59 protein-coding genes (2 of these 59 running past the window's edge) are annotated in these 56,503 nt (G+C 68.7%); 24 read left to right on the top strand and 35 right to left on the bottom strand.

Translation table 11 applies throughout. The features are described 5' to 3' along the window. The 5 genes in view from aroA to OG205_RS37775 are tightly spaced (at most 28 nt apart) and all read left to right on the top strand, a layout consistent with a single transcriptional unit that may run on beyond the window. Positions 1–500: the 3' end of a 3-phosphoshikimate 1-carboxyvinyltransferase gene (gene aroA / locus OG205_RS37795; protein WP_330272615.1), read on the top strand. It extends 769 nt beyond the left edge of the window; 500 of the gene's 1,269 nt are visible here — the last part of the coding sequence; its start codon lies off the left edge, out of view; its stop codon occupies positions 498–500. A gap of 2 nt (positions 501–502) precedes the next feature. Beyond that, entirely contained in the window at positions 503–1,501 is a 999-nt protein-coding gene (gene rsgA / locus OG205_RS37790; protein ID WP_319975227.1) for a ribosome small subunit-dependent GTPase A, read from the top strand. Positions 1,502–1,529: 28 nt separating this feature from the next. After that, complete coding sequence (locus OG205_RS37785; protein WP_330272614.1) at positions 1,530–2,057, top strand: hypothetical protein; 528 nt, start codon at positions 1,530–1,532, stop codon at positions 2,055–2,057. A gap of 14 nt (positions 2,058–2,071) precedes the next feature. Further along, positions 2,072–2,563, top strand: a complete 492-nt coding sequence (locus OG205_RS37780) for a hypothetical protein (RefSeq protein WP_330272613.1) — start codon at positions 2,072–2,074, stop codon at positions 2,561–2,563. Continuing rightward, positions 2,560–3,033, top strand: a complete 474-nt coding sequence (locus OG205_RS37775; protein WP_330272612.1) for a hypothetical protein — start codon at positions 2,560–2,562, stop codon at positions 3,031–3,033. Before OG205_RS37780 ends, OG205_RS37775 begins: the two co-directional genes overlap by 4 nt. 3 nt (positions 3,034–3,036) lie before the next feature. Here the strand turns inward: OG205_RS37775 and pruA are convergent, their stop codons facing one another. Next, positions 3,037–4,665, bottom strand: coding sequence for an L-glutamate gamma-semialdehyde dehydrogenase (gene pruA / locus OG205_RS37770; protein WP_330272611.1), 1,629 nt, complete (start codon positions 4,663–4,665; stop codon positions 3,037–3,039). A gap of 87 nt (positions 4,666–4,752) precedes the next feature. Here pruA and OG205_RS37765 point away from each other — a divergent pair, with 87 nt between their 5' ends. Continuing rightward, positions 4,753–5,088, top strand: a complete 336-nt coding sequence (locus OG205_RS37765) for a VOC family protein (RefSeq protein ID WP_401036872.1) — start codon at positions 4,753–4,755, stop codon at positions 5,086–5,088. A gap of 2 nt (positions 5,089–5,090) precedes the next feature. Continuing rightward, on the top strand, positions 5,091–5,918 hold the full coding sequence (locus OG205_RS37760) for a GNAT family N-acetyltransferase (RefSeq protein WP_330272609.1): 828 nt from the start codon (positions 5,091–5,093) through the stop codon (positions 5,916–5,918). Here the strand turns inward: OG205_RS37760 and OG205_RS37755 are convergent. Genes OG205_RS37755 through OG205_RS37745 form a run of 3 tightly spaced genes read right to left on the bottom strand, consistent with a single transcriptional unit; the run spans position 5,915 to position 8,470 of the window. Then, positions 5,915–6,406 carry a DUF6912 family protein gene (locus OG205_RS37755; protein ID WP_330272608.1) on the bottom strand — a complete coding sequence of 164 codons (492 nt, stop codon included), beginning with the start codon at positions 6,404–6,406 and terminating at the stop codon, positions 5,915–5,917. The two genes, OG205_RS37760 and OG205_RS37755, sit on opposite strands and share 4 nt — an antisense overlap. Next, entirely contained in the window at positions 6,403–7,794 is a 1,392-nt protein-coding gene (locus OG205_RS37750) for a WS/DGAT/MGAT family O-acyltransferase (protein WP_319975217.1), read from the bottom strand. The genes OG205_RS37755 and OG205_RS37750 overlap by 4 nt, the downstream gene beginning before the upstream one ends. A 10-nt stretch (positions 7,795–7,804) precedes the next feature. Beyond that, entirely contained in the window at positions 7,805–8,470 is a 666-nt protein-coding gene (locus tag OG205_RS37745) for a phosphotransferase (protein ID WP_330272607.1), read from the bottom strand. 105 nt (positions 8,471–8,575) lie between these two features. Here OG205_RS37745 and OG205_RS37740 point away from each other — a divergent pair, with 105 nt between their 5' ends. Continuing rightward, the gene (locus OG205_RS37740; RefSeq protein WP_319975215.1) at positions 8,576–9,322 is read left to right on the top strand and encodes a TrmH family RNA methyltransferase; all 747 of its coding nucleotides are present in this window, start codon (positions 8,576–8,578) and stop codon (positions 9,320–9,322) included. A gap of 5 nt (positions 9,323–9,327) precedes the next feature. On the opposite strand, the gene OG205_RS37735 is transcribed toward OG205_RS37740, so the two are convergent. Both OG205_RS37735 and OG205_RS37730 read right to left on the bottom strand, forming a co-directional pair. Then, on the bottom strand, positions 9,328–9,627 hold the full coding sequence (locus OG205_RS37735; RefSeq protein WP_330272606.1) for a hypothetical protein: 300 nt from the start codon (positions 9,625–9,627) through the stop codon (positions 9,328–9,330). A gap of 84 nt (positions 9,628–9,711) precedes the next feature. Then, positions 9,712–10,122, bottom strand: a complete 411-nt coding sequence (locus OG205_RS37730) for an HAD-IA family hydrolase (RefSeq protein WP_330272605.1) — start codon at positions 10,120–10,122, stop codon at positions 9,712–9,714. A gap of 67 nt (positions 10,123–10,189) precedes the next feature. Between OG205_RS37730 and OG205_RS37725 the strand changes: the two genes are divergently transcribed. Next, a complete protein-coding gene (locus OG205_RS37725; RefSeq protein ID WP_330272604.1) occupies positions 10,190–10,603 on the top strand; it encodes an Rv3235 family protein in 414 nt (137 codons plus the stop codon). A gap of 64 nt (positions 10,604–10,667) precedes the next feature. Here the strand turns inward: OG205_RS37725 and secA are convergent, their stop codons facing one another. From secA to OG205_RS37710, 3 genes are all read right to left on the bottom strand, one after another. Further along, positions 10,668–13,616 (bottom strand): preprotein translocase subunit SecA, encoded by a 2,949-nt coding sequence (gene secA, locus OG205_RS37720; RefSeq protein WP_330272603.1) that lies wholly within the window; start codon positions 13,614–13,616, stop codon positions 10,668–10,670. Between the two features lie 359 nt (positions 13,617–13,975). Continuing rightward, positions 13,976–14,641 (bottom strand): ribosome hibernation-promoting factor, HPF/YfiA family, encoded by a 666-nt coding sequence (gene hpf, locus OG205_RS37715; protein WP_330272602.1) that lies wholly within the window; start codon positions 14,639–14,641, stop codon positions 13,976–13,978. Positions 14,642–15,378: 737 nt separating this feature from the next. Continuing rightward, positions 15,379–15,519 carry a hypothetical protein gene (locus OG205_RS37710; protein ID WP_330272601.1) on the bottom strand — a complete coding sequence of 47 codons (141 nt, stop codon included), beginning with the start codon at positions 15,517–15,519 and terminating at the stop codon, positions 15,379–15,381. Positions 15,520–15,629: 110 nt separating this feature from the next. Between OG205_RS37710 and OG205_RS37705 the strand changes: the two genes are divergently transcribed. Further along, positions 15,630–16,247, top strand: coding sequence for a ComF family protein (locus tag OG205_RS37705; protein ID WP_330272600.1), 618 nt, complete (start codon positions 15,630–15,632; stop codon positions 16,245–16,247). A 620-nt stretch (positions 16,248–16,867) separates the two neighbouring features. On the opposite strand, the gene OG205_RS37700 is transcribed toward OG205_RS37705, so the two are convergent. The 5 genes from OG205_RS37700 to OG205_RS37680 form a co-directional block, all read right to left on the bottom strand. Next, complete coding sequence (locus OG205_RS37700; RefSeq protein ID WP_330272599.1) at positions 16,868–18,595, bottom strand: LpqB family beta-propeller domain-containing protein; 1,728 nt, start codon at positions 18,593–18,595, stop codon at positions 16,868–16,870. Then, positions 18,592–20,352 carry an MtrAB system histidine kinase MtrB gene (gene mtrB, locus OG205_RS37695; RefSeq protein WP_330272598.1) on the bottom strand — a complete coding sequence of 587 codons (1,761 nt, stop codon included), beginning with the start codon at positions 20,350–20,352 and terminating at the stop codon, positions 18,592–18,594. Before mtrB ends, OG205_RS37700 begins: the two co-directional genes overlap by 4 nt. Before the next feature lie 10 nt (positions 20,353–20,362). Continuing rightward, the gene (gene mtrA, locus OG205_RS37690; RefSeq protein WP_030476562.1) at positions 20,363–21,040 is read right to left on the bottom strand and encodes an MtrAB system response regulator MtrA; all 678 of its coding nucleotides are present in this window, start codon (positions 21,038–21,040) and stop codon (positions 20,363–20,365) included. Positions 21,041–21,225: 185 nt separating this feature from the next. Continuing rightward, on the bottom strand, positions 21,226–22,056 hold the full coding sequence (locus OG205_RS37685) for an SAM-dependent methyltransferase (RefSeq protein WP_330272597.1): 831 nt from the start codon (positions 22,054–22,056) through the stop codon (positions 21,226–21,228). Positions 22,057–22,132: 76 nt separating this feature from the next. Then, a complete protein-coding gene (locus tag OG205_RS37680) occupies positions 22,133–22,777 on the bottom strand; it encodes a dTMP kinase (protein ID WP_330272596.1) in 645 nt (214 codons plus the stop codon). 142 nt (positions 22,778–22,919) lie between these two features. On the opposite strand from OG205_RS37680, the gene OG205_RS37675 reads away from it, so the two are divergent. Continuing rightward, on the top strand, positions 22,920–23,888 hold the full coding sequence (locus OG205_RS37675; RefSeq protein ID WP_330272595.1) for a hypothetical protein: 969 nt from the start codon (positions 22,920–22,922) through the stop codon (positions 23,886–23,888). Between the two features lie 113 nt (positions 23,889–24,001). Here OG205_RS37675 and OG205_RS37670 read toward each other — a convergent pair whose 3' ends face one another. Together OG205_RS37670 and OG205_RS37665 are read right to left on the bottom strand one after the other, a co-directional pair. Next, complete coding sequence (locus tag OG205_RS37670; RefSeq protein ID WP_330272594.1) at positions 24,002–26,044, bottom strand: hypothetical protein; 2,043 nt, start codon at positions 26,042–26,044, stop codon at positions 24,002–24,004. A gap of 21 nt (positions 26,045–26,065) precedes the next feature. Continuing rightward, positions 26,066–26,419, bottom strand: a complete 354-nt coding sequence (locus OG205_RS37665; RefSeq protein ID WP_330272593.1) for a hypothetical protein — start codon at positions 26,417–26,419, stop codon at positions 26,066–26,068. A gap of 13 nt (positions 26,420–26,432) precedes the next feature. Between OG205_RS37665 and OG205_RS37660 the strand changes: the two genes are divergently transcribed. Beyond that, a complete protein-coding gene (locus OG205_RS37660; RefSeq protein WP_330278316.1) occupies positions 26,433–27,320 on the top strand; it encodes a helix-turn-helix domain-containing protein in 888 nt (295 codons plus the stop codon). 103 nt (positions 27,321–27,423) lie between these two features. Here the strand turns inward: OG205_RS37660 and OG205_RS37655 are convergent, their stop codons facing one another. The 3 genes from OG205_RS37655 to ahcY form a co-directional block, all read right to left on the bottom strand. Further along, positions 27,424–27,900 (bottom strand): hypothetical protein, encoded by a 477-nt coding sequence (locus tag OG205_RS37655; RefSeq protein WP_330272592.1) that lies wholly within the window; start codon positions 27,898–27,900, stop codon positions 27,424–27,426. Positions 27,901–27,910: 10 nt separating this feature from the next. Beyond that, positions 27,911–28,519 carry a hypothetical protein gene (locus OG205_RS37650; protein ID WP_330272591.1) on the bottom strand — a complete coding sequence of 203 codons (609 nt, stop codon included), beginning with the start codon at positions 28,517–28,519 and terminating at the stop codon, positions 27,911–27,913. 63 nt (positions 28,520–28,582) lie between these two features. After that, positions 28,583–30,046 carry an adenosylhomocysteinase gene (gene ahcY / locus OG205_RS37645; RefSeq protein ID WP_330272590.1) on the bottom strand — a complete coding sequence of 488 codons (1,464 nt, stop codon included), beginning with the start codon at positions 30,044–30,046 and terminating at the stop codon, positions 28,583–28,585. Positions 30,047–30,144: 98 nt separating this feature from the next. On the opposite strand from ahcY, the gene OG205_RS37640 reads away from it, so the two are divergent. Then, complete coding sequence (locus OG205_RS37640; protein ID WP_330272589.1) at positions 30,145–32,547, top strand: hypothetical protein; 2,403 nt, start codon at positions 30,145–30,147, stop codon at positions 32,545–32,547. A gap of 71 nt (positions 32,548–32,618) precedes the next feature. Here OG205_RS37640 and OG205_RS37635 read toward each other — a convergent pair whose 3' ends face one another. Continuing rightward, positions 32,619–33,602 carry a zinc-dependent alcohol dehydrogenase family protein gene (locus OG205_RS37635; protein WP_330272588.1) on the bottom strand — a complete coding sequence of 328 codons (984 nt, stop codon included), beginning with the start codon at positions 33,600–33,602 and terminating at the stop codon, positions 32,619–32,621. Between the two features lie 86 nt (positions 33,603–33,688). On the opposite strand from OG205_RS37635, the gene OG205_RS37630 reads away from it, so the two are divergent. Both OG205_RS37630 and OG205_RS37625 read left to right on the top strand, forming a co-directional pair. After that, on the top strand, positions 33,689–34,069 hold the full coding sequence (locus OG205_RS37630; protein ID WP_330272587.1) for a winged helix-turn-helix transcriptional regulator: 381 nt from the start codon (positions 33,689–33,691) through the stop codon (positions 34,067–34,069). Positions 34,070–34,079: 10 nt separating this feature from the next. Next, positions 34,080–34,604 carry a GNAT family N-acetyltransferase gene (locus OG205_RS37625; protein ID WP_330272586.1) on the top strand — a complete coding sequence of 175 codons (525 nt, stop codon included), beginning with the start codon at positions 34,080–34,082 and terminating at the stop codon, positions 34,602–34,604. On the opposite strand, the gene OG205_RS37620 is transcribed toward OG205_RS37625, so the two are convergent. Further along, positions 34,597–35,175 (bottom strand): TetR/AcrR family transcriptional regulator, encoded by a 579-nt coding sequence (locus tag OG205_RS37620; protein WP_330272585.1) that lies wholly within the window; start codon positions 35,173–35,175, stop codon positions 34,597–34,599. The two genes, OG205_RS37625 and OG205_RS37620, sit on opposite strands and share 8 nt — an antisense overlap. Positions 35,176–35,252: 77 nt before the next feature. Between OG205_RS37620 and OG205_RS37615 the strand changes: the two genes are divergently transcribed. Both OG205_RS37615 and OG205_RS37610 read left to right on the top strand, forming a co-directional pair. After that, entirely contained in the window at positions 35,253–35,732 is a 480-nt protein-coding gene (locus tag OG205_RS37615; RefSeq protein ID WP_319975182.1) for a DUF2975 domain-containing protein, read from the top strand. Next, entirely contained in the window at positions 35,732–35,950 is a 219-nt protein-coding gene (locus OG205_RS37610) for a helix-turn-helix domain-containing protein (RefSeq protein ID WP_030476549.1), read from the top strand. Before OG205_RS37615 ends, OG205_RS37610 begins: the two co-directional genes overlap by 1 nt. Here the strand turns inward: OG205_RS37610 and OG205_RS37605 are convergent. After that, positions 35,947–37,182: a glutamate mutase L gene (locus OG205_RS37605; protein WP_330272584.1), complete on the bottom strand. Its 1,236-nt coding sequence runs from the start codon at positions 37,180–37,182 to the stop codon at positions 35,947–35,949. The two genes, OG205_RS37610 and OG205_RS37605, sit on opposite strands and share 4 nt — an antisense overlap. 17 nt (positions 37,183–37,199) lie before the next feature. Here OG205_RS37605 and OG205_RS37600 point away from each other — a divergent pair, with 17 nt between their 5' ends. Continuing rightward, positions 37,200–37,805, top strand: a complete 606-nt coding sequence (locus OG205_RS37600) for a hypothetical protein (RefSeq protein WP_330272583.1) — start codon at positions 37,200–37,202, stop codon at positions 37,803–37,805. Here the strand turns inward: OG205_RS37600 and OG205_RS37595 are convergent. The 8 genes from OG205_RS37595 to OG205_RS37560 form a co-directional block, all read right to left on the bottom strand. Continuing rightward, the gene (locus tag OG205_RS37595) at positions 37,802–38,257 is read right to left on the bottom strand and encodes a MarR family winged helix-turn-helix transcriptional regulator (RefSeq protein ID WP_093591893.1); all 456 of its coding nucleotides are present in this window, start codon (positions 38,255–38,257) and stop codon (positions 37,802–37,804) included. The genes OG205_RS37600 and OG205_RS37595 overlap by 4 nt on opposite strands. A gap of 26 nt (positions 38,258–38,283) precedes the next feature. Then, positions 38,284–39,819, bottom strand: coding sequence for an amino acid permease (locus tag OG205_RS37590; RefSeq protein ID WP_330272582.1), 1,536 nt, complete (start codon positions 39,817–39,819; stop codon positions 38,284–38,286). 137 nt (positions 39,820–39,956) lie between these two features. After that, positions 39,957–40,880, bottom strand: coding sequence for a cation diffusion facilitator family transporter (locus OG205_RS37585; protein WP_330272581.1), 924 nt, complete (start codon positions 40,878–40,880; stop codon positions 39,957–39,959). A 47-nt stretch (positions 40,881–40,927) separates the two neighbouring features. Next, on the bottom strand, positions 40,928–42,142 hold the full coding sequence (gene manA / locus OG205_RS37580) for a mannose-6-phosphate isomerase, class I (RefSeq protein ID WP_330272580.1): 1,215 nt from the start codon (positions 42,140–42,142) through the stop codon (positions 40,928–40,930). A 19-nt stretch (positions 42,143–42,161) separates the two neighbouring features. Continuing rightward, the gene (locus OG205_RS37575; RefSeq protein WP_330272579.1) at positions 42,162–43,226 is read right to left on the bottom strand and encodes a hypothetical protein; all 1,065 of its coding nucleotides are present in this window, start codon (positions 43,224–43,226) and stop codon (positions 42,162–42,164) included. 4 nt (positions 43,227–43,230) lie between these two features. After that, a complete protein-coding gene (locus OG205_RS37570) occupies positions 43,231–43,431 on the bottom strand; it encodes a Trm112 family protein (RefSeq protein ID WP_319975175.1) in 201 nt (66 codons plus the stop codon). A 12-nt stretch (positions 43,432–43,443) separates the two neighbouring features. Beyond that, positions 43,444–44,796 carry a phosphomannomutase/phosphoglucomutase gene (locus tag OG205_RS37565; protein ID WP_330272578.1) on the bottom strand — a complete coding sequence of 451 codons (1,353 nt, stop codon included), beginning with the start codon at positions 44,794–44,796 and terminating at the stop codon, positions 43,444–43,446. Between the two features lie 82 nt (positions 44,797–44,878). Next, positions 44,879–45,238 carry a DUF3499 domain-containing protein gene (locus OG205_RS37560; protein WP_330272577.1) on the bottom strand — a complete coding sequence of 120 codons (360 nt, stop codon included), beginning with the start codon at positions 45,236–45,238 and terminating at the stop codon, positions 44,879–44,881. Positions 45,239–45,331: 93 nt separating this feature from the next. Between OG205_RS37560 and OG205_RS37555 the strand changes: the two genes are divergently transcribed. Continuing rightward, the gene (locus OG205_RS37555; protein ID WP_093593602.1) at positions 45,332–45,775 is read left to right on the top strand and encodes a metallopeptidase family protein; all 444 of its coding nucleotides are present in this window, start codon (positions 45,332–45,334) and stop codon (positions 45,773–45,775) included. A 24-nt stretch (positions 45,776–45,799) separates the two neighbouring features. Here the strand turns inward: OG205_RS37555 and OG205_RS37550 are convergent, their stop codons facing one another. Together OG205_RS37550 and OG205_RS37545 are read right to left on the bottom strand one after the other, a co-directional pair. After that, positions 45,800–48,961: a glycosyltransferase family 2 protein gene (locus OG205_RS37550; RefSeq protein WP_330272576.1), complete on the bottom strand. Its 3,162-nt coding sequence runs from the start codon at positions 48,959–48,961 to the stop codon at positions 45,800–45,802. A 31-nt stretch (positions 48,962–48,992) separates the two neighbouring features. Next, complete coding sequence (locus OG205_RS37545; protein ID WP_051784712.1) at positions 48,993–49,298, bottom strand: WhiB family transcriptional regulator; 306 nt, start codon at positions 49,296–49,298, stop codon at positions 48,993–48,995. Positions 49,299–49,543: 245 nt separating this feature from the next. Between OG205_RS37545 and OG205_RS37540 the strand changes: the two genes are divergently transcribed. The 4 genes from OG205_RS37540 to OG205_RS37525 are packed head-to-tail and all read left to right on the top strand — an operon-like array spanning position 49,544 to position 53,122. Then, positions 49,544–50,299, top strand: coding sequence for a site-2 protease family protein (locus OG205_RS37540; protein WP_330272575.1), 756 nt, complete (start codon positions 49,544–49,546; stop codon positions 50,297–50,299). Positions 50,300–50,332: 33 nt separating this feature from the next. After that, positions 50,333–51,283, top strand: coding sequence for a 2-phospho-L-lactate transferase (gene cofD, locus OG205_RS37535; protein WP_330272574.1), 951 nt, complete (start codon positions 50,333–50,335; stop codon positions 51,281–51,283). Beyond that, entirely contained in the window at positions 51,276–52,598 is a 1,323-nt protein-coding gene (locus OG205_RS37530; RefSeq protein ID WP_330272573.1) for a coenzyme F420-0:L-glutamate ligase, read from the top strand. Before cofD ends, OG205_RS37530 begins: the two co-directional genes overlap by 8 nt. Further along, positions 52,595–53,122 carry an NUDIX hydrolase gene (locus tag OG205_RS37525; RefSeq protein ID WP_330272572.1) on the top strand — a complete coding sequence of 176 codons (528 nt, stop codon included), beginning with the start codon at positions 52,595–52,597 and terminating at the stop codon, positions 53,120–53,122. Before OG205_RS37530 ends, OG205_RS37525 begins: the two co-directional genes overlap by 4 nt. Here OG205_RS37525 and OG205_RS37520 read toward each other — a convergent pair. Together OG205_RS37520 and OG205_RS37515 are read right to left on the bottom strand one after the other, a co-directional pair. After that, positions 53,119–54,000 carry a DNA-3-methyladenine glycosylase family protein gene (locus OG205_RS37520; protein WP_330272571.1) on the bottom strand — a complete coding sequence of 294 codons (882 nt, stop codon included), beginning with the start codon at positions 53,998–54,000 and terminating at the stop codon, positions 53,119–53,121. The genes OG205_RS37525 and OG205_RS37520 overlap by 4 nt on opposite strands. Continuing rightward, positions 53,993–55,060, bottom strand: coding sequence for an NDP-sugar synthase (locus OG205_RS37515; RefSeq protein ID WP_319975166.1), 1,068 nt, complete (start codon positions 55,058–55,060; stop codon positions 53,993–53,995). The genes OG205_RS37520 and OG205_RS37515 overlap by 8 nt, the downstream gene beginning before the upstream one ends. Positions 55,061–55,161: 101 nt before the next feature. On the opposite strand from OG205_RS37515, the gene OG205_RS37510 reads away from it, so the two are divergent. Beyond that, on the top strand, positions 55,162–55,599 hold the full coding sequence (locus tag OG205_RS37510; protein ID WP_330272570.1) for a hypothetical protein: 438 nt from the start codon (positions 55,162–55,164) through the stop codon (positions 55,597–55,599). Between the two features lie 651 nt (positions 55,600–56,250). On the opposite strand, the gene OG205_RS37505 is transcribed toward OG205_RS37510, so the two are convergent. Beyond that, positions 56,251–56,503 carry the 3' end of a glycosyltransferase family 2 protein gene (locus OG205_RS37505; protein WP_442916855.1) on the bottom strand. 626 nt of this gene lie beyond the right edge of the window, so 253 of the gene's 879 nt are visible here — the last part of the coding sequence; its start codon lies beyond the right edge, outside the window — the gene reads right to left on this strand; it ends in the stop codon at positions 56,251–56,253.

Raw genomic sequence — 56,503 nt, 5'->3', positions numbered from 1 at the left:
CGCACTGGCCTTCCGCCACGACCCAGCCCGGTGACGCGGTGCGCGGCATCCTGGAGCGCATGGGCTGTGCGGTCGAGGTGTCGGACCAGGGCCTGACCGTGCGCGGACCAGCGAAGCTGTCCGGTGTGGACATCGACCTGCGCGACGAGAGCGAGCTGACGCCGACCGTCGCCGCACTGGCCGCGCTGGCCGAGGGACGCACGATCATCCGGGGCGTGGCGCACATCCGAGGCCACGAGACCGACCGGATCGCGGCACTCGTCAACGAGATCAACGCGGTGGGCGGCAACGCGACCGAGACCGAGGACGGCCTGATCATCGATCCCGCGCCCCTGCACGGCGGGGTGTGGAAGGCCTACGCCGACCACAGGATGGCCACCGCGGGTGCGATCATCGGCCTGGTGGTGCCGGGCATGTCCGTCGACGACATCGGCAGCACCACCAAGACCATTCCCGACTTCCCGGGCATGTGGAACGCCATGCTCACCGGGGGCGCATAGAAGTGAGCAAGCAGGACTGGCGCAAACTCGACGAGTCCGACGTGCGCGTGCGCCCCGGCAAGGGGACGCGGCCGCGCAGCAAGAAGCGGCCGGAACACGCCGACGCCGAGACCGCGATGGTGATCGGCGTGGACCGCGGCCGCTGGACGTGCACGATGGAGTCCGGCGCGATCGTCACGGCGATGCGTGCGCGCGAACTGGGCCGCACGCCCGTGGTGGTCGGCGACCAGGTAGGCATCGTCGGCGACACGTCGGGCCAGCCGGACACGTTGGCCCGCATCGTGCGCGTCGAGGAACGGACCTCGGTGCTGCGCAGGACCGCGGACGACACGGACCCGTTCGAACGCGTCGTCGTCGCGAACGCCTCCCAGCTCATCATGGTCGTCGCGCTGGCGGATCCCCCGCCGCGCACGGGTTTCATCGACCGGTGCCTGGTCGCCTCGTACGCGGGCGGCCTGGAACCGGTGCTGTGCCTGACGAAGTCGGACCTCGCCTCCCCTGACTCGCTGCTGGCGCTCTACACCGAACTCGACGTGCCGGTGATCGTGACGCGCTCCGACGAGGAACCGGCCGCGTTGCGCGCGAGGCTCGCGGACACGGTGTCGTGCCTGATCGGCCACTCCGGCGTCGGCAAGTCCACTTTGGTCAACAAGCTCGTGCCGGACGCGAACCGCGCGGTCGGCGTGGTCTCCGGCGTCGGCAAGGGCCGCCACACCTCCACCCAGGCCGTGGCACTGCGCCTGCCGGAGGGTGGCTGGGTCGTGGACACGCCGGGCATCCGCTCGTTCGGCCTCGCGCACATCACGCCGGACGACATCGTGAAGGCCTTCCCGGACTTCGCCGAGGCCGCCGAGGAGTGCCCGCCCGGCTGCGGCCACCTGGGCGCGCCCGAGGATCCCGGCTGCATGCTCGACGAACTCGTGCCGGACGCGCCGGGCCGCCTCACGTCGCTGCGGCGACTGCTCGCGTCCCGTGCCGGCATGGACGACTACACGGATTGAGGTTGCGCGGGTCGGTCACACTCTCCCCATGAGCAGACTTCTGGGGGTCGCCGTGCTGTGCGCTGCCCTGACCGCGTGCACAGCCGAGATCCCCGGACCACCGCCGAAGCCGGTGCCGACCACGTCACCGCGCGTCGACAAGCCGCGGAACCTGGCCGCGTTCGACACGTGCAAGGCGATACCGGTGGACGGCAGCAGCCCGGTCATGAAAGCGACCACGGTCGTGCCCACGCCCGACCCGGAGAAGCCAGGCTTCTGCCGGTACATCTTCGCCTCCGGCGCCCTGACCGTTCTCGTCGGACTGGAGGAGATCGAGTACGACGAGGTCAAGAAGGCCCATCCGAACGGCCACCAGGGCGAGATCGACGGGCACACCATGTGGTTCGGCTGTGACACGGACGCGTCCGAACTGGACTGCGGCGTGTGGGCCGCCGTCGGCTACGCGCGGTCGTTGACCGTCAAGACGCGGATGACCGGCGCGAACGAGGGATGGCTGCTGAGCCAGCGCATCACCTTGATCACGTTCGCGCTCGACCGCCTGCCGGTGGCGTCATGAGTCACACTTCCCGCATGCACACACGACTGGGGGCTGTGGTGCTGCTGGCTGCGCTGACCGCGTGCTCGACGCCGGCGCCGCCACCCACTCCCGCACCCGCACCGAAACTGCGTGACCTGGCCACGGTCGACGCCTGCACGTTGCTCGCCGAGTCGGACTTCGAGAAGCCGTTCACGAAGGCGCCGGAACCCCTCAACGAGCCGACGACCTGCCGGTGGACGATCGAGAGCCAGTCCGTCTGGATGAGCGTCGCGAACGAGTCGCTGGAACAGGCGAAGTTCCGCGTGCGCGACGGCTCCGAACTCACGGTCGAGGGCCGCAAGGCCTGGTGGGGAGTCACGCACGACCGTTCCAGCGTGCCGCAGACGAGCCTGGGTGTCGTCGTGACCGAACTGGCCGCGGACCGCGTGCTGGTGATGACCGCGGAACGAACCCCGCCCAACTACGACATCGGGATGGTCGCCCGCACCCGGTCCGTCGCGGTGGTGCAAAGGTTGTTCTCATGATCCGACTGGTTCCGGTACTGCTCCTCGCTCTGACGGCCTGCTCGACCGGGCAGTCGCCCGCCCCGAAGTTCGAGGGCATCGACCCCTGCACGCTGCTCGCGTCCGGTGACGCCGGGCAGCTGAGCGGCTCCCCCACCAGGACCGACCGGTCGTGCGACTTCCCGTTCGACTCGCTGACCGCGCGACTGACGCTGCTGAGCGCGAAGTTCTCGGACGAGTCGCAGAAGCTGTTGTCCGACGGCGGCTACGGCGGCGTGATCGACGGCGGCCAGGCCGGCGAGAGCGACGACCGCCCGCTGACCAACAAGTGCGTGGACGCCTCGGGCGAGGTGACGTGCGACGCCGTCGTCGAGGTGCGGGACGGGCAGCTCATCGGGCTGAAGGTCCTGCAGCGCAGCCATGATCTCAACGTGGTCGGGCAGGTCACGCAGGGACTGGCGGCGAAGGCGATGGAAAGGCTGCCGAAATGACCGCTACCCCATGTGCGGGTAGCGGTGATCGGTCGGCGGCACCAGGGTCTCCTTGATGGCGCGCGGGCTCGTCCAGCGCTGCAGGTTGTAGATCGAGCCGGCCTTGTCGTTGGTGCCGGAGCCGCGCGACCCACCGAACGGCTGCTGCCCGACGACGGCACCGGTCGGCTTGTCGTTGACGTAGAAGTTGCCCGCGGCGAACCGCAGGGCGCGATGCGCCTGGTCGACGGCCACGCGGTCGCGCGCGAAGATGGCGCCGGTCAGTGCGTACGGCGTGGAGGTGTCGATGATCTCCATCATCTTCGGGAAGTCCGCGTCCTCGTAGACGTGCACGGCGAGGATCGGGCCGAAGTACTCCGTCGTGAAGATGTCGTGGTGCGGGTCGGTGCCGAGCAGCACCGCGGGGTCGACGAAGTAGCCCACCGAGTCGTCGCACGAGCCGCCGGCCAGCACCTCGACCGAAGTGGACGCGGAGGCCATCAGCAGCGCCTCCTTGTGCTTGGCGAACGCACGGTGGTCGATCACGGCGCCGCCGAACGCCGACAGGTCCGTGACATCGCCGTAGGACAACGACTTCGTGACGTCGAGAAGCTGTTCTCGGACTCCGCCGTCCCACAACGAACGCGCGATGTACGCACGTGAGGCCGCGGAGCACTTCTGGCCCTGGTACTCGAAAGCACCGCGCACCAGTCCGGTGACGAGCGCGCGCGGATCGGCGGAAGCGTGTGCCAGCACGAAGTCCTTGCCACCGGTCTCGCCGACGACGCGCGGGTAGGCGCGGTAGTTGTCGAGGTTGCCCGCCATGGTCTGCCACAACGCCTTGAACGTGCGCGTGGAGCCGGTGAAGTGCAGTCCGGCGAAGAACCTGTCCCGCAACGCCACCTGGCTCACCGCCTGGCCGTCGCCGGTGACGAGGTTGATCACGCCCGGCGGCAGACCGGCCTCTTCGAGCAGCGCCATGGTGAAGTGCGCGGCCAGCTGCTGCGTCGGCGACGGCTTCCACACCACGGCGTTGCCCATCAGGGCGGGCGCGAGCGGCAGGTTTCCCGCGATGGCGGTGAAGTTGAACGGCGTGATCGCCACGACGAACCCGTCGAGCGGCCGGTGGTCCATCCGGTTCCACACGCCCGGCGACGAGATCGGCTGCTCCTGCAGGATCCGGCGGCCGAAGTGGACGTTGAAGCGCAGGAAGTCGATCAGCTCGCACGCCGCGTCGATCTCGGCCTGCTGCACGGACTTCGACTGGCCGAGGATCGTGGCGGCGTTGAGGGTGTCGCGCCACGGGCCGGCGAGCAGGTCGGCCGCCCGCAGCATCACGGCGGCCCGTTCGTCGAACGGCAGCTCCTGCCAGCCCGGCGCGGCGTGCTGAGCGGCGCGCATGGCGTCCGCGACGTCGGAGTTCGTGGCCTGCGCCGTCACACCGAGAACGTGCCTGTGGTCGTGCGGCTGAACGACGTTGATGCGGTCGCCACCGCCCATGCGCTGCTGACCGCCGATGGTCATCGTCAGCTCGTGCGACGTGCCTTCGAGCTCCGCGATGCGTGCCTGCAGACTCGTCCGTTCGGCGCTACCGGGTGCATAGGTGCGCACGGGCTCGTTGACCGGTTCGGGTGCAGACGTGACTGCGTCCATTCCCCCATCGTGGCACGCGGTAGTAGGGTCCGTCGGGTGGCGCGGGTGACTGGCATCGGCGGGGTTTTCCTGCGTTCTCGGGACCCTGTGCGCTTGGCCGCCTGGTACCGCGACAACCTGGGCGTGCCGATGAGCGAGAAGGGCACCGTCACCTTCCACTGGCTCGACACGGCGACGAACGAGTTCCCCGGCACCACGACGATGGCGTTGTTCGCCCAGGACACGCCCTACATCGGCGAACCCCACCAGCGCACGATGCTGAACCTGCGCGTGGACGACCTGGTGTCGCTGATGGCGAAGCTGAAGGCGCGCGGCGTCGAGGTGCTGCCCGACACCGAGGACTCGGAGTTCGGCCGGTTCGGGTGGTGTGTCGACCCCGAGGGCAACCGGATCGAGCTGTGGGAGCCCGCGGAAGGAATGTGATCGTGTTCGACGAGGCCGTGCAGGCGCTGCGCGAGTGGCAGCACGACGACCTGCCGTTCCAGCTCCATCCGGGAGATCTGGGCTGGTTCTGGCGTTTCGGTGACGAGGCTGCGGTGGCGGCGGTCCGGACCTGGAGCTCTGCCGGACGGGTCGTCGCCGTCGGCCTGCTGGACGGCGACGACCTGCTGCGGTTCACGATCGCGCCGGACGCCCGTCAGGACGAGGAGCTGGCACGGCGGCTGGCCGACGACATCTGCGATCCCGGGCGCGGTGTCCTTCCCGCCGGGACCGTCTACGTGGAATCCCCTGTGGGCACGCGGTTCCAGGAGCTGATGTTCGAACGCGGCTGGCAGTCCGACGTGCCGTGGACGCCGCTGCGCCGTGATCTCAGTGCGCCCGTACCGGATCCGGGTGTGCGGATCGACGTGATCGAGCCTGATCAGGCGCACCTGCACGCCGAAGTGATCAGAGCGTCGTTCGAGAAGTCGACGTTCACCGTCGAACGCTGGCACGCGATGGCCGCCGGTTCCGCGTACGCCGACGCCCGCAGCCTGGTCGCGTTCGACCAGGACGACGCGGTCGCGGCGGTGACGGTGTGGTCGGCCGGTCCCGGCAGGCCAGGGCTGATCGAACCGATGGGCGTGCACCACGACCACCGGGGCAAGGGTTTCGGCACGGCGATCACCGTCGCCGCCGCGGCGGCGTTGCAGGACCTCGGCTCGTCGAGCGCGCTCGTCTGCACGCCGAGTTCGAACGTCGGCGCCGTCGCCACCTACCGGGCAGCCGGTTTCGATCAGCTGCCCGAGGTGCACGACCAGCGCCGGGACTAGAGCAGCTCCAGCACGAACGGGAGTTCCTGCGCCGCGTACCAGGCCAGTTCGTGGTCCTCGGCGCTGCCCAGGGCGAACTCGGCGTCCGGGTCGCCCAGGTCGGCGGCGTCGATGACGTCCGCCGCCGCGCGCACGTCCGCTTCCGCCTCTGCCGTGTCGAGGTGCACGGCCGCGACTTCCTTCGTCGTGAACGAGCCGACGACCTTCACGACCGAGAAGTCGAGGTCAGGACGCAGCGTCACGTCCTCCACGTCCACGGCGATCACCGCACGACGCGGCTCCGCCTTCTCGTCGGCGGCCAGCAACCGCAGGGAGGCCCGTGCGGCGTCGAGCATCGCCGAGTACTCCAGCTCCTCGGTGTCGCCCGCCGCGTAGGACTCGCGCAGCGCCGGCGTCAGCGCGAACGCCGTGCCGGTGACCGGAGCGAGTTCGCCGCTGTCGACGAACGCGCGCAGCATCGGCACCGTGGCCGGGATGTAGACCCTCATGCGCTCGCCGTCCCCATCAGTTCCTCCACCGACTCCTCGACCATGGTCGCGAGCACGTCCACATCGGACATGGCGTCGCGGTCGCCGTTCAACCCGAAGTAAACACCGCCGTCGTACGACGTCACCCCGATGGCCAGCGCCTGGTTCTTGGCGAGCGGGACGACCGGGAAGATCTCGGTCATTCTCGCGCCCGCCGCGTACAGGGGAACCTGCGGGCCCGGAACGTTGGTGACGATCACGTTGAACAGCCGGCGGCTGAACGAACTGGCGGCGCGTGCGCCGAGTGCGTGCAGCGTAGGCGGTGCGAAGCCGGAGACCTTCACCAGCGCGTCGGCGGCGACGGACTGGCCGGACTCCTGGTGCGCGCGCATCGCGTGGCTCACGTGGTGCAGGCGCACGACCGGGTTCGGCTCGCCGACCGGCAGATCGACCAGGTAGGCGCTCACGTTGTTGCCGGAGTCCGGGTCGGCCTCGCGGACGGACAGCGGCGCCATCGCGCGGATCGTGGTGCTGCCGGTGACGTTCTCACCGCGGCTGAGCAGCCAGTTGCGCAGGGCCCCGCTCAGCGCCGCGAGCACGACGTCGTTGACGGTGCCGCCGTGCTGCTTGCGGATGGCGCGCAGGTCGTCGAGCTGGGCGCGGGCGACGGCGAACCGGCGCTGCGGCGAGGTGATCCGGACGTTCAGCGGACTGCCGGACGCGGGCGTCGCGACCGTGCGGACGGCGCTCGCGAGCACGCCGAACGCGTTGAAGACCTTCTCGACCGTGTTGACCGTGTCGAGGGCTGCGCTGCGAACGTTCTCCACGAGCTCGCCGGGACGCTGCACGATGTCGGTGACGGCGTCGGCCACGAGCTGCAGCGAGCTGGGCTCCGGCTGCGGCATCCAGAGGTTCTCGACGTTCGTGCGCGGCGTCGGCGACACGTCCAGCATGACCTGGCCGATCTCCAGCGACGCGATGCCGTCGATCATGGCCTGGTGGGTCTTGGTGATGACCGCGGTCTGGTTCTTCTCCAGGCCCTCGACCAGGTAGATCTCCCACAGCGGGCGGGAGTGGTCGAGCGGGCGCGACATCAGGCGCGCGACCAGGTCGTCCAGCTGCGTCTCGTTTCCCGGCTTGGGCAGGGCGGACCTGCGCACGTGGTAGGTGACGTCGAAGTCCGGGTCGTCCACCCAGACCGGGCGCGCGATGCGGCCGGGGACCTGCACGACCTTCTGCCGGTAGCGCGGCACGAGGCTGAGGCGTTGCTCGATGAGGTCGACGAGCTTGTCGTAGTCGAAACCGGCCTTGGGCCGGCGGAACACCGCCACGCCACCGACGTGCATCGGCGTCGTGGAGTCCTCCAGGTACAGGAACGAGGCGTCCAGCGCTGACAGTCGGTCCGGCATACGACCTAGCCTAGTGCGATTGGCGGTCCATCAACTTCTGAAGTGCGGCGCGTTCGCGCGGATCACGGTCGTGCCGCTCCAGCCGGATGCGCGCGGCCTCCGGGATCGCCTCGACCGCCTTCGGGTCCACGTTGGCCATGAACGACCGCAGGAATCGCCACCGCGTGAGCTTCATGACCGGGGCGAGGTGGGCGACGGCGAGCGAGACCCAGCTCAGCGCCACGTCGAGCCTGCGGTCGCCCTTGGTCGCGCTGGCCCAGTCGAGCACCACGGGCCCTTCCGGCCCGAGCACGACGTTGCCGGGGTGCAGGTCGAGGTGCAGGAGGTTGCCCTCGCCACTCAGGAAGTCCGGTGCCGGGATGAGGTCGAGGCGGTGGTGCAGGTCCGCGAGTTCCGTGCCGAGGCTGCCCGCGAGCCACGGCTTGCGGCCGATCTCCTCGGACATCCGCGGGCCGGGCACGTACTGCATGACGAGTTCGTCTGCGGTGGCCTCGTGCACGCGCGGCACGGGGATGCCGAAGCCGCTCAGGTACGACATCATCTGGGCCTCGCGCCGCAGGTCACGGCCGGTGCGCGTGCGTTTGACGAGCAGCCCGTCCGACCGGATGAACACATCCGAGTCCTGACCGCTCGCGAGATGTTGACGTTGCGCGACGCTGCGCATACCTGCCGTCATGTGACGATCATCATCGATATGATCCGAAACACAAGGGCCGAACGGCTCTAGTGGAGCTCTTCACCCGTTTGAGCCCTGTGTGCCTGCCTCTGGCACTCTCTTCCGGTGGAGATCTCGCCCAAGGACCGCTTCGTCACCGTCTACGGCCGCAAGCCAGTGCTGGAAGCGCTGGACGACCCGGCGCTCACGGTCGACAAGGTGGTGCTCGCCGACACGGCCCGAGGCGCGGCCGCGCACGAGATCATCGACGCGGCCCGTTCGCGCGGGGTCCAGGTGCAGCGGGCGACCGCGCAGCGCGTGAAGGTGCTGGCCGGCAACGGCAAGCAGGACCAGGGCGTGCTCGCCGACGTCGTGGCGCCGCGCATGAAGCCGTTGGCGCTGGCTCTCGAAGAAGGCGGGCTGAAGTCCGTTCTGGTGCTGGACGGCATCACCACGCCCGCGAACGTCGGCATGATCCTGCGCACCGCGACCGCCGCCGGCATCGACGGCATCGTGGTGCCACGCCGGGGCGTCGCCTCGATCGACCCGCTCGTGGTGAAGGCCTCCGCCGGAGTGGCTTTCCGAGCGCCCGTGCTGCGCTGCGGCACCTCGGCGGAGGCCTCGGCTTTGTTGCGCGCGTCCGGATTTCCGCTTTACGCGCTGGATTCCCACGCTTCCGACACGATTTATTCCGCCTCTTTTTCGTCGCGCTCCGCGTTCGTGCTCGGCAGCGAAACGTCCGGAATCACCGACGACGTGCGTCCACACATCACGTCGTGGCTCTCGATTCCGATGGCGGCGGGCGTGGAATCACTGAATGTCGCGTCAGCGGCGGCCGTGCTCTGCTTCGAACTCGTGCGCCGGGCCCAGTGACCCGCTCAGAGCCAGTCGACGTGGTAGCTGTTGACCCGCGGGTAGCCCAGCAGTGACGTGCAGGCCGCGGTCGACGGCTCGCCCCTGACCCGGCCGATCGTCCCGTACTGGTCCCAGAAGCCCAGGCCGTTCGTGCAGTGCGCGACGGCCCGGAAGCGGCCCGGCCTGCCGTCGTCGCAGAAGACCTCGACGGTGCGCCCGTCCCGCAGGTAGTCCTCGTAGCAACCGCGTTCCTGCGCCTGCGCGGGTGATGCAATTGCCGTGGCTGCAATGGCGACTGCAACACAAGCGACAATTCTTCGCATTTTCTCCCCTATGCAATCGGCTACTGACCAAATCGACGGTAGCGCTTTGCCGAATAATGGGCAATGACGCTGCGGGGTGAACCCTCAATCGCGGAGCGCGATCGCTAGCAGGATTTCCAGCTCCTCGAGGGTGGACCGTGTCGACCGATGGTGGACGCCGACCATGCCCGCCTCGGCGGCGCCGCGGACGTTGACCGCCAGGTCGTCCACGAAGACGCACTCTTCGGGTTCGAGGTCCAGCTTCCGCGCCGTGAGCAGGTAGATCTCGGTGTCCGGCTTCGCGAGCCCGACCTCGCCGGAGATGATCGCGGCGTCGAACAGGCCGGTGTAGACGGTCGGCGGGTGCCACCAGCCGTCCGCGTTGGACAGCAGCGCGGTCTTGAGGCCGTGCGCCTTCGCTTTGCGCAGCGCGGTGAGCAGCGGAGGTTCGGCGGGGTTGTCCTCGCCGGGGTCGGTCAGGACGCCGCCGTAGTCGAGCACCAGGGCTTTCAGCACCTGGAGAACGGTACCCACTTTCGGGTGCCCGGTGTCCTGATGTCGTTGTCGGCGCGCCAGGTTCGGCATGCCCCCAGTCGTTCGCCGCCTGCCCGCCTACGAGCCTCCGGTCGGAGTCTCCGGCGGCTTCGTGATTCCCCGGCCGCGGCCCAGGCCCGTCTGGGTGCCGGTGCCGGAACCTCCCCCGCCCGCCTTCGACGCTTCCCGGCTCGTCGGGGTCGTGCTGGAGGTGCTGGACGGGAGGCGGGCCACCCGGCTGCTGCGGGAGGTCGCGGTGCCCGTTCTGGCCGCCCGGCTGAGCGGGCTGGTTCGTCCTCGGACCACGCGGATGGTTCGGGCACCCCGGGTCTGTCATCCGTCCCGGTTCTCGGCCGAGGTCGCGGTGACCGTGCGCAGGGAGGGGCGAGTCCTGGCCGTGGCCGGCCGGGCCGAGCACCGGAGCGGGAGGTGGTGGTTCACCTCGTTCACGGTGCTGGAGTGAGGGCCGGAAAAGCCGCGTGGGCCGCGTTCCCTGAGGAACACGGCCCACGCGGTGGTGGTGCGGGTCAGCGGGGCTTGCGCTGGTTCTTCGCTGCCTGACGGGCCGCCTCGCGGCGCTCCTTGCGGGTGCCGCCCTGCTGGCCGGCCGCGCTGCTCGCCTCGGCGTGCTCTTCCACGCCGCCGTCCTCAGCCGGGCCGCTGTAGTTCAGGTTCTGCTGGCCGGGGCCACCGAGACCCTTGCCACGCAGGGCGGGCGGGATGGCGTTGCCGCTGGCCAGCTGGGCCATGGCCGGGCCCGCGGGCGCCTCGGGCTCCCGCTGCGCCTGCTGCTGTGCGGCCGCCGCGGCGCGGGCACGAGCGCGCGCACCGCCGCCACCGCCGTTGCCGGAGACCTGCGGAAGAGCCTGCGGGGCCGCGCCCAGGGCCACGGGGACCTGGGGCTCGGCGACGGGCTCCGGTTCGGCCGCTTCGACCTGGAGGTTGAACAGGAAGCCGACGGTCTCCTCGCGCAACGCGTCGAGCATCGCGTTGAACATCTCGAAGCCCTCGCGCTGGTACTCGATGAGGGGATCGCGCTGCGCCATCGCGCGCAGGCCGATGCCCTCCTTCAAGTAGTCCATCTCGTACAGGTGCTCGCGCCACTTGCGGTCCAGGACGGACAGCAGGACGCGGCGCTCCAGTTCGCGGATGGCGCCTTCGCCGACCCGGCTGTCGATGTCGGCCTCGCGGGCGCTGTAGGCGTTCATCGCGTCCTCGACGAGGAGATCGCGCAGGTACTCGCGCGTCACGTCCTCATCGGACTCGAGGATCTCCTTCGCGTCCAGCGAGACCGGGTAGAGGGTCTTGAGGGCGGTCCAGAGCTTCTCGAAGTCCCAGTCCTCGGCGTACCCGTCGGCGGTGGCGCCGTTGACGTACTCCTCGACGACGCTCTCGATCATGTGCTCGACCTGCTCGCGCAGGTCCTCACCGGCGAGAACGCGGTGGCGCTCGGCGTAGATCACCGTGCGCTGGCGGTTCATGACCTCGTCGTACTTGAGGACGTTCTTGCGGATCTCGAAGTTCTGCTGCTCGACCTGGGTCTGCGCGCTGCGGATGGCGCGGGTGACCATCTTGTGCTCGATCGGCACGTCGTCCGGCACGTTCAGGCGCGTCATGACCATCTCGACCATGGACGCGTTGAAGCGGCGCATCAGCTCGTCCTGCAGGGACAGGTAGAAGCGCGACTCGCCGGGGTCACCCTGACGGCCGGTGCGGCCGCGGAGCTGGTTGTCGATGCGGCGGGACTCGTGGCGCTCGGTGCCGAGCACGTAGAGACCGCCGGCCTCGCGGACCTCGTCGGCCTCTGCCTTGCCCTGGGTCGTCAGTTCCTCGACGACCTTGGCCCACTCGGCCTCGTACTCCTCCGGCGTCTCCACCGGGTCGAGGCCGCGGTCACGCAGCTCGTGGTCGGCGATGATGTCCGGGTTACCGCCCAGCACGATGTCCGTACCGCGACCGGCCATGTTCGTCGCGACCGTGACGGCGCCCTTGCGGCCGGCCTTCGCGATGATCAGCGCCTCGCGGTCGTGGTGCTTCGCGTTCAGCACCTCGTGCGGGATGCCCTTGCGCACCAGCAGCTTCGACAGGTACTCGGAGCGCTCGACGCTCGTCGTGCCGATCAGGACCGGCTGGCCGTTCTCGTGCTTCTCGGCGATGTCGTCGGCAACGGCCTCGAACTTCGCCTCCTCGCTCTTGTAGACGAGGTCGGGCTGGTCCTTGCGCTGCGGCGGGCGGTTCGTCGGGATTCCGACGACGCCCAGCTTGTAGGTCTGGTGGAACTCGGCAGCCTCGGTCTCGGCGGTACCGGTCATGCCGCCGAGCTTCTCGTAGAGGCGGAAGTAGTTCTGCAGCGTGATCGTGGCGAGAGTCTGGTTCTCCGCCTTGATCTCGACGTTCTCCTTGGCCTCGATGGCCTGGTGCATGCCCTCGTTGTAACGGCGACCGGAGAGCACACGACCCGTGAACTCGTCGACGATCATGACTTCACCGTTGCGGAGGATGTAGTCCTTGTCGCGGTTGTAGAGCTCCTTCGCCTTGAGGGCGTTGTTCAGGTAGCCCACCAACGGCGTGTTCGCGGCCTCGTACAGGTTGTCGATGCCGAGCTGGTCCTCGATGAACTCCACACCGAGCTCGGTGACGGCGACGGTGCGCTTCTTCTCGTCGTACTGGTAGTGGTACGACTTCGACTTCTCCTCGATGACCTCGATGCGGTCCTTCTGGGAGAGCTGGGTGACGTCGATGCCGCGCATCCGCGGGACGAGCCGCGCGAACTCGGTGTACCAGCGGGCCGACTGCTCGGCCGGGCCGGAGATGATCAGCGGGGTGCGCGCCTCGTCGATGAGGATCGAGTCGACCTCGTCGACGATCGCGAAGTAGTGGCCGCGCTGCACGCACTCTTCCAGGCTCCACGCCATGTTGTCGCGCAGGTAGTCGAAGCCGAACTCGTTGTTCGTGCCGTAGGTGATGTCCGAGTTGTACGACGCGCGCCGCTGCTCCGGAGTCATCTCGGAGAGGATCGCGCCGACGGACATGCCCAGGAAGCGGTGAACGCGGCCCATCCAGTCCGCGTCGCGCTTGGCCAGGTAGTCGTTCGTGGTGATGACGTGGACGCCCTTGCCGGCGATGGCGTTGAGGTAGACGGGCATGACCGAGGTCAGCGTCTTGCCCTCACCCGTGCGCATCTCGGAGATCTGACCGAGGTGGAGTGCCGCGCCGCCCATCATCTGGACGTCGTAGGGGCGCTGGCCGAGGGTGCGCTTCGCGGCCTCACGGGCCACGGCGAACGCCTCCGGCAGCAGCTCGTCCAGCGACTCGCCCTCGGCGTAGCGCTTCCGGAACTCCTCGGTCTTGCCCCGCAACTCGGCGTCGGAGAGGTCCACCACCTCGTCTTCCAGGTGGTTGATGTGCTGTGCGATGTTGCGGAGGCGCTTGAGCATCTTGCCCTCGCCGGAGCGGAGCAGTCGGGACAGCACCATCTGGATAGACCTCATCACCTGTATCGCGGCGCGCCCACGTCGGACGCCTTTCCCCTGCCCATCGTAGGCAAGTCGCCAAGATGTGTGCACGGACACAGGCGGATTGGCTGGCCCGACCTGGTCTGTGCAGGTCAGGTGCCGTTTCTGCGATCTTCCCAGGCCACCTGTTGCCGGAGCCCCCACCTCGGCTACTGGTGTGGAGAACGTATGAGGACGGCGTAAAGGTTCCTGGTCCAGTCAATTTCACCTTGACGGTGAACGTCACGGGACGAGATGAGTCCGACCGGCGGTAGACGCACGCCGCCGCCCCGCACGCGAGGGGTGCGGGGCGGCGGCGGTCGAAGGAACGTGGTGGGCGGTCAGGCCAGCCTGATCACGCCGTAGTCGAATCCCTTCCGGCGGTAGACGACGCTCGGGCGTCCGCATTCGGTGTCGGCGAACAGGTAGAAGTCGTGTCCGACCAGTTCCATCTCGTAGAGGGCCTGGTCGACGGTCATCGGTTTGGCGGCGTGCTCCTTCTCGCGTACGACGCGTCCGGGCAACTTGTCTTCGAGGCCGTCGTCCCAACGCTGCGCGGGCACTTCCGCCATGCCCTCGTAGTCGGCCTCGGGTGCGTCGAGCACCGCGGTCTTGGCGCGGCGCGACGTCATGCTTTCGCCGGCGGACTGGTCAGCCAGTCCGCTTGTCGCTTCGGCCACCGAGATCGGGGCGCGGGCCCCGTGGTGGACGCGCCTGCGGTCGTGTGACCGACGCAGACGGTTCTCGAGCTTCGCGACCGCAGAATCGAGCGCGGCGTAGAAGTCACCCGCGCAGGCTTCGGAACGGACCACAGGTCCACGTCCCTTGCCGGTGATTTCGACCCGCTGGCAGTTCTTCGACTGGCGGCGGTTCGGCTCGTGGAAAAGTTCCACGTCGTAGCGGATGACCTTGCGGTCGTAGCGCTCAAGCCGGGCCAGCTTTTCGGCGACGTGAACCCTGTAGTGATCGGGCACCTCGACGTTGCGGCCCTTAACGACGATGTCCATACACGACCTCCCTCGCTTTGCTGCGAGCTATGGCTGGACTGCTTTAAAGCGCCGTGGCGATCTTGGATCGCGGATGTGTCGCAGAGGGTCGTCTCCCTCAGCTCTCACGGCGCCAGGATCATGGGCTGTTCGCCTCCTCCCCGAGGGCCGGGAACGCTGATAGCGGTGCACGTTAGCTTGGGATTCACCGTCGCGTAAGCCCCCTTGCCGGGGGAACGACGAGATTTTTTGCTGACTACGCAGCGCGACGACAGCGCGTTGCCAAGCGTTTCCCGAGCGTGCTCCGAACCAAACCCGGCAGCCCCTGACTCACCCGAACGGCGCACGCCGCAACCGGCACTCGACGGCAGCCTCGCTGCGTCGAACGGGTCCAGTCGCGGCCTCATACCCAGCCAACGGGCGACCCCCGCGTCATGTTCCCGAAACCTGGAAGAGATCGATTCCGAACCACTCCGTGGACGCTTACCGCGCTTCTTCCAACGGAACTGTGGCCCCCCGATACCCGATCACAGCCCTGTCACGCCCGGCCGAACGGTGGATTTCACCCAATGCCGGACAAGGCAGTCGATCATCGTCATGACGGGACGTACCGGCATTCCTATGAATAACCGCTGGTCAGCTCCATACGTGAATAATCGTTAACTCAGGGCGGCTGTGGCGGGCCCGTCCACGGGTCATCTCGGGAGGCGATCTCCGTCCGGGTGAGGCCTTGATCGACGACGCGATGTGCGGACGCCTCAGTTCTGAAACGTCCGCTCAACAGAGGTTGGGACAAACGGGTCGAAACGAGTTACAAGATCTTGGGGCGTCGTCACAGAACGCGCGCCGAGCAGCGGTTTTTCGCGCGCCACGACCGTGCCGGAGATCGACATCGTCACCCCAACTTCACCCTTGTGGGCGGTGCCGAAAGACCCCGCTGCGCCCCTCCAGGGTCTCGTTTCGTTCCCGGCCGCGATTTTCTGTCAGACCTCGCCGCCATCCTGATCCCATGTCAGCTCTCGATCTGCTCCTCCCGCCCACCTGCTCCGGCTGCGGCGTCGCCGGCACCGCCTGCTGCGCCACGTGCCTCGACGGTTTCGGTCCGCCCACACGACTCCAGGTGCCCGGCGTGGGGCCGCCTGTGTGGACGCTGGCGGCCTATCACGGCACCGCAAGGGAACTGGTGCTCGCCTTCAAGGAACGGGGCGCACGAGCCCTTGCAGCGTGGTTCGGCGCCTTGGTCGCGGCCACCCTGGTGGCGATCGGCCCTCCACCGTGGACGCTCATCCCCGCGCCCTCCCGCCGCAGCGCCGCGCGCAACCGCGGCGGCGACCACATGCTCCGAATCGCACGGGAGACGGACATCGCCACCGTCGCACCGGTCCTCCGGCTGGCGCCGGGTGTGGCCGATTCCGTGGGCCTGACCGCGATCGCGCGCAGACGCAATCTCGCGGGGCGGGTGGAGGTCTGCGGCCCGTCGCCACCGGGCACCACGGTGCTGCTGGACGACGTGATCACCACCGGCGCCACGGCGTCGGCTTGCGTACGCGCTTTACGGCAGGCGGGGGTGCGCACGAACGCGGTCCTCGTGCTGACCTCGGCCCGGCCACACCGGCCAGGGCAGTAGGGGCCGCAGGCTTCCACGAGCCCCTGGAAACGCACGCCTGCGCGCCGTCTGCAGCCCGACCGCGCCAGCTCACTGCCTCGGCAAGCCGGTACGACATCCTCGCTGCCGGTGAGGACGGCTCGCTGCCGTCAGCCCAGTCGCGCCAACGCGAGCCAACCGCGTGGGCCTGCCAGCCCGCACAGAGCTCGCGCACCTGCCGCCGCCACACCAGCCCGGCAGAATCGACCAGCCCGCGCCGGCCCTGGCTGAATCGGCCCAACCTCGCCTGCCCACCCGCGTCAGCCAACCAACGTCAGCCCGCCCTCATCGGCCCGCCGCCGACAGCCCCGCAAACGTCAGTCCACTGCCGCCAGCCCGGCCACCTGAATCCGGTTGGCATCAGCCCAACCGCGAGCCCAGCCCGGATCAACCCGCCGACGTGAGCCCGACCACCAGCAGCAGGCTGCCGTCAGACCAACCGCAGCAACCCACTTGTCATCGACCCGCCCGCCTCAGCCAACCGACGTCAGCCCACCCACGCCAGCCCACTGCCGTCAGCCCACCCACGCCAGCCCACTGCCGTCAGCCCGGCCACCTGAACCCGGCCGGCATCAGCCCGACCGCGCGAACCCCGTCCCGGCTCAGCCCGGGTAGAACACCAGCGCGCCCGACGGCACCCGGATCGAACTCGACTTCCACACATCGGTGATGTCCGATGCCGACCACAGCCCGGAAGGGTCGACCACCTGCACCTGACGCGCCGCGGCCGCCGCCACCGAACTCACCGGCACGGTGAGGTTCGACTGGCTGTAGCGGTCCATCTTGTAGCCGTCGGTGTAGACCTTGGTGACCGGCCACGCGGGCAGCGAGGAGGAGACCACCAGCACGTCCTGGGAGAGCCAGTCGATCGACTGCACGGACGCGGCCAGGATCGACGGCTGCAGCTGCCGGGGTGAGCGCAGGGACACGTCCTGGTTGTTGCGCACCACCGACGCGATGTAGAGCTTGCCGGCGATCACCAGCGCGGCCCTCGTGCCGTCGCGGGAGAGGCGCAGTTCGCTGATCGAGCCGAACGGCACGATGTCGGTGATGTTGACGCCCTTGGCGGTCCAGCTGCCGTTGTCGGAGCGGGTCACGCGGGCGACGGAGGTGCCGTCTACGGCCGTCCAGACCTCGGTGCCCTGGCCGGTCGAGAGCTGCCACGTCGGTCTGGAGAGCGTGGTGGCGCGCTGGTCCACTTCGGACAGGTCCTGTTCCAGCTCGCCCACGCGCAGACGCATTTCGCCGCCCACACGCGACACGACTGCGAGCCGTGAGCCGTCGAGGGACTGAGCCGCCGACACCGCGCCGTAGGCACCCGCGCCGGCGGGGCCCTTGATCGGGTTGCCGTCGGTGAGCGAGCGGATCGACCCGTCCGTCACGAGCATGCCCTGGAGGTTCGCGTTCAGCGCCAGCAACGGCTCACCGGCGGTCGCCGACACGTCGGACGGCCGGTAGTCGCGCTGGTCCGGCAGGATCTGCTGGCCGTCTACGAGCACGCGCACCCGCGACGAGGTGATGCCCGAGTACGACTTCACGACCTGCGCCACGATCTGCTTGCGCTTCTCCGGCGTCAGGTCCTTGCCCACGTTGGTGAGGTTCACCTCCAACGCGCCGTCGTCGGACTCCTTGGTGTCCGAGAACTTCTCGGTCTCCGTGCCGAGCGCGCTCACCAGCGTGTCGCGCACCGCGTCACCGGGGCCCGCGATCAGCAGCTCGGTGACGCGCGTCGGGATGCTCGTCGCGGGCGGGATCACGACGTAGCGCGGATCCGGCACCAGCACGGTGAACTCGGGGTTGTAGAAGTACAGCGTCACCCGGCGATAGGTGGTGTTGAACAGGTTCTGCGGCATGTAGACGCCGAGCGGCGGTTCGGAGATCCGCCACTGGTTGTCGCTGGTGCGCTCGACCTTCACCGGGATGCGGAACTCGCCGAGCTGCGGCACGAACGCGTTGTCGCTGCCCAGCCGCCCGACGTAGCTGCCTTGCAGGAGAACGGTCTGCGTCTTGTCCTGCGGCGCCTGCGAGGTCGGCACGGTGGAGAAGCCGGTCTCGATGATCGTGGGGTTCTTGGTGTCCCAGTTCTTGTTGGCTTCCGGCGTCATGAACGCGCGGGCCGCCGCGTAGTCGCTGTCCGGGTTCGCCGTCGCGTTCAAAAAATCGCGCACGAGCATGAACGGGTCGATGTTCTGGCGCGGTTCGGGCGCGACGGGGGTGTTGGACGCCTTGTTGTCCTTCGACCCGATCGGTTTCGGCTGGGTGTTCGTCGGGATCGCGGCGCACCCGGTCAGGGTCACGAGGACGAGCACCAGCAACGACAGCCGCTTCACCGCACTTCCTCCGAAACCTCGTTCGCCGCCTTGTCCGCCGGAGTCCCGTCCACGGGCTCCGCTGGCTGCCAGGTGATCTCCTCGGGCCGCAGCTCGATCTCGCCCGGCTCCTCGTCGGCGATCGGCTCCTCCACCACCGTGTTGGGTTCCAGCTGGATCGCGGGCGCCAGTGGCAGCGGGCTCTCGCGCAGTTCCTCGCCGTGCCTGCGGGGCAACGTCAGCCGGAACACGGCACCGTGGCCGGGCTCGCCCCACGCCTCCAGCCAGCCGCCGTGCAGCCGGGCGTCCTCCAGCGAGATCGACAGACCGAGACCGGTGCCGCCGGTGCGGCGGTTGCGCGACGGGTCGGCGCGCCAGAAGCGGCTGAACACCAGCTCGGCCTCACCCTTGCGCAGGCCGACGCCGTGGTCCCGCACGCTGATCGCGACGGCGTCGGCGTTGCCGCGCATGGTGAGTTCGACCGGCTGGCCCTCGCTGTGGTCAATGGCGTTCGCGAGCAGGTTGCGCAGGATCCGTTCCACGCGGCGGGAATCGAGCTCGGCGACGAGCTCGTCGTCCGGCAGGTCCAGCACCACCGGCGAATTGGCGCTCGTCGAGATCGCGCGCACCGAGTCGTGCGCCCGGCGCGCCAGCACGCGGATGTCGACCTGGTCCGCGGTGAGTTCCTCGACGCCGGCGTCCAGGCGGGAGATCTCCAGCAGGTCGCCCAGCAGCGACTCGAACCGGTCGAGCTCGTCGACCAGGAGTTCGGTGGAACGGGCGAGCCCTGCGGGGAACTGTTCGCGCGAGGCGTGCAGGACGTCCGCGGCCATGCGCACCGTCGTCAACGGCGTGCGCAGCTCGTGCGAGACGTCCGAGGTGAAGCGGCGCTGCAGCTGGCCGAACTCCTCCAGCTGCTTGAACTGCGCCTGGATCGACTCGGCCATCTCGTTGAACGACTCGGCCAGGCGCGCCACGTCGTCCTCTCCGACGACGTGCATGCGTTCGTGCAAAGTGCCGTCCGCGAACCGTTCCGCGACCTCGGCTGCCTGCCGCACCGGCCGCACCACCTGGCGCGTCACCAGGTTCGCGATCAAAGCGAGCAGCACCAGCAGGACGATGCCGCCGACCGCGAGCGTCGACTGCACGACCTCGGCCGTGCGCTGCTCGGAGGTCAGCGGGAAGATCAGGTACAGCTGCATCGAGCGCGCGGACGTGCTGATCGGCAGGCCCACGACGAACAACGTGGTCTGCGCGCCGTCGCGCTGCACGGTGTGGATCTGGGTGCCGGAACCGCCGTCCTCGACCATCTCGCGCAGGCCGCGCGGCACGTCGTCGAGCTTGCCGACGGACGGCACGCGCCCGGCGCCGGCGGAACCCAGCCCGTCGGCCAGGACCGGTTCGAACGCGCCAGCACCCGCCGTCGTGGCGTCCGTACCGGCGCCACCGACAGCGAGCTTGTTGATCGCGCTGGTGAACCGCGTCTGCACGCTGTCCGGCCCCGGATTCAGACCGACCAGATCGGACTGGATCAGGCTGCGCGAGGCGATGGCCTGGCGCACCGCGGCCTCTTCCTTGGTGTTCAGCAGCTGGTTGGTGATCTGCATCTGCAGCACCATGCCCAGCACGAACACCACGGCCGACGAGAGCGCGAGCGTGGACACGACGACGCGCAGCTGCAGCGAACGACGCCAGAGGTCACCAAACGCGGACCATCGCTTACGCGCTTCCTCGACGAGGAACTGCGCCTTCGCGATGGCCGGCCGAACGAACTTCATAGGCCACCTGTCACGGAGGGCCGGCCTTGTACCCGACACCGCGGACAGTCAACACCACCTCGGGGTGTTCCGGGTCCCGTTCGACCTTGGAACGCAGCCGCTGCACGTGGACGTTCACCAGGCGCGTGTCGGCGGCGTGGCGGTAACCCCACACCTGCTCGAGCAGCACCTCGCGGGTGAACACCTGGCGCGGCTTGCGGGCCAGCGCGACGAGGAGGTCGAACTCCAGCGGCGTGAGCTGGATCGGCCTGCCCTCGCGCAACACCTCGTGGCCGGGGACGTCGATCGTGAGGTCGCCGATCTGCAGGACCTCGGACGGCTCGGCCTCGGTGCGCCGCAGGCGAGCCCGAATGCGGGCCACCAGCTCCTTGGGCTTGAACGGCTTGACGACGTAGTCGTCCGCGCCGGACTCGAGGCCCAGCACCACGTCGACCGTGTCGCTCTTCGCGGTGAGCATCACGATCGGCACGCCCGACTCGGTCCTGATCGCCTTGCAGACGTCGATGCCGTTCATTCCCGGCAGCATCAGGTCGAGCAGCACGATGTCGGGCTTGAGCTCGCGCAACGCGGGCAGGGCACGGGCGCCATCGGCGACCACCGCGGTGTCGAAGCCCTCCCCGCGCAACACGATCGTCAGCATCTCCGCCAGGGCGGGGTCGTCATCGACGACGAGCACGCGTGCCTTCATACTCAACATCGTCGCACTCCCGGTCGCACGTTCGCGCACCGCCCACGTTCCGTTGCTGCTGGTGGCGATGTGCGCTCGTTCGGTAACCGGCCGGAACTGTCGTTCCACGTACCCCACCTCGCCCCGTTTGACCTGTTCGTCGCGGGAGTATCCGCGCGAGGATCACCATTTGTTACCAGGTGTTCTCAGGTTGTGCGAACGGCCGAAGCCAACCAGATGCGCGCGTCGCCCACTTTCCTCGGGTCGGTGATCGCCGGCACCGCTCGGTCGTGCCGCGCGGCCAGGTCGACCTGATGCGTCACCTCGGCGTGCCAGCCGTAGCCGCCGAGCCACTCGACGGGGTCCTCCACGTCGGACTGCCAGCGGGCGTCCAGCGCGTCGAACCGCTGATGCACGGCCTTCATCTGCGGCAACTCGCGGAAGGCGTGGTTGACGTGTTCGAGCGCGAGCGTGCTGCCGCGGGCGGACATCGCGCTCACCCAGTACAGGATCTGCTCGCCCGCGTCGGGCGGCAGAAACATGAAGAGGCCCTCCAGCAACCACGCTGTGGGCCTCTTCGGGTCGAACCCGGCACGTATGAGCGCTGTCGCCCAGTCGTCGCGCAGGTCGCACGGGACGACGACGCGTTCGCACGCGGGCTGGGCGAGCTGGTCGCGCAGGGCGTCCTCCTTGAACTCGATCAGCTCGGGCAGATCGAGTTCGAAGAGTGTTGTGCCCGGCGGCCACCGCAGGCGGAACGCTCTTGTGTCGAGGCCCGCCGCCATGATCACCACCTGGGGCAGGGCCGAGCCGAGGAGCTCGTCGTCGAAGTACCGGGTGCGCAGGACGAAGTGATCGCCCGCGAGGGTGCGCACGCCGTTCAGGTCGCTCGCGGAGCCGGCGGCCTCCACGAGTCCAGCGGCCAGCGGGTCGTCGAAGAGCGGGCGGAGCTGACGTCGCTCGGTGGCGCGGGCGGCAGCGATCAGGACCGCCGTACGGGCGACACCGACCGGAGGGCGCTGCAGGACACGCTTCAAATCTCAATCTCCTATGCACTCAGAGTGACGTACCGGACACTCGATCGTGTCAACCGGTACGCACGTGAGCGACCACTCAAGGAGTGAAGAGCGGTTCCAGAAGCGAAGAAAAGTTCACGTTTGACCGCCCGTCGACCACTTGCCACGGTGCGAGCCAGCCGATGTTCGCCAATCCGTCGTAAACGACACCGCACCGCGCCTGCAGCGAGCCATCGGATTCGTAAATGTCACGTGCCCGCGAATCGTCGTCCTGCTCGCGCTTGGCCGCCCGCTCGGCCGCGACCTCGACGGGCACGCGCAGCAGCAGGTGAAGATCGGGAACGGGCAGCCCGAAGCGGTCGATCTCCAGCTCGCGCACCCACCGCACGAACTCGCCGTGCTCGTCCTGGTGCAGGCGCGCGGCGCTGTACGCGGCACTCGACGCCACGTACCGATCGAGCAACACGACGTCGTGCTCCTCGAGGTCCTTGCGGATCTGGTCGGCCGCGCCGCGCCGGTCCAGCGCGTAGAGGACAGCCATCCCGTAGACCGAGTCGCTGAGGTCGCCGAGCCGGCCGTAGAGGCCGTCGCGGACGAGGTCCGCGTGCACGCTCTGGCCGTAGCGCGGGAACGCGTGGCCGGCCACGGTCCTGCCCTGAGCGGCCAACGCCTCGGTCAATCCGTTGGCGAGAGTGCGCTTGCCGGCACCGTCGAGGCCTTCGATCACTACGAGCTTTCCCACGCCAAAACCCTAACGGGAGCGGCCCCGGCCACTCACACGGCCGCAGCACGTCCCCCACACGGGCGAAATCCGAGCTTTCGATCACCAGAACGAGTGACTACGGTGAACAGTCACACGGCGCGTCTGAAGGGTAGGTGCCGCGGTGGCCGCGGATTCCGGGCACGCCGGGTCGGTCGACGAACCGATCGGGCTCCCGACTGGGGGTTTACCGACCCCCCTCGCCGAGACGCTGCGCTACGGGCCGTTCCACCGCGCTTTGCGCGAGGCGATCGCCCACCGGGGCCTCTCGCTCGCTCGGCTGCGCGCTCATCTCGAGCAATTGGGTGTCCAAGTGGGCCAGTCGACACTCTCGTACTGGCAACGCGGCCTGCGTCATCCCGAGGTGCCACGTGCCATCAGCACAGTGCGCGCGCTGGAGACCGTGCTGCGCCTGCCGCCATCGTCCTTGTTGGACCTCATCGGCCCGCGCCACGCGAACACCTACGCGCCACGTCCTGTCGCGACCTGGCCGGAGCCCGCGCCGTTGCTCGCGACGTTCGACTCCGTACCAGAAGCGGCACGAGGCAATGCCGACCTCGAAGTGCTCTCCGTGCACGACACCGTCCAGATAGGCATGCACCGCGAGCAACGCTCCATCACCACACGGCTGGTCGTGCGCGCGGTGCGGCAGGGACCGGACCGGTACCTGGCGATGCACCACGGCGACGAAGGCTCGTTGATCGAGAACGCGATGGTGAGATCAGGCGAAGGCTGCCGGCAGGGGCGCCTGCGCCGGGAAAGCGCTTCCCGCAACCTCGCCGTGGAGATGCTGTTCGACCGGAGGCTCGCGGCGGGCGAGGAGCACGTCTTCAGCTTCACGATCGCCGACGACACCGGCAGCGCGACGCCGGGCCATCACCGGACGTTCCGCGACACGTGCGGCTCTTACCTCGTGCAGCTCTCGTTCCACCGACGAGCGATGCCCGCGCGCTGCATGAAGCAGTTCCTGGCCTCCGCCGACGCCACGCCGGTCGACGTCGACGAGCTCGTGTGCGGGCTCGGCGGCGTCGTCAGCGCGTACTTCGGCGACGTCGGGCCGGGAATCGCGGGCATCGCCGTCGAGTGGAGCTAGGGGCGAGGAAAGCGAGAGGGCTAAAGACCGGCGGTCCGAAGACCAGACCGGTTCCAGATTTAGAAGGAAGCTCTCTCATGGCCTCGCTGCGACCACGTTAGCAGCGAATCCCTTCAGTCCGACAGCAGTTTCCCGAGTTCCGCCACTGTGGTGACAGCTCCGGTTTCGTCCTGCGTCAAGCCGATGCGGATCACCGGGGCGTCCTTTGTGGATCCCTTGCGTGTGAAGAGATCCCTCAACCGCGCCACGGTGAAGTACTTGCGCCGCAACGCCGCTGCCGCGATCAGCTTCACGACGTCGCGGTTCTCCTCGACCCGGTTGCCCCACGACGAGCCGCGCAGGTAGAGGTGCAGCCAGGTGCCGAACCAGGAGTCGCCCTCCCGTTCGAACATCACCGGCAGCGCGACCTTTCCCCTGCCACGCATGGAAGAACGCGCGCGAACCGTGCTCGGCTCGAACGGCTTTCCCATCTGGTCGAGGTCGCGGCTCATGAACCCGAACATCGACTCGGCGACCTCGTCGAACCCCTCCCCCGAGTAGATGTTCACCTGCGGCACCACGTACTTCGCCCGCATCGCGTCGCGGTGCAGGTCGATGAACTCCGTAGCGCCGTCCGAGGCATTGGTCAGGTCACCCGAGTAGTAGGCGCCAGCCTGCTTGAGGTTCGTCCACGAGACCTGTCCCTTGTACTCGAAGTTCTTGTTGAGCAGCACCGCGGACAGGTCGTAGTCGGTCCGCTTGACGTGCTGCCGCCAGTGCACGAAGAACCGCAGCACGTCGCCGCCGAACCAGAGCTTCGACCCGCGCGGAAGCACGCCGAAGCCTTCCTCGGTACCGGAAACCGGCACCACGACGTCGAGCACCTCGTCGTCCACGACCAGCTCGGAGTACTCCGGAAGCCTGCGGATCAGCTCGTTCTCGACCACCTCGACGATCGTCTCGACGGCCTTGGGATCGAGCGGTTCGCGTTCGTCGTCAGCGATCCACACCCGGCGCGCACGACTGGCGAAAACACGCGCGGCGTCCGGCGTCGTGCGGTTCGACAGGTGCTCCAGCACCGAGATGAGGACCCTGCTCGACACCTCGGGCACGGCGGCTTCAACGTGCTCAGCGAGATTTTCCGCGCCGTGCCGCAGAAGCCTGTCGAGCTGCCGCAACAACATGCCCGGCGCCTTGGCCAGAATGCCGATCGCGCGTTCGGTGTCGTTCTCCGCGAACGCCATCTCGACCTGCCCGGCGAACGACCGCGCGACCTTCTCCCCACGCGCCACCGCGAACACGTCCTGCGCGCGCTCGAACGGGTACTCGTGCGGGTGCAACCGCTCACCGAGACGCTTCCACGCCTCACGGTTGGAGTTGACGTCACCGAGCTTGCTCTCCGCGACCTCGTTCAACGCGCCGAGCAACGCCCTGCGCTCAGGCCGGCGAAACGACCGAAATCGCGTCGCTTCCTTGAGCGTGACGTCTCCCCCGGAAGCCTCCGCCGCAAGGCGCAGCACGTCGGTGACGGTGTCCATGCCCTGGAGTGGCCGCTGCGCAACGAGTCGCGCGGCGTTGAGAATCGCGCGGTTCTCCCGGATCGGGACCTCGACTTCGCTGTCGACGCAGAGCACCGCCAACTCACCGAGCAACGCCCTGTCGTTCTCCGCCAACGGAATCGGACTCGTGGCGAGTTCCTCGAACAGGCGCCGCACCTCTTCGTCGAGCGTGCCACCGAGGTGCACGACCGTGATGCGGTCCTTCAACGACGGGATCAACTCGTCGTGCGCCCGCAGCATCTCCTCGTAGGAGTGCTGGACCCGGCCGTACTTCGGCAGGTCGAGGAGGTTGGACGTGGGCGCGACGCCCTTATCCAGCGCGTCCCGCAGGCACTCCCACCAGAACGCGAGGGTGTCCGGCACGTTGTGCGGGAACTCCTTGAAGTACGGGTTGTGCTGCCCCCGCGCACCGATGAGCTCCTTGACCGCGCGCACGATCTCCGCGGCGAAGTCCTCGGCCTCGGCCAGACCGCCGACGTGCTCCAGCAACTCCCGCGACGCCTTGAAACCCGAGCTGATCAGCGCGGCGTCCAGCTGCCTCGCGACCGCGGCACCGTCACCCGGCGCACCGTCGGAGGCCGGCACGCGCAGGGTCTTCTTGATGATGGTCGTCCGCACCAGGTCAGTAAAACCCGCACGTCAACCGAGTTCCAACAGCGCTTTCTCATACTGCGCCCGGTCGAAGACGCACGGCCCGATGTCGACGTACTCGTGCCCGTTGCGATGCGGCCGACGGAACCTCGTCCAGATGATCGTGCCGCGGTCGGCGGTGATGTCGGCGACCAGCGGTCCGCACGCCGCGATGCCGCAGGAACAGCCGAGCACCAGCCGCGCCTTGCCGGGCTGGAACGGCCGGGGTTCGAGGTCCTCACGGCGCACACCGCTGAACTCGTCTTCGCCGAACCAGTCGGTGAGCGGGACGCCGTCGACGAGCGGCACGAACACGTCCTCGTGCACGACGTCGTGCGGCACGCTGGCCAGGCCTAATTCCACCCGTTTGGGCACGATGTTGTTTCTCCTCCATCGCCTAACGTCAGTTTGCATGAACGGCGATCCGTCCACTCCCTACAGCCGTGACCTGGGCGATGAGTTGCGTCAGGTGCGCGAGCGCTTTACGACCTTCCGTGCGAGGAGGATCGCCCGGATGCTCGGGTGGGACCCCGGCAAGGTCTCCAACATCGAACACGGCAAGGTGCGCGCCACCGAGATCGACATCGTCCAGTACCTGGGTAGGTGCGGCCGCAGCCAGGAGTTCATCACCGACTTCCTGAACAGGTATCGGTCGGCGTTCGACCTCTACTTCGTGCAGGCACCGGGAAGACTCGGCACGTTGTCGATGGCCGAGTCGAGCGCGCAGAAGATCTTCAGCTACAACCTGGCCGTCATGCCAGGGCTGTCGCAGTCCGAGGAGTACGCGTTGAGCTTGTACGAGGCTCGCGGCGTGGTCCCGCCAGACCAGATCAAGGTCGCTGTTCGCGCACGGATGGAGCGGCAGGCATTCTTGCGGAGCCATGATCGGCCGCAGTGCACTTACTTCATTCACGAGAACGCGTTGCGGCTGAGGGTCGGCAGTCCCGAGGTCATGGAAGACCAGCTCATGAGGCTGCTCTTCCAAAGCCACATTCTCCGAGTCGTGTCGGCGTCGAGCGGTCCGGCCGGAGTCTTCATGGCCAGCTACACGATGTGGGAGTACGAAAAGCGCAGCACCGTGGCGTTCACGGACTGCGAAATCGCGCAGGTGTTCGTTCAGGACCACGCCGGAGTCAAAGGCTGCAAAAAGATCTTCGAGCGCTTGGACGCGGTCGCACTCAGCGAGGCGCAGTCGCGCGCGATGGTCGCGGATCTCGCCAGCCGAGCGCGCGAAGACCACAACAGGCAGCTGCACCTCACGTAAAGCAGCAGCCCCACAGCGAGGACGCCGGTTTCATGATCACCAAAATTGTCGGTGCCACCTGCAAGAATTAAAGAAGGGGTCCCCTTGGCGGGGGACCCCTGCGTCAGCTTGGCGGGCGTTCGTCAGTCAGCCCTTCGGGCAGAGGCAGGTCGAGCGCCGCGAGGAACCGCCGAGTCTTGACCTCGACGAACACCTCCCCGTCGTCGATCTCGTCGACGTCCTCCGACTCGTCCCACTCGAACCCGTTCGGATCCTCGTCCTCGGCGAGGAACGCCAGGAGCTCCGCCTGCTTGGCCGGAACGTCCCCGGAGTTCGACAGCGCCCACCACGCCGCCAGTCCCGCGGCCTCGCGCAGGACGTCGGTCGGGTCGGACGCGTTGGGGTTCTCGAAGTAGGTGCGCGGCGTCAGTCCCAGGTAGGCGACGCCGGCGCCAGGCCCGGCCGGGGCGTAGACGACCGACGTGATGTCGCTGTCGTGGATGTCGATCCACAGGAACGGCTCCGCGAGCGGCGGCAGTTCGCCCTCGGACAGCGTCTTCCAGGAACCGTGCTCGTAGGCGTAAGTGCCGAAGAATCCCACTGACCAATCCTTAGCTGATCTCGACGCCGCTGATCGACGTGCCCTCCGGGAGGTCCTTGACCTTGGCCCACAGCTGCCCGTGGACCGACCAGTAAACCTCCTCGTCGACGACCTCGAGATTCTCCACGGCGCCGCCGCCGCCCAGGAACAGCGGTGTCCTGAACCCGACGCACGTGCCGGCAGGTGGACGCTCCGGGTGTGCTGCGCGCCAAGGGGTGAACAGGTCCTGGGCGAGGAAGGTGTCCGGGTCTTCGACCACGTACTCGTCGAGCAGGTCCGGGATGGTGCCGTCCAACTCGTAGACGCCGGCGGCACCGGGGTCCAGCAGGAGCACCATCGCGTTGCGGTGCAGGTCGAGCACGTACTGGCGGCCCATCCAGTCCTGGGCGAACGGGCGGATTCGCGGCGCCCACTCCGGCCACATCAAGTTCGCCAGACCCTGTGCGCGCCGGGCCTCGTCGTCGGTGAGCACGCGGAGGATGCCGTCGCCGAACGAGAGTCCAGCGGCCATCGTGACCAGCTCGGCGAGGCCCGGCACCTGGCGGAGCGGTTCGGTGTTCGCCGGCGGCGACGCCTCACCCGCGTCGAGTGGGTACAGCGAGGTGAAGCGTTCGAACACCTTCGTTCCCTTCAAAGACGACAAGCCCCCGCCTGTGAAGGCGAGGGCTCGTCGGAGCAGAAATCAGTAGCGGTAGTGGTCCGCCTTGAACGGGCCCTCGACGTCCACGTCGATGTACTCGGCCTGGTCCTTGGTGAGCTTGGTCAGCTCGCCGCCGAGTGCTTCGAGGTGGATGCGCGCGACCTTTTCGTCGAGCACCTTGGGCAGGCGGTAGACCTCGTTGTCGTACTCCTTGAACTTGGTGAACAGCTCGATCTGGGCGATCACCTGGTTGGAGAAGGAGTTCGACATCACGAACGACGGGTGACCCGTCGCGTTGCCCAGGTTCATCAGGCGGCCCTCGGACAGCACGATGATCGTGCGGCCCGACGGGAAGATCCACTCGTCGACCTGCGGCTTGATGTTGTTCTTGCGGATGCCGGGGTACCGCTGCAGACCGGCCATGTCGAGCTCGTTGTCGAAGTGGCCGACGTTGCCCAGGATCGCCTGGTGCTTCATCTGCGCCATGTGCTCGACCGTCACGACGTCCTTGTTGCCCGTCGTCGTGATGATGATGTCCGCGATCGGCAGGACCGACTCGAGCTTCGCGACCTGGTAGCCGTCCATCGCGGCCTGCAGCGCGCAGATCGGGTCGATCTCGGTGACGATCACGCGGGCGCCCTGGCCGCGCATGGACTCGGCCGAGCCCTTGCCGACGTCGCCGTAGCCGCAGACGACGGCGACCTTGCCGCCGATCAGGACGTCGGTGCCGCGGTTGATGCCGTCGATCAGCGAGTGGCGGATGCCGTAGCGGTTGTCGAACTTCGACTTGGTGACGGCGTCGTTGACGTTGATCGCGGGGAAGAGCAGCTCACCGGCGGCGGCCAGCTGGTACAAGCGCATGACGCCCGTCGTGGTCTCCTCGGTGACGCCGCGGATGCCCTCGGCGATCTTGGTCCACTTGCCGTTGTCCGCCTCGAGCGACTTCTTCAGCAGGCCGAGGAAGACCTTCCACTCGTCGGAGTCGTCGGCCTCCGGCGAGGGCACGACACCCTGGGTCTCGTACTGCCTGCCCTTGTGGACGAGCATGGTGGCGTCGCCGCCGTCGTCCAGGATCATGTTCGGGCCGCCGCCGTCCGGCCAGGTGAGCATCTGCTCGGCGGTCCACCAGTACTCCTCCAGCGTTTCACCCTTCCAGGCGAAACACGCCACACCCTTCGGCTCCTCCTCGGTGCCGTGCGGGCCGACCACGACAGCGGCGGCCGCGTGGTCCTGGGTGGAGAAGATGTTGCAGGACGCCCAGCGCACTTCGGCACCGAGGTCCACCAGGGTCTCGATCAGGACAGCCGTCTGGATCGTCATGTGCAGCGAACCCGAGACACGAGCGCCCTTGAGCGGGTACACCCCGGAGTACTCACGGCGGAACGCCATCAAGCCGGGCATCTCATGCTCGGCGAGGCGGATCTCCTTGCGACCGAACTCGTGGAGCGAGAGGTCGGCCACGGCGAAGTCGATGCCGTTGCGGGTCTGCAACCGGTCCGAGGTCATTGCGAAGTCCTCCAGGGCACTTCAGAGAGGGTGTCGTCCGACCATACCGCCCGCCGATGGACCACTATGACCCGAACGTTGGGTAAGGGAGGTCACGGGTGTTGATTGCGGGCCCGGACACACGTGTCGTCGAACTGCGGGTACATGGCGTGCAGGGAACGACGCCGCAGACGCTGGTCGACGCCGTTGCGGCCGTGGACGTTGCGGGAGACGGCCTCGGGCGCATCGTGCGCCCGGCGGACAGACTCCGCAGGCCCGCGCCCGGACCGGTGCTGCAGACCGAGGGACGTCCTATCCCTCGCGTCGTGGAGGGCTACCTGTGGGGCGGAATGACGTCCGGAGGTGTGGCCAAGGCCACGTGGGCGCTGCTCTTCCCGTTCAGCATCGCGAACGTCGCGCACTGGATGCTCCCTCCCGTCCCCGAGCGGAATCTGCCCGCCCACCTGCTCGGCATCGGTCTGCGGTCGTTGTTGCGGGTGTTCGCCCTGCTGCTGACGGCGTTGCTGGTCGCGCAGATCTCCGTGGTCAGCCTGGACCTGCTCGCCGCCCAGTGTCTCCGGCCGGGTACTGCGTGTTTGACCAGCATTCCGGCGGACGTGCGGATGTTCCCCTGGTTTCGGACTTTCTTGGGAATTCTGCCAATCATCGTGGTGATCGCGGTGATTCGGCGCGTCTCGCACGTCGAGTGGCGGATCGAGCGCAAGGCGATCGCCGACGCCGAGGAGCAGAAGAAGCAGCCCGCGTCCGGACTGCCCGGCGCCCACGTCGCGACCGACCCGGACACGCCGGCGTTGCGGTCGCTGCACGTCGTGACGGCACTCGCGGTGACGGCGCTGATCGCTCTCGGCGGTCCGTTGAAGCAGCTCACGGCCACCGGTGGCATGGGCGTGGCGATCACGGTGGCGTGGACCGTGTCTCTCGCGCTCATCGGTGTGTCCGTGCTCGGCGTGCTGCTGCTGGACGACCCCACGGGCGGTGCGCCCCATCGCGGCGGACGGTGGCTGCGCGCGGCGTTGGGCCGGAAGCCCCGACGGCTGTTGCTGGTGTTCTCGGTGCTCCTGGTCCTGACGACGCTCGGCCTGCAGGAACAGCTGCCGTTGCGGGTGCCCGGCGCGGACGTGACCGTGCAGGTCGTGGCGTTGCTGATGGCGTTCGTGCTGGTGCTGTTCGGGCTGATGCTGATCCCCGCCGCCCTGCTCGCGCGCGGCACCTGGAAGTCGTTGCCGCGCGAACTGCGGCCGTGGGCCGGCGGCTGGTTCTCCGCGCCGGTGCTGGCGATCGGCGGGCTGCTCGGCGGTGGTTTCGGCGCCGGGGTCGCGTTGCCGGTGCGCAAGGCTCTGGGTGACGGGCTGAGGCTGCCGGCCGGCTACGAGTACATCACCCTGTTGTGGGGTGTGGCGGGCGCTTTGGCGCTGTTGAGCACGTTCGCGGTGGCGTCGTTCACCGGCGCCGTGCGGTGGCGGGCGTTCCGCAAGGGCAAGGTGTGGGCGCGCGAGGCGTCATTGCTGCACTCCGGCCGGATGCGCGACCTTCGCACCGCGACGCGGGCGTGGTGGTGGGCACGCTGGGAACGCAACCACGGCCATCACATGATCCTGATCATCGCGTCCGTGCTGGTGGTCGGTGCCGTGCTGGCCACGGTGCTGCGGGTGCAGAACGTCCCGCTCGGCTCTTGGGCGGTGTTCTCGGCTTTCGGCGTGTTCGTGCTCGGCCTGCTCGCCGTGTCGCTGCTGCGCGCCGTCTATCTGGCGGCGCGGCAACCGGAGTCCGGACGGCGGCTCGGCATCATCGCGGACATCGCGCAGTTCTGGCCGCGCGAAGCTCACCCGATCGTGCCGCCCTGCTACGCCTTGAAGGTCGTGCCGGAGCTCGTTGCCCGCGTGCAGGACCACCTGCGCGACCCAGGAACCCGCGTCGTCCTCTGTGGACACTCGCAGGGATCTTTGCTGGTCGCCGTCGCGGCAGCCCGGTTGCTGGAGGAACTGCCAGCGCACGACCGCGAACGGATCGGGCTGCTGACGGCAGGCTCGCAGCTGCAGTGGGCTTATCCGCGGGCGTTCCCCGCCGTGGTGCCGCACGCGTCACTGGCCCGGCTGGCCGGCGGGCTGGACGGACGATGGCGCGCGCTGTGCCGGGGCACGGACCCGTTGGGCGGCGCGGTGACGACGTGGCGGCGGCAGGTGTTCGACGGCATGCTGCTCGGCGTCGGTTACCGGGAGGACGGCTCGGAGGGCGCGCTGGCACCAGCGTTGCGCGGGCCCACCGGGGCGTTGGTGCTGGGTGGCGACCACTGGCTGCCGGACCCGCAACGGGGTCCGTTCCCCGGACGGCGGTGGCGGTCCGGGGTGTCGGCGCACTCGGACTACACGTCGGATCCGGAGTGGGACCGGGCCGTGGCGATCGCGGCGGGGCTGTTGCGGGTGGACGCGCCGGAGTCGCCTTCGCTGCCGTTCGCGCGCAAGCCGGAAACTCGGTCGCGGGACGTGCTGGGCGGCTCCTAGTGGCTTGGAACGTTGCCGGGGATGCGCCCTGCTGGGCGTGAATTACCTCGCCAACGTTCCGAGACACGCCACTAGACCGCGACGACGATCTTCTTCCCGTCGTGGAGCCCCTTCTCCAGGTGGCGGTGTGCGTCGACGACGTCGTCGAGGGCGAACACCCTGTCGACGGCGGGCCGCAGGGCACCGAGGCGGACACCGGCGTTCAGGAAGGCCGCCATGCGATTCACCACGACGGCGTCGAGGGTGTGTTCGAAGCTCCGGTAGCTGAAGATCGTGAGCGCCGTGCCGCCAGGGAACGGTGTGGGCCGTGGGTCCAGGAAGCCCGCGGCGACCAGCGTTCCGCCGGGGCGGGCCGCCTTCAGCAGATCCTGCTGGCCGGGGCCCATGACCACGTCGAGGACGATGTCGGCGCCGGTCCCGCCGGTGTGCCGGCGGACGGCTTCGACGACGTCCGCCTGGTCGGTGGCGATGACCGCGGCGGCACCGGCGGCGAGCAGGTCGTCCTTCTTCGCGGTGTGCCGCGTGACGGCGATGGGCACGGCGCCGATCTGGTTGGCGATCTGAATCGCCGCCCGGCCGACGCCGCCGGATGCCGCGGTGATGAGCACGTGGTCGCCCGGCCGCATCCTCGCCTTCTCGACGAGTGCGCCGTAGGCGGTGGAGTACGCGACCCAGATCGCCGCCGCCTCCGTGACTCCGAGCCCGGCAGGCCGGGCGACGACGCGGCTCACGGGAACCGTGGTGTAGTCGGCGTAGCTGCCCCTGACGCTCGCGTCCGGAATGGCCGTGATGATCACCGGATCACCGATCTCCAGTCCGGCGACCCCAGGGCCCAGCGCATCGACGACGCCGGTTCCTTCGACGCCGAGGCGAGCGTGCGGCAGGGGAACGACCGCGGGCGAGGTCCCGGAACGCATCATCTGGTCGAGCGGGTTGACGGCGAACGCCTCGATCCTGACCCGCACCTCACCGGCCGCAGGTTCGACGACCGGCTCCTCGACGACGTGCATGACTTCCGGACCGCCGAACTCGTCGAACACGACGACTCGTGGCATGGGGATTCCTCCGCATCTGGTGCTGAACTCGCTGCTGCGGAAGACGTTACGAAGCCGTCAGGTACCTCCTGGTACCTTCGATTCACATGCAGAACGCGGCCGGACCGACCTTCCTCGCCGACTGCCCCACGCGCCTGGCGGTCGAGATCATCTCCGACAAGTGGGCAGTGCTGGTGCTCTTCGGACTGAGCCACCAGCCTCGCCGGCACGGTGAACTCGTCGACCTCATCGGCGGCATCTCGCGCAAGGTCCTCACCCAGACCCTGCGCCGGCTCCAGCAGTACGGTCTGGTCGAGCGCCGCGCCGACGCGCCCCGGCAGGTCGAGTACAGCCTCACCGACCTCGGCCGCACCCTCGTCGAGCCGATCGAGGTCCTGACGGACTGGGCGAGGGACCACGGCGGTGCCATCGCCGACTTCCAGGAGGCAGCGGAAACCCGGTCGCGGGACGCGCTGGGCGACTCCTAGTCTGCGAATCATGCTGACCGGGGATCTTGTCCGACTGCGGCCCGTCGAGCCCGAGGACGCTGACGCGTTCCACCGCTGGCACAACGACGACGAAGTGATGCGGTGGCTGCAGAGCTACTTCCACACCTCGCTGGCATCGGCGCACAAACGCTTCGCCGACCGCCAGGAGAACTCGTACGAGAAGGTCACCTTCTGCATCGAGACGCTGAAGGACGGCAAGCTGATCGGCGTCGTCGTGCTGCGCGACGCGGACCCGATCAACGCACGCGCCGAGGTCGACATCTACATCGGAGAGAAGGACCACTGGGGTGGCGGCTACGGCACGGATGCGTTGCGCACGGCGTGCCGGTACGGGTTCGGCACCATGCGGTTGCACTCGATCGAACTTGGTGTCGTGGAGGCGAACGCCCGCGCGATCCGGTCCTACGAGAAGGTCGGTTTCCAGGTCGACGGGCGGTACCGGCAGGCGTTCTTCCGCGACGGCGAATGGCACGACGCGCTGCTGATGTGCGTCCTCAAGGACGAGCTCAAGTGAGCGCGGGCGCGAGGTGACCGATCGCCTCGCGCAGGTGGTCTTCGACTGAGGTGGCCGGCACCACGACGAGGCCGGACGGGCGCACGTCCACCCAGCGTTGCACCGCCAGGCGTGCGGCGGCGGACACCGCGGCCGCCAGGACCTCGGCGCCGAGCGGGTCCTTGCCCAGGCGTTCGGCGATCACGGTGGCGATCGGGGGTTCCATGGACGTCACCGAGTCGAGGTAGGCCTCGCGCAGGGCCGGTGTCGAGTTGATCAGCGCGAGGGCCTCGGTCGGGGGGTCGCGGTACTGCTCGGCGAATGCGGCGATGATCGAGTCGACCAGAGGTTCGGACGAAGGCCGCGAACGCAGTGCGTCCGCTACCTGGAGGGCGCGCGAGGCCGTGATGCCGGCGACGATCGCGTGCTCGCGGCTGGCGAAGTAGTTGTTGTAGGTGCGCGGCGAGACGTTCGCCGCTTCGGCGATCTCGTCGACTCGCACGTCGTCCACGCCCTTCTCCAGGGCGAGGCGCAGTGCGGCGGCCGACAACGCCGCTCGGGTCTCGGTCTTCTTGCGCTCGCGCAGTCCCACGCCGGTCACTCTAGAGACCGGTTGCAACACGATCACTACCGATTGACTTTCGATAGATCACTACCGATACTCGATCCATGATTGCTGAACGTTGGGCGGTGACAGCCCTCCGGGTGTTCCTGGTGGCGTTGTTCGGGATCCTCGTCGTGCTGGAGACGTTGTCGATCCCTGGCTCGTACGCGTACATGGCGCAGCAGAACCCCGCGGAGGCCCACCTGAGGTGGCCCTCGACGATCGTGTCGATCTTCTGGGTCGTGTGCGTACAGGTGGTCATCGTCGCCACCTGGAAGCTGCTCACGTTGGTGCGCAAGGACCTGATCTTCACCGAGGCCGCGATCAAGTGGGTCAACGTGATGGTGTGGGCGATCGCCGCGGCGTGGGTCGTGCTGGTGGGGGTGTTCATCTGGGTCGGCGTCAACGCCGACGACCCCGGCGTGATCGTGTTGTTCTTCCTGTTCACGTCGGCGGTGTCCGTGGTCGGGCTCGTGCTCGTCGTGATGCGGGCGCTGCTGCAGCGCGCCACGACGCTGCGCGCCGACATGGAAGCGGTGATCTGATGGCCATCGTCGTGCGCATCGACGTCGAACTGGCCAAGCGCAAGATGAGCGTCGGCGAGTTCGCGGAGAAGGTCGGGCTGACGCCCGCCAACGTCGCGGTGCTGAAGAACGGGCGCGCGAAAGCCGTGCGGTTCAGCACTTTGGAAGCCATGTGCCGGGTTCTGGAGTGCCAGCCCGGCGATCTCCTCGAGTTCGTGGACGACGAGGAGTCCGCCTAGCCCAGCCGCTTCGCCAGTCGGTCGGCGGCCTCGAGCCGCCCCGACTCGGCGAGCAGGCCCACCGGCGCCAGCACGTAGTCGCGATCGACGGTGATCTCGGCGGTCCGCAGCACCGGCCGCAGCACCGGATCGCTCCGCAACGCCTCGACGATCGGCGAAATGTCCTTCGTGTGCCGGAAAACGCCGCCGGAGAGCACGAGAAGGCCCGCCCCGTGCGGGCCGAGTTGTCCGTCGACCTGCCTGAGATGCCTGCGCACAGCCAGAATCGCCGCGAACGACGCCAGCTTCACGTCGACGAACGGGTCTTCCGCCAGCCAGTCGACGTTCTCGGCGCGAAACCGAGCTTCCTCGGTCAGGTCCTCGGTCGTCAGGCGTTCGGCGAGAGCTTCCTTGACCACGCCCGGCGCGGACCAGCGCATGCCGAGATCGCCTTCGACGGTGCGGCGGTCCGGCGGCAGCGCGACCGTCCTCTCCAGACCTTCACTGTCCACTGTCGACACCGCCGAGTAGACGTCCGTGGTCGCGCCGCCGACGTCCACCACGAGCACGGCGCCTTCACGGTCCTGTGCCGCGAGCCGGGAAACACCTGCCAGCACGGCATCCGGCGTCACGGCCCGCACGAGCTGACGGAATCGCGGGCCGCGCGACAGGCCTTTGCCGCCGATCACGTGCTGGAGGAACGCCTCACGGATCGCTCGACGGGCCGGCTCCGGGGCGAGCCGACCGACGTCGGGCAGCACGTTCGGGCAGGCCATGACGGTGCGTTTCGCCAGTAGCTCCAACGCTTCCGGCTGCGCCTCGACGTTGCCCGCCAGCACGATCGGCACGGCCACGCGGGCGAGCTTCGCGGCGTTGTGCAACAGGACCGACTGATCGCCGCCGTCCGTGCCGCCGACCAGCAGGATCAGGTCCGGGGTGGCCGCTCGCAGGGCTTTCACGTCGACCGGGCCCGCGCTGACGTGCACGATCTTGGCGCCCGCACTCAGAGCGACCCGGTAGCCCGCCTCGGCGCTCACCACACGTTCCTGACCGACGACGGCAAGCCTCAGACCGCCGCCCGCCGACGAGCACGCGAGGATCTCGCCGTCACCGACCTCCGAGCGCAGCACGTCGATGCCGCGCAGCACCTCCGGCGGCGTGGTCGGGTGCTGCCCGGTCCGGACCAGCTCGCCCTCGGGGGTGACGAGAGCGGCCTTGGTCCAGGTGGAACCGACGTCGAGACACAGGATCACGGGGTTAGCTTGCCATCATGAAGCTCACGCCCAAGGTGATCCTCGAAGGCACGCGGCTGACCGGCAAGACGGATCTGGCCTTCGCCCTGAACGAGCACCCTCGTCTCGTCGGGCATCGCCGGTACCGCTACCACTCGCCGTTGATCTCGGCGGAGTGGAGCGGGTTCAGCAACGAACCGTGGGGTCGTGGGCTGATCGACTTCGCGCCGGACGAGACCGCGCACGCGATGGAGACCTACGAGACGTGGGTGCGGATGTTCGAACTGCAGCGCTTCTACTCGTGGATCGTGGACCGTTTCCACCTGTCCACGCTGGCGTTCCAGGCACGGCAGGGGCGCGAGTTCGACTTCGGCTGGCTGGAGGAACGGCTGAAGCCACTCAACTTCGCGATCGTGCTGTGCACGCGACCCGAGGACACGTTCGCGGAGGCGCGGGAGGAACGGCTGAAGATCAGCGCGAACCCGAAGCAGTACGTCGAGCTGGAGCCGTTCGTCGAGGAACAGCGGCAACTCCGCGAGCTCGCGGCGAAGTCGATCCTGCCCGTGCTGGAGCTGGACGTGACGCGGCAGGGCCCGGACGACGTGGCCGAATGGCTCGACGAACGAGGTCTGCTGACTCTCTAGTCGTCGGCTTTCTCGTGCACGGTCTGCATGAACGACCCGAGCTGCGCGAGCTGGTCCGGGGTGAAGAGGTCGATCAGGTACTCGCGGACCGTGGTGACGTGACCGGGTGCGGCGGTGCGCAGCAGGTCCTTGCCCGCGTCGGTCAGCACGGCGAGGATGCCGCGCTCGTCGGACTCGTGCGGTTCGCGCCGCACGAGTCCCGACTTCTCCAGCTTGCCGATCTGGTAGGTCAACGAGCTCTTCGACACCACGACCCTGCGCGCCAGTTCGGTCATGCGCATGCGGTTGCCCGGCTGTTCGGACAGCACGACCAGCACGTTGTACTGCGCGTGCGAGAGGCCCGCGTCGCGCTGCAACTGCTGTTCGATCTGCCTCTCGAGGAGGTGGTACGCCTGGACGAAGTGATGCCAGGCGCTACCTTCCTCCTCGGAGAGCCACCGCGCGTTTCCCATGGTGGGCAGGTTAGTTGGTCACGCCGCTAGACCCCTGGCTCTTCGCCTTGCTTGACCACCGGTTCCGGCTCGACCTTGTTGTCGCCGGTCTTGCCCAGCACCGAGTTGCGTCGGCTGTAGACGAAGTAGACGACGACGCCGAGCGCCATCCAGATGATGAACCGGATCCAGGTGAGCGCGGTCAGGTTCAGCATCAGCCACAGGCAGGCGAGGATCGCGAGGATCGGCACCAGCGGCACGAGCGGCACGCGGAAGCCGCGCGACAGGTCCGGCCGCGTCTTGCGCAGCACCAGCACGCCTCCGGAGACGAGGATGAACGCGAACAGCGTGCCGACGTTCACCATCTCTTCGAGCTTGCCCGCCGGGAAGAAGCCCGCCGCGACCGCGACCAGCGCGCCGACGATGATCGTGATGCGCGTCGGCGTGCCGTGGCTGCCGGTCTTCGCGAGCTTGCGCGGCAGCAGTCCGTCGCGCGACATCGCGAACAGCACGCGGCTCTGGCCGAGCATCAGCACCATGACGACGGTGGTCAGACCGGCGAGCGCGCCGACCGAGATCACCGTCGCCGCCCAGTCGACGCCGTTCTGCGCGAACGCACTCGCGAGCGTCGCGCGCGTGCCGTCCGGCTGCGTGGCGAGCTCCTTGTACGGCACCATTCCGGTGATCACCAGCGTGACCGCGACGTACAGCACCGTGACGATCGCCAGCGAGCCGAGAATGCCGCGCGGCACGGCCTTCTGCGGGTTCTTGGTCTCTTCCGCCGTGGTCGCCACGACGTCGAACCCGATGAACGCGAAGAAGACGATCGAGGCCGCGGCCAGCATGCCGAGCACGCCGTAGGTGCTGCCCGAGTAGCCGGTGATCAGCGAGAACAGCGACTGCTCGATGCCGGTGTGCGCGGCGGGCCCGCCCTCGGCCGCCGGCGGGATGAACGGCGAGTAGTTCTCGGCCTTGATGTAGCCGATGCCGAGCACGATCACGAGCAGCACCACGGCGACCTTGATGGCCGTGATGACCGCGCTGACCCGCGAACTCAGCTTCGTGCCGACGACCAGCAGAGTCGTGATCACCGCGACGAGCAGCACGGCGCCCCAGTCGAACTTGAGGCCGTCACCCACCTCGGTCTTCACGTCGAGACCCATGAGGCCCAGCGTCGTCTGCAGGTAGGCCGACCAGCCCTTGGCGACCGCGGCCGAACCGACCGCGAACTCCAGCACCAGGTCCCACCCGATGATCCACGCGGCGAACTCGCCGAACGTCGCGTAGGAGAAGGTGTAAGCGCTACCCGCGACCGGCACCGTCGAGGCGAACTCGGCGTAGCACAACGCGGCCAGCGCACAGGCGATCGCCGCCAGCACGAACGACAGCGAGACCGACGGCCCCGCGATGTTGCCCGCGGTGCTCGCGGTGAGCGTGAAGATGCCGGCGCCGATGACGACCGCGACGCCGAAGACCGTGAGGTCCCACGCCGTCAGGTCCTTGCGGAGCTTCGTGTCCGGCTCGTCCGTGTCAGATATCGACTGCTCGATCGACTTCGTGCGCCACAACCCGTTCCCCGGCACGGTGCATACCTCCTTGATGGAACCCGATTCGGCCCACCCTAGAGGTATCCACGACCTGGGACCCCTATAGCTCGTTTCAGATGGCAAACGGGGCGTTTCTCACTCGGTTGGAGTGCGAAACGCCCCGTTCGGCCAAGTCAGGAGCTGGCGACCGTCGACCGGTCCAGGTCCGGCTCCAGGTAGATGAGGCGCGCGTGCGGCACCTTGGCCCGCACCCGCTGCTCGGCGTCGTTGATCGCCTGAGCCACCTCGTCCAGCTGCAGCCCCGGGTTGAGCGCGATCTTCGCCGCGACGAGCATCTCCTCCGGCCCGATGTACTGCGTCTTGATGTGGATGACGCGCTGCACCTTGCCGGCGGCCAGCTCGTCGATGATCACGTTGAGGTCCTTGTCCGACGCACCCTCACCGATGAGCAGCGACTTCATCTCGATGATCAGGATCACCGCGATGATGCCCAGCAGCACACCGATGGCGACCGTGCCGAGCGCGTCGAAGACCGGGTTGCCGGTGATCGTCGCGAGGCTGACACCGACCAGCGCCAGCACCAGGCCGATCAGCGCGCCCGCGTCCTCCAGCAGCACGACCGGCAGCTCCGGCGTGCGGGAGTTGCGGATGAACTGCCACCAGGTGGAGTCGCCCTTGATCTTCTTCGACTCGTTGATCGCGGTGATGAAGCTGTAGGTCTCCAGGCCGATGGCGACGACGAGGATGCCGACGGCGACGAGCGGGCTGGAGAGCTCCTCAGGATGCTGCAGCTTGTGGATGCCCTCGTACAGCGCGAAGACCGAGCCGAGCGTGAAGAGCATCAGCGCCACCACGAACGACCAGAAGTACCGGTCGCGGCCGAAGCCGAACGGGTGCAGCTTGGTCGCCCTGCGCTGTGCCGTCTTCTGGCCGAGCAGCAGCAGGCCCTGGTTCGACGTGTCGGCCACGGAGTGCACCGACTCGGCGAGCATCGACGACGAGCCGGTGATCAGGAATCCGATGAACTTGGCCACCGCGATTCCTGCGTTTGCCACCAACGCCGCGACGATGGCCTTGGTTCCGCCCCCTGCTGACACGCCTGTCTCCTTGCTGAGAACCAGTCCGGTTTGTCCGGTCGTGAACCTTAGTCTGTTCCGGCCGTGGCACGGAAAAGTTCAGCGGATTCAACACCATCCGGGCGCACGAGCACCGCCGGGTCCGACGCGGGGAGCCACACGGACTCACCACGCGCCAGCCGCAACTCCTCGCCACGGACGTTGGTGAGTACCACGGCGCCCTCGGTGCAAATCATGATCTGCGGGCCTTCGTGGTTGATCCGCGTCTCGCCGGCCAGGTCCAACCTGGACAGTTCGAACTCGGGCGCGGGTGTGCGGTAGATCCGGACGCCGGGCTGGATCTCCTCGCCCAGCAGCACTTCCATGTCACCGCACGTGAAGTCGAGCACGCGCAGCAGTTCGGGCACGTCGACGTGCTTGGGCGTGAGGCCGCAGCGCAGGACGTTGTCCGAGTTCGCGAGGATCTCGATGCCCGTGCCCCGCAGGTACGCGTGCAGGTTGCCGGCGGGCAGGTGGATCGCCTCGCCCGGCTGCAGCACGATGCGGTTCAGCAGCAGAGCCGCGAGCACGCCCGCGTCGCCGGGGTAGGACTCGCCCAGCTCCAGGATCGTGCGGCACTCCAGGTCGAACTCGCCGTGCTCCTTCACGTGCAGCACGCACGCGTCGAGGACCTGGGGCAGCAACGTGCTCAACGACGTCTGCGGCAACGTGATCAGCATCGTGAACAACGCGCGCAGGCCCGACGAGTCCGGCTGCGCGACCAGCATCTCGGTGTACGGGGACAGCGCGGGCGCGTCCAGGGTGCGCAGCAACGAGATGGTCCGCGACGGCTCCCGGAAACCGGCCAGCGCGTGGAACTCGGTCAGCGCGCAGACCAGTTCCGGCTTGGCTGCCGGGTCCTTGTAGTTGCGGACCGGGGAGTCGAGCGGCACGAGACGCTTCTCCTCGGCCGCGAAGCCCTCCGCCGCCTGGGCTGCCGACGGGTGCGCCTGCAGGCTCAGCGCCTCGTCGGCGGCGAGCACCTTGAGCAGGAACGGGAGTCTGCTGCCCCACCGCTCGGCGACGCGCGTGCCGAGCTGACCGTCCGGGTCGGACGCCAGCAGGTCGAGCAGCGAGCGCTCGGTGCCGTCCGCGCCGGCCACGCGGGACGGGTCGCCGGGATGGGCGCCCATCCACAGTTCGGCCTCGGGATGGGGTGCGGGCACCTCCTTCCCGAGCAGCTCGGCGATGGCCGTGCGTGAACCCCACGCGTACGGCCTTACCGCGTTGTGCAGCAGGTCCACTTCTAAGTCAGCTCCCAAATCAGTACGGGTTGCCGCCGAGAGTTCCGGCGGCGAGCCCGAGGTACAGCGCGGCCAGTTCGAAGCGGAGCGCGAGGAGTGCGGCGCTGACCGCGTCGCCTCCCGCCACCTCGACGGCCGGCTCCAGCACGTCCGCGCCCGGCAGGGCGTCCTCGGCGGCGTGCCGAACAGCATCTGCCACCGGGCCCTGGCGCACAGCCAGCAACAACACGCGCACGAGTCCGCTGCCCGGCTCGTCGTCCGGGTCGGCGAAGAGGTCTGCACCCGAGGTTCCCTGCACCGCGCGGCGGTGCAGCACCGGGCGGGTCAGCGCCTGTGGATACCCGGCGACGTCGCACGCCACACCGGCGAACGCCGCCAGCACGCCCGCGCCGTGCATGCCGACCGACGTGGCGACCTCGTCGAGGCCCCACAGCAGCGGCGTGCGGTCGGCGACGCGCAACGCGAGCGACTTCGCCGGGTTCACGAACGACTCGTGCATCGGGTGGTCGCGCTCGGCCTCCCGGTCGAGCTCGTCCGCGATCAGTTCGACGTCGGCCTTGAGCAGGCCGAGCGAGTGCAGCACCAGCAACCACGCGGCGAGCGCGCGCGGGAAGCTGAAGCCCGGCGGCACGTCGATGCGGGGAGGCAGCAGCACGGCCCGGCCGGCGGCGGCCGCGGCGATCGGACCGGAGTCCGGCGCCGTCAGCAGTGTGCGGGCGCCCCTGCGGACGGCCCTGTCGATCGACTCGGCGAGCACCCGGTCGCTGGGGTCCTCGGTGTGCGCGAGCACGACGTCGAGAGCGCCGACCCAGGGCGGCACCTCGTCGGCGAGCACGACCGGCACCGAGCAGCCGGAGCCGAGCAACGCCATGACGACGTTGGCGACGGTGACCGAGTGGCCGGGCCGGGTGATGAGCACGACCGCGCGCGGGCGTTCGGCGAAGATCCGCTCCAGCCCCGCCTCGGCCGCGGCCTCAGCGGTGGAACGGACCTGTGCCCCCGCCCGCGCGGCAGCACGCAGCCAGCCGCCCGTGTCGGCGTCGGCGAGGCGGCTCGGGTCGTCGAGCAGCGTGTCGTCGAGCACCTGATCACACAGCCGACGGCGGCGCGACCGCCTCGTCCAGCAGGAGAACCGGGATGCCGTCGCGAACCGGGAACGAACGACCGCACGCGGTGCACGTGAGGAAGTCCGCTTCCGGATCGGTCGGCGTCCCGACCTGCAGGGGCGCGTGCTCGGGGCACGGGCAGGCGAGAATTTCCAGCAACTGCTCTTCGAGCTTGACGGCCACGGTGTTCTCTCCTCAGGCCCGCACGATCGCGAGGACCTCGTCGCTCAGCGCGGCGACGGCCTCGGGCGTGGTGGCTTCGACGTTCAGGCGCAGCAGCGGCTCGGTGTTCGAGGCCCGCAGGTTGAACCACGACCCGTCCGCCAGCTGCACGGTGAGACCGTCCAGCTCGTCGATCGTGACGCCGTCCTTGGATCCGTACGCGTCCTTGATCGCGGCGATCCGACCGGCCTGGTCGTTGACCGTCGAGTTGATCTCACCGGAGGCGGCGTAGCGGTTGTAGATCGACGTCAGCGTCGACAGTGGACCGTCCTGCTCACCGAGCGCGGCCAGCACGTGCAGTGCGGCCAGCATGCCGGTGTCGGCCTTCCAGAAGTCGCGGAAGTAGTAGTGCGCGGAGTGCTCGCCACCGAAGATGGCGCCGGTCCTGGCCATCTCCTCCTTGATGAACGAGTGGCCAACGCGCGTGCGCACGGGCTTGCCGCCGTGCTCCTGGACGATCTCCGGCACGGCGTGCGAGGTGATCAGGTTGTGGATGACCGTGCCGCCGGGGTCCTTGGCCAGCTCGCGCACGGCCACCAGCGCCGTGATCGCCGACGGGCTCACCGGGTCGCCGTTCTCGTCCACGACGAAGCAGCGGTCCGCGTCACCGTCGAACGCGACACCGGCGTCGGCGCCCTCGGCCTTGGTACGGGCCTGCAGGTCCACGATGTTCTTGGGGTCGAGCGGGTTCGCCTCGTGGTTCGGGAAGCTGCCGTCGAGCTCGAAGTACATGGGGACGACCTCGATGGGCAGGCCCTCGAAGACCTGCGGCACCGTGTAGCCGCCCATGCCGTTGCCCGCGTCCACGACGATCTTGAGGGGGCGGATGCCCTTCAGGTCGACCAGGGCGTTGAGGTACGCCGCGTAGTCGACGAGCATGTTGCGCTCCTCGAACGTGCCGGGCTCGACACCCTCGGCGTCCGGGACCTGGTTCTCGGCGTCCTGGCGGATCTGCCCGAGCCCGGTGTCCTGGCCGACCGGCGAGGCGCCCGCGCGGCACATCTTGATGCCGTTGTACTGCGCCGGGTTGTGGCTCGCGGTGAACATGGCGCCGGGCAGATCCAGCTTGCCGGACGCGAAGTAGAGCATGTCCGTGCTGGCCAGGCCGATGCTGATGACGTTCACGCCCTGCGCCTGCGCACCTTCGGCGAAGGCACGCGACAGCCCGGGCGACGAGTCGCGCATGTCGTGACCGATGACGATCGTCGGTCCACCGACCAGGCGCGCGAAGGCGGCGCCGAAGTCGCGGACCAAGCCGGCGTCCAGCTGCTCGCCGACCACCCCACGGATGTCGTACGCCTTGACGATGCCGGACAGGTCACGCACGCCGCACACTCCCGAAACTCGCTCTTGACGGCCACTGCCAGGGCAGCCTACCGGCGAGAAGATTAGTGGTGCGTGTGGTCGCTCAGTCCTCGTGCGGATCAGGCAGTACCCGCAGGTGCCCACGCCTGTGAGAGCCGGCAGGCACGTCGTTCAGCTTCGGACTCACATCAGCCCGCCCAGCCTCCCTCACCGCCTCGGCCAACGCCGTCAGGTCGTCCACAGTCGGCTCGGGCGCCGCGAACTCACCCTGGTGCCTCACGACCTCCCAACCGCGCGGCGCAGTGAGCCGCAAGGCGTGCTCCTCGCACAGGTCGTAGCTGTGCGGTTCGGAGTACGTGGCAAGCGGCCCGACGACCGCGGTGGAGTCCGCATAGGCGTAGGTGAGCGTGGCGACAGCCGGGTTAGCACACCCGGTTCGCGAGCACCGTCTCACGCTCCGCACGATCGGGGACGATAGCGCGTCCACGGGAGGCTGTGTGTGAGGCACGCTGTGTTTAGTCGTCAGGGGTAGCAACTAGGCTGCTGGGTTGTGGTGATGGCACGGGGTTCACAGCGGCAGAATTCGCCGCGCCGACGCAACCGCGATCGGCACGGCCGAGGCCTGCGCGGTCCTCTCTACCCGGCCACGCTCCCAGCGGCCCGTTCCCGGGCAGAACGCTTCGACGCGCTGGTCATAGAGGCACTGGAGCCCATCGAGGCCCGCTGGCGAACCGAACTCACCCAACTCGACGTGGCCGTGGACGACGTCCCGGACGTGCAGGTCGAGGGCGAGGACGGCGTGGTCGAGGACGGCAACGTCCCCCTGGCCCGCCTGCTGCCGCCGGGCTCGGACAACCGTGCCCGGATCGTTCTCTACCGCAGGCCTCTCGAGGCGCGGGCGAAGGACGGCGCCGACCTGTCCGACCTGGTGCACGACGTGCTGGTGGAGCAGGTGGCGAACTACCTGGGGCTGGACCCGGACGTGGTGGACGAGGGCTGAGACGCCTCTCACACGGGTTCGCCGTCAGGCTGCCTTCCGACGCGTCGGTATGGCGGTCAGCAACGTGAACAACGCGGCGGCCGCCTGCCCCAGCAACAAGAAGTCCCGCAAGGTGGAGGACATCTCCACCCGGACCTCGGCGGCAGAGGACGGCAACGGCACCCCGACCAGGTGCCCCCAGGCCCGGACGACCGGCACCTGTTGCCCGTCCACGAAGACCTGCCAGCCGGGCTCGTCCTCCGCGGCCAGCACGAGCACCCGCCCCTCCCCGCCGGGCGAGACCTTCACGGCGACCTCCGGCAACGACAGGTTCACCGGCACCACGCCAGATGCGGCCAACTCCTCAGGCGGCTCCCCGCCTGTCCGAGCCCGCCGAGCCAGATCGGGCGCCAGCAACACCCCGGTGTCGGCAGCGAACCGCAGACGCAACACCGGCCGCCCGTCAGAAGCCCCCGGCGCCACGGACACCAGTTCCCCAGCGGCAGCCCGAACCCGAGCGGACGCCTCTTCGGACGGCAGGACCACAAAGGTCACCCCGGAAGCCGCGGCCTGAGCCAGCGCGGTCTTCACCGCAGGCGCGGCGCCGTCCAGCAGGGACGAGTTCCACCGCCGCAGCCGAGCAGGCGACGACACCGTGGGCACCAGATCGTCATCCCCGAAGGCGGGCATCCGCCCGGCGACCTGACGCACCGGCGAGCCCAGGATCAGCACCGACCGCCCGGACCGCTCCAACTCGGCGGTCAAAGACGGACTCAGAGCAACACCACCGTCGGCCTTCAACGGCCCGGAACGCAGATCCAGCAACCCGGCCACTCCCAGGCTGACCAGCGTCACCACACCAACGACGTACACGGCCCGACGCACCCGAGCCTGCCCGGCGACACCAGGCGCCACCCCACGCTGACACCCGGCGAGCACCACACACACGAGTCCCCACGCCAGCAAAACCAACGGCGTCCCGGGCCAGGCCCCGACAGCGGCCACCGCCGCGAGAGCACCGATCGCCAGCACGATCACCAACAGCCCGGGCAACATCAAGGCGTTGGGCCGCAACACCGCGGCGGCGAACGCGGCCGCCACGAAGACCGAGCACACGATCAGGTTCGGTGGCGGCGACGAGAACGCGGCGCCGAGACCGTTGAGGACCATCTCCGGGTGTTGCAGCAAGACGGCGGGCCACGGCAGAAGCAGCCCCATCGGCAGAAGCACGATCATGAACAGAGCCGCGATCCGGCGTGCGCCGCCGGTGACCGCGATGAAGCCCGCCAGAGAGCCCACGATGATCACGACGTGGGTGAGCGGCGAGAAGGCGCCCAGCACCGCGACGCCGATGGCGGTGCCGGAAGCCATCGGCAGCCAGGCGTGGGTGGACGACGCGCGCAGAACCGCGTACACGCCGGCGAAGACCACGGGCGTCACAACGTGCACGACGATGACGTCCAGGCGGCCTTCGGCGACCGCGGTCGTGGCGACCGGCAGCAGGCCGTAGAAGGCGGCCACCACCGCGCGCACGGAACGTCGTACGCGCATGCCGCGTGACGCGATGTAGGCGGACAACGCGGCGAGGGGGATGTCGCCGAGCAACAGCATCGCGACGGCGAACGAAGGTCCGCCGGGGATCAGGCCCAGGACGGCCAGCGCGGCAGGGGCGGGGGCCGCGGTGCCGCCGAAGACCGGGTGCCACGACGACAGGTAGGTCGACCAGACCGAACCCGCCGAGCCGACCGGGAGCAGCCGGCCGCCCGCGAGGTTCAGGCCGAGGCGGGACCAGTTCGCGATCACGGCGACGGCCGAGAGTCCCAGCAGGAGCAGGACCGGGGGCGCGAGCAGCAGTGAACGCAGCATCCGCGACTGGTCGACCTCGACGAAGACCATGCCGGGAGCGCCGCGAGGGCCGGGCGACGGGCGGGGGCGCGGCGTCGGGCGCAGAGCGCCGGGCAAAGCGGCGTCCACGGGGACGACCACGGGTGGGCGGCGCAGGCCGGCGACGCGGGGGCGGCCTCGGGAGGCACCGGCGGGCAACGCCGACGGGCCGACCGGCCGAGAGTCCACTTCGGATGGTTCGAGCCACGTCGAACCTGCATCGGTTGCGGGCAAACGACCTAGCGCGGCGTCCGCCTCGACGCGGCGGCGGATCAGGAAGGTCGCGCCGGCGCGGATCGCGTTGCGCAGCCGGGTGAGTCTGCTGGTGAAGAGGCCGCGCACGACGGCGGAACCGCGGCGGGCGCGGCGGCCTTCGAGCAGACGACCTCTGGTCAGGAGGTAGCGGGCCGCGCCGACTTCGGCGTGTGCGTCCGCGAAACGCCGGAGGAACAGGAAGCCCAGGGCGCGCAGCAGCGACAGGAACAGCAGTCGCGGAACTCCGACGAGAAACGAGATACTTGAACAATTGACCAAAAATGTGCGCATGCCGTGCGCTCGGTCGACGCCACGAAATGATGGACCCGGCCGCGCCATGGCCGCATCCAAACGACGTGAGCCTTTAGTTGCGGCGCGTGCATGTCGCATGCGTGCGACCGGTACGCACAGGACCAAATGACCCGCGCGATTAGCGCGCCAGCCGAAGTCGAGATCGTCGCGCAGCAGTGGCATCGCTTCGTCGTAACCGCCGAGCGCGTGCCAGATCTCACGTCTGATCAACGATCCCGCGGACGAGACGGCGAGAACCTCGGTGCTCTGCTGAAACGACGCGGAATGTTCGGCCGATGACAGGCCAGTCTGTCGATGTCCTGAAGAATCCGTCGACAAACCCGCCTCGACGACCAGACGAGAATCCACCCAATCGAGGCACAGCGGACCCAGCACGGCAGCCGACGGCGACACCTCTGCCGCGGTCAGCAGCGAGGCCAGGCAGTCGGGTTCGGGCGCGCTGTCGTCGTGCAGCAACCACAGCCATTTGCCGGGGTCACCCCACCGTTCGACGGCGTGCTCGACCGCGAGCCGCACGGCGGTGCCGTAGCCCGTGCCACGCGGCGCGGTCAACACGCCGTCCAGCAGATCCCCCGCCTCCGCCAGCACCTTCGCTGTCCGGTCGGTTGATCCGGTGTCGACCGCGATCACGTGCCGAGGGCGAATTCGCTGACGCCGCAACGCGGACAGCGCCGTGCTGAGCCACTGGTCTCCGTCGTGGCAGACCAGGACGCACAGCACCGGCGCTGTCCGGAGCCTCGGCTGAGGACTTGTCACGCCCCCAAGTTAGGGCACGAAGATCACGCTTCTAGACGGCTCGCTTCTTCAGCTTGCGGCGTTCTCGTTCACTGAGACCACCCCAGATGCCGAAGCGTTCGTCGTGCTGGAGTGCGTACTCAAGGCACTCCGAACGCACCTCGCAGCCCAGGCAGATGCGCTTGGCCTCCCGAGTCGACCCTCCCTTTTCGGGGAAGAACGCCTCAGGATCGGTCTGTGCGCAGAGCGCGCGCTCCTGCCAGTCCTGCTCGTCGGCAGGGTCGAACAGGTACGACAGCTCGCCCTGCACGACCGGCTGCGTGACGTGATCTTCTTCGAGCTCTTCGAATTCCTGCATTTCGTCCGCCTCCTCGCCTTCCGCTCTCCCCGGTTGGCGGACGCCAGACGCCGTTCCCACAACGACGAATGACACCGATGTGATTACACCTGCGTCACAGCGGGCGGTCAAGCGGAGTCCACACGTCGGGGGATATTCGCGCGGATGGCCGCAAAAACCTTGACTGGCAGCACAGACAGTGATTCAGGTGTTGCAACGTGTCCCCGAACGGCCCACGACACCAGCCGACACGCCACACTGGAGGGGTGAAGCGATCAGCGGTTCGCCCCAGTCCACTGTTCCTAGGCCTGCTCGCGGCGACTGCCGCTGGAGCCGCCCTCACCCTGCTCGAGGGTGACGTCGCCATCATCTCGGGCACCATCCTCTTCGTACTCGCCGGGTGGGCGGTCACGCTGTGCCTGCACGAGTTCGGGCACGCCGCCGTCGCGTACAAGGGCGGCGATTTTTCCGTACGTGACAAGGGTTATCTGACCCTCGACATCCGCCGTTACACCGACCCCGTGCTCAGCATCGTGCTGCCGCTGGTGCTGCTGGTCATGGGCGGAATCCCTCTTCCGGGTGGTGCGGTGTGGATCAACCACCACGCGCTCCGGTCGAAGAAGATCGAGTCGTTGGTCTCACTCGCGGGTCCGATCTCGAACCTCGTGATCGGCGTTCTGCTCGCACTGGTCGTCGCGATCTTCTCGCCGCCCGCCGCGCTCACCGCCGCGATTTCGTACCTTGCTTTGTTGCAGGTGTTCGCGTTCGTGCTGAACATCCTGCCGATCCCCGGCCTGGACGGCTGGGGTGCCATCGAGCCGTTCCTGCCCTACAGCGCGCAGCAGTTCGGCGCGAAGGCCCGGCCGTGGGCGCCGCTGGTCCTGTTCGCCGTCCTGATCGGCTTCTCCGAGGTCAGCCTGCTCTTCTTCCAGGCGGCGTCCTGGGTGTTCGAGCTCATCGGCGGCGACCCGTTCGCGGCCTACACCGGATCTTCGACGTTCTCGTTCTGGCGCTCCCTGTAGGCCACTCACCGCGCTGTGGAAGCATGGGCGGGCGTGAAGGTCGTAGCACTGGTCGGCGGGGTCGGCGGCGCGAAGTTCCTGCAAGGACTCAAAGCCCTCGGGGCGGACGTCACCGCGGTGGTGAACACCGGCGATGACGTGTGGATGCACGGGCTGCGCATCACTCCTGACCTCGACACCTGCATGTACACGCTGGGCGGCGGGATCGACACCGAACGCGGCTGGGGCCGTGCGGACGAGTCCTGGACCGTCAAGGAGGAGCTCGCGGCCTACGGCGCCGAGCCGACGTGGTTCGGTCTGGGCGACCGCGACATCGCGACGCACCTCGTTCGCACCCGCATGCTCCGCGCCGGCTATCCGCTGTCGGCCGTGGCGGAGGCGCTGTGCGACCGGTGGAAGCCGGGCGTGAAGCTGCTGCCGATGTCGGACGACCGCGTGGAGACGCACGTCGTCGTGGAGCTCGACGGCGAGACGAAGGCCATCCACTTCCAGGAGTGGTGGGTCAAGCACCGGGCCGCCGTGCCCGCGAAGTCGTTCGCGTTCGTCGGTGCTGAGACCGCCACTGCCGGGCCCGGCGTGCTGGAGGCGATCGCCGAGGCCGACGCGGTGATCCTGGCCCCGTCCAACCCCGTTGTGAGCATCGGCACGATCCTCACCGTGCCCGGCGTGCGCGACGCGTTGCGCAAGACCGAGGCCGGCGTCGTGGGCCTGTCGCCGATCATCGGCGGGAAACCGTTGCGGGGCATGGCCGACGCTTGTTTGGACGCGATCGGTGTGGAGACCTCCGCCGAGGCGGTCGGGCGGCACTACGGCTCCCGCAAGTGCTCCGACGGCATTCTCGACGCGTGGCTGGTGCACACCGGCGACCGGGCCGACGTGCCCGGTGTCGCGGTGCGCGCGGTCCCGCTGCTGATGTCCGATGTGGACGCCACGGCGCAGATGGCCCGCGCCGCGCTGGACCTGGCCGGAGTCGAAGTTGACTGATCACGCCGCGGCCGCGCTGGAGCTGCTGCCGGTTCCTGGCCTGCCGGAATTTCGCCCCGGCGACGACCTGGCAGGCGCGATCGCGAAGGCCGCCCCCTGGCTGCGCGACGGCGACGTGCTGGTCGTCACGTCCAAGATCCTGTCCAAAGTAGAGGGACGACTCGTTCGGGTACCGGCCGATCCCGAGGAACGGGACCGGATCCGGCGCGAGCACGTCGACGCGGAGTCGGTGCGGGTGCTCGCCCGCAAGATGCGCACGCTGATCACCGAGAACAAGCTCGGCATCGTCCAGGCCGCGTCCGGCGTCGACGCCTCGAACGTGGCGGGCGACGAGATCGCGCTGCTCCCGGTCGACCCGGACGGCTCCGCGGCCTCGCTGCGCGGCGCTCTCAAGAACCTGCTGGGTGTCGAGGTCGCCGTGGTGATCACCGACACGATGGGCCGCGCGTGGCGGATGGGCCAGATCGACGCCGCGATCGGCGCGTCCGGCATCCGCGTGCTGCACGACTACGCGGGCGCGGTGGACGAGCACGGCAACGAGCTCGCGGTGACGATGGTCGCGATCGCCGACGAGATCGCCGCGGCCGCCGACCTGGTGAAGGGCAAGCTCGGCTCGGTGCCGGTGGCGGTGCTGCGCGGGTTCGAGGTGGTGGACGACGGTTCCACGGCCCGCGACCTGAACCGGCCGGTCGAGGAGGACCTGTTCAGCCTCGGCACGGAGGAGGCGCTGGCCCAGGGCCGCGCTCAGGCCGTGCTGATGCGCAGGTCCGTGCGGTTCTACACGGACGAGCCCGTCGATCTCACCGTGGTGCGCAGGGCAGTCGGTGCGGCACTGACGGCGCCCGCGCCGCACCACACGAAGCCGCTGCGGTTCGTGCTGGTGCGGGAGAAGCGCTTGGAGCTGCTCCAAGCGATGCGCTCGCAGTGGGAATCCGACCTGCGCGCCGACGGGTTCACTCCCGAACAGATCGCCCGCCGGGTGCGTCGTGGCGACCTGCTGGTGGAGGCGCCCGAGATCGTCGTGCCGTTCCTCGTCCGCGACGGGTCGCACGCCTATCCCGACGACCGCCGCGCCGACGCCGAGAAGACGATGTTCACGGTCGCCGGCGGCGCCGCCGTGCAGGGCCTCCTGGTGGCACTGGCCGCCGAGGGCCTCGGCTCGTGCTGGGTGTCGTCGACGATCTTCTGCGCGGACCTCGTGCGTTCGGTGCTGGGTGTTCCTGACGACTGGGAGCCGCTGGGCGCCGTCGCGATCGGGCATCCGACCGAGCCGCTGACGCCGCGCGAGCCACTGGAAGGACTGATCGAGCTGTGACGCTGCACGCCGACGCCGTCTCGACGCTGAGCCGGTTCGCGGGGCAGGACGCCCTGCGCGAGGCCTACCTGGGCTTCCTGGCGGCCCGCGAGGACGCCTGCCAGCGATCTTGCGAGCCGGGGCACATCACGGCCTCAGCGTTGGTCCTGGACGCCACCGCGGAGCACGCGTTGCTGACGCTGCACCCGCGCGTGGGCCGGTGGCTGCAGCTGGGCGGCCACTGCGAGCCCGAGGACTCGACGCTGGCCGGTGCCGCTCTGCGCGAGGCCACCGAGGAGTCCGGCATGCGCGGCCTGCGCATCGAGCCGACGCCGATCCACCTCGACGTGCACCCGATCACGTGCTCGCTCGGGTTGCCGACGCGTCACTTCGACGTCCGCTTCCTGGTCCGCGCACCTGTCGGCGCGCAGCCCGTTCGCAGCGCTGAGTCCGTCGATCTGCAGTGGTGGCCGCTGGACTCGTTGCCGGACAACGTGGACGACCTGCACCCGCTGATCGAGAGCGCTCTCGCACGCCTGCGTTAGAACCTGCGGTAGTCGCGCGGCGAGAACCTCGGTGCTCGCCGCGGCCGCCGCAGACCCGCCGCCTCCAGGTACATGACCGCGCGGTGGCGTTGCGGCTTGTAGGGCTCCAGCAGCTCCATCATGCCGTCGTCGTCGCCCGGCGTGCCGGTCAACGCCCACGTGACGTTCTTGGCGACGTGGTAGTCGCCGACGCTCACGGCGTCCGGGTCGCCCCAGGACCGTTGCGCGACCTCGGCCGACGTCCACACGCCGATGCCGGGCACCTTTTCGAGCAGCTCGCGGCTGCGCATCTCGGCGGCCTTCTCCAGCCGGTGCGCGACCTGCGCGGCGTTGATCAGCGTCCTTCTGCGGGCGCCGTCGAGACCGCACTGGTGCCACTCCCAGTCCTGCAGGCCCATCAACCGTTGCGGCGTCGGCGGCACCTTCAGCGGCTTCGGCCCGGGAGCGCTCTCGCCGAACCGCCGTCCCAGTTCACGCCACGTGCGGAAGGCCTCCACGCCGGTGACCTTCTGCTCCAGGATCGAGGCGAACAACAGGTCCCAGACCCGGTTCGTGGCCCCGAGCCGCAGCCCGGGTCGTTGCCTGCGCGACTCGGCGATGATCGGGTGGTGCGCGACGAACTCGTCCACCGTGTCCTCCGCGCCGAGCAGGGCGGGCAGCCCGTCCAGCAGCCACTGCCCGCCCTCGCCCCACGCTTCCGCCAGCACCTCGCCGCTCGTCCTCGTGACGTGCAACGTGCCGGGCCCGCACGGCGTGTTCGCCGCGAACCAGACACCGCCCTCCGCACTGAAGGACGGATCGCCTGGCCCGCGGCGCAACCTGCCGAGCACCGCTCCCAGATCGAGTGGGAACGGTGGAGTCCAGGCTCTGCTAGGCATCCGTCGAGAAGCGCACGCCGGCCTCAGGCAGAACCACACCCGGCCACACCCGCGCTCCGCCGATCAACTCACACCGCGCGCCGATCACCGCGGAGTCGCCCACAACGGCGTCACGCAGCACCGCACCGGCCTGCACGAGCGCACCGGCACCCACGATCGAACGCTCGACGATGGCGTTCTCACCGACGACGGCACCGTCGAACAAAATCGCGCCATCGAGCACGGCACCGTCCGCGACCGTGCAGTTCGCACCGACCGCGGACCCACCCTTGAGCGTCGCGCCTTCGTGCACGCTCGTGCCCTCAAGCACCAGATAGTCGCCAGGCTGTGCAACTGCCGCCGACGGCGCAACACCGCGCACGAGGTCCGCGGACCCCTGCACGAACGCCTCGGGCTTGCCGAGGTCCAGCCAGTACGTGGCGTCCACGTGCCCCTGCAACCTCCGCCCGGCCTCGAGCAGCCCGGGGAACGTCTCGCGCTCCACCGACACCGGCCGCCCGGCGGGAATCGCGTCGATCACCTCACGCCGGAACACGTAACAGCCGGCGTTGATCTGGTCCGTCGGCGGGTTCTCGGTCTTCTCCAGGAACGCCTGAACGCGCCCCTCGTCGTCCGTCGGCACACACCCGAACGCACGCGGGTCCGCCACCTTCACCAGGTGCAACGTCACATCCGCCTCGTGCTTGCGGTGCGTGTCGACGATCCCCGACAGGTCGACCCCCGACAGGATGTCGCCGTTGAAGACCATCACGTCGGGCTCACGCAGCTTGTCCGCCACGTTGCGAATCGCCCCCGCCGTGTCCAGCGGCACCTCTTCCACCACGTACTCGAGCTCCAGCCCGAGCCTCGATCCGTCCCCGAAGTACTCCTCGAACACCTCGGCCTTGTAGGAGGTCCCCAACACCACGTGCGTGATGCCGACCTCCTTGATCCGAGACAGGAGGTGTGTCAAAAATGGCACCCCTGCGGTCGGCAACATGGGCTTGGGAGCGGACAGGGTCAGCGGGCGAAGACGGGTGCCCTTGCCCCCGACCAGCACCACAGCTTCGACGCCGTGCACCTTTTTCCTCCTCCGCGTTACAGCGAGCCGTTCGACGGAATACTCTGACACGAAGCAGATCGTCATATGGGATCTGGTCCCGGCAAGGAGCTAAATCCGACATGGACCCCCGCGACCGGGCCGACGCCATGCTCGCCCGCGCCCGCGCACGTGGGCGGAACATCGTGACGCCGGACAACATGACGTCCCCGATGGACTCCTCGGACACGCAACAAATCCCTCGCTCGCTGGTCAACGCCATGGACCCGCGCCGAGACCCGGACTCGACCATGATCCTGCAGCCAGCGCAGATGGGCCAGCAACACCGCCACCAGCAGCGCCCACAACACCACGCGCCGGGCCAGCCCATGCCAACGCAACCGATGCCCGCCCAGTCGAGGCAGGGCCAGCAGAAGCAGGGCCAGCCGCTGCCGGCACCACAGGCCCCGGCAGATGACGCGGAGATCACTCAGGTCGTGCAGCCGGGCCTCATCCCGACCGTCTCGAACCACCAGCAGACCCGCAACTCACTGACCCAGCGACTGAGCGGCGACATGTGAGCACCCCCGGCGGGCACCGCCGGGCAGGCTGACGCAGGGGTCCCCTTCGGTTTCGGCTCCCCCGCGTCCCAACTTAGCGAGCAGGTCTGACAGTCCCGCGAGGCGAGAGCCAGGCGAGAGCGAGGGCGTCCGCGAACCGACGGCGAGCCGTCCGTACCGCGCGGTCACGGCAAGCCCACGCCCGCCCGCGATGCCGAAGGCGAGCTGTCTGAGCACACGCTCACGGCAAGCAGCCGCCCGCAAGCGATGCCGAAGGCGAGCCGTTCTTACCGTGCGGTCTGGGTGGGGTGGTTTCGTCACGAGTCGTGCCATAGCTCTTGCTGCAGCTAGGAAGGGATGTCAAACGGACACGCTTTTCGTCCGTTTGACATCCCTTCCTAGCTGTGGCCCGCTCTTGGTACGGCTCGTGACGAAACCACCCCACCAACGCAACCATCTACTCAACGCAACTCCGCCCAAAGCAACAGGCGTGCCATCAACCCGCGCATGGCGTAGACCCCGGTTTTTGATCAGATTGGCGGGGTCTGGGGCAGAGCCCCAGGAATCAGCCGCCACAGACGCCCGCAAGGTGACCCACCTACGGACACGAAACAGGCACCCGCCAACGCAACAGGGGGACGACCCACCCAACCCACGCGCACGCCGAAGGCGTCAGGCACCCTTCCGAGTGAGAACCCAAGCCCGCAACCCAAGCCCAGCCTTCAACAAACCCCGAAACGGCGCCCAAACCACCCCAGCATGCCGATCAGCCAGGTACCGATAAGCACTCCGATGATGCTCCCTCAACATCCGATCCGAAGACCGAGCAGTCGAGTGCCCCCCGATGTGCACAACCTCAGCCTCAGGCACGTAAACGTTGACCCACCCAGCCGCGCCAACACGTTCCCCGAGGTCAACGTCCTCG

Source organism: Lentzea sp. NBC_00516, from assembly GCF_036346835.1.
Classification (GTDB): domain Bacteria; phylum Actinomycetota; class Actinomycetes; order Mycobacteriales; family Pseudonocardiaceae; genus Lentzea; species Lentzea sokolovensis.
This window is presented reverse-complemented; position numbering and strand designations above follow the sequence as displayed.

Excerpts from the sequence above, each read along its gene's own strand:
- OG205_RS37600 (WP_330272583.1), top strand. The coding sequence starts at position 37,200 with ATGAAGCTCACGCCCAAGGTGATCCTCGAAGGCACGCGGCTGACCGGC.
- OG205_RS37520 (WP_330272571.1), bottom strand. The coding sequence starts at position 54,000 with ATGCCTAGCAGAGCCTGGACTCCACCGTTCCCACTCGATCTGGGAGCG.
- OG205_RS37510 (WP_330272570.1), top strand. The coding sequence starts at position 55,162 with ATGGACCCCCGCGACCGGGCCGACGCCATGCTCGCCCGCGCCCGCGCA.
- OG205_RS37745 (WP_330272607.1), bottom strand. The coding sequence starts at position 8,470 with ATGACGGCAGGTATGCGCAGCGTCGCGCAACGTCAACATCTCGCGAGC.
- OG205_RS37545 (WP_051784712.1), bottom strand. The coding sequence starts at position 49,298 with ATGCAGGAATTCGAAGAGCTCGAAGAAGATCACGTCACGCAGCCGGTC.
- OG205_RS37755 (WP_330272608.1), bottom strand. The coding sequence starts at position 6,406 with ATGAGGGTCTACATCCCGGCCACGGTGCCGATGCTGCGCGCGTTCGTC.
- hpf (WP_330272602.1), bottom strand. The coding sequence starts at position 14,641 with ATGGACATCGTCGTTAAGGGCCGCAACGTCGAGGTGCCCGATCACTAC.
- OG205_RS37725 (WP_330272604.1), top strand. The coding sequence starts at position 10,190 with ATGCCCCCAGTCGTTCGCCGCCTGCCCGCCTACGAGCCTCCGGTCGGA.
- secA (WP_330272603.1), bottom strand. The coding sequence starts at position 13,616 with ATGGTGCTGTCCCGACTGCTCCGCTCCGGCGAGGGCAAGATGCTCAAG.
- OG205_RS37635 (WP_330272588.1), bottom strand. The coding sequence starts at position 33,602 with ATGCCACGAGTCGTCGTGTTCGACGAGTTCGGCGGTCCGGAAGTCATG.
- OG205_RS37750 (WP_319975217.1), bottom strand. The coding sequence starts at position 7,794 with ATGCCGGACCGACTGTCAGCGCTGGACGCCTCGTTCCTGTACCTGGAG.
- mtrA (WP_030476562.1), bottom strand. The coding sequence starts at position 21,040 with ATGAAGGCACGCGTGCTCGTCGTCGATGACGACCCCGCCCTGGCGGAG.
- OG205_RS37785 (WP_330272614.1), top strand. The coding sequence starts at position 1,530 with ATGAGCAGACTTCTGGGGGTCGCCGTGCTGTGCGCTGCCCTGACCGCG.
- OG205_RS37555 (WP_093593602.1), top strand. The coding sequence starts at position 45,332 with ATGGCACGGGGTTCACAGCGGCAGAATTCGCCGCGCCGACGCAACCGC.
- OG205_RS37735 (WP_330272606.1), bottom strand. The coding sequence starts at position 9,627 with ATGCGAAGAATTGTCGCTTGTGTTGCAGTCGCCATTGCAGCCACGGCA.
- pruA (WP_330272611.1), bottom strand. The coding sequence starts at position 4,665 with ATGGACGCAGTCACGTCTGCACCCGAACCGGTCAACGAGCCCGTGCGC.
- OG205_RS37775 (WP_330272612.1), top strand. The coding sequence starts at position 2,560 with ATGATCCGACTGGTTCCGGTACTGCTCCTCGCTCTGACGGCCTGCTCG.
- OG205_RS37660 (WP_330278316.1), top strand. The coding sequence starts at position 26,433 with ATGTTGTTTCTCCTCCATCGCCTAACGTCAGTTTGCATGAACGGCGAT.
- OG205_RS37780 (WP_330272613.1), top strand. The coding sequence starts at position 2,072 with ATGCACACACGACTGGGGGCTGTGGTGCTGCTGGCTGCGCTGACCGCG.
- mtrB (WP_330272598.1), bottom strand. The coding sequence starts at position 20,352 with ATGAAGTTCGTTCGGCCGGCCATCGCGAAGGCGCAGTTCCTCGTCGAG.
- ahcY (WP_330272590.1), bottom strand. The coding sequence starts at position 30,046 with ATGACCTCGGACCGGTTGCAGACCCGCAACGGCATCGACTTCGCCGTG.
- OG205_RS37625 (WP_330272586.1), top strand. The coding sequence starts at position 34,080 with ATGCTGACCGGGGATCTTGTCCGACTGCGGCCCGTCGAGCCCGAGGAC.
- OG205_RS37705 (WP_330272600.1), top strand. The coding sequence starts at position 15,630 with ATGTCAGCTCTCGATCTGCTCCTCCCGCCCACCTGCTCCGGCTGCGGC.
- OG205_RS37610 (WP_030476549.1), top strand. The coding sequence starts at position 35,732 with ATGGCCATCGTCGTGCGCATCGACGTCGAACTGGCCAAGCGCAAGATG.
- OG205_RS37615 (WP_319975182.1), top strand. The coding sequence starts at position 35,253 with ATGATTGCTGAACGTTGGGCGGTGACAGCCCTCCGGGTGTTCCTGGTG.
- OG205_RS37630 (WP_330272587.1), top strand. The coding sequence starts at position 33,689 with ATGCAGAACGCGGCCGGACCGACCTTCCTCGCCGACTGCCCCACGCGC.
- OG205_RS37595 (WP_093591893.1), bottom strand. The coding sequence starts at position 38,257 with ATGGGAAACGCGCGGTGGCTCTCCGAGGAGGAAGGTAGCGCCTGGCAT.